63 protein-coding genes and 8 tRNA genes (2 of these 71 running past the window's edge) are annotated in these 54731 nt (G+C 62.8%); 37 read left to right on the forward strand and 34 right to left on the reverse strand.

What is annotated here, in order from left to right:
* The 3 genes in view from valS to ACF07D_RS07205 are tightly spaced (at most 31 nt apart) and all read left to right on the forward strand, a layout consistent with a single transcriptional unit that may run on beyond the window.
* Positions 1-2048 carry the 3' portion of a valine--tRNA ligase gene (gene valS / locus ACF07D_RS07195; RefSeq protein ID WP_391504425.1) on the forward strand. It extends 538 nt beyond the left edge of the window, so 2048 of the gene's 2586 nt are visible here — the last part of the coding sequence; its start codon lies beyond the left edge, outside the window; it ends in the stop codon at positions 2046-2048.
* A gap of 31 nt (positions 2049-2079) precedes the next feature.
* Positions 2080-2412, forward strand: coding sequence for a Fe-S oxidoreductase (locus ACF07D_RS07200; protein ID WP_391504426.1), 333 nt, complete (start codon positions 2080-2082; stop codon positions 2410-2412).
* Between the two features lies 1 nt (position 2413).
* Positions 2414-2905 (forward strand): hypothetical protein, encoded by a 492-nt coding sequence (locus tag ACF07D_RS07205; protein WP_391504427.1) that lies wholly within the window; start codon positions 2414-2416, stop codon positions 2903-2905.
* Here ACF07D_RS07205 and clpX read toward each other — a convergent pair.
* The 24 genes from clpX to ACF07D_RS07325 all read right to left on the reverse strand — a co-directional run bounded on the left by clpX (position 2902) and on the right by ACF07D_RS07325 (position 23588).
* The gene (gene clpX, locus ACF07D_RS07210) at positions 2902-4173 is read right to left on the reverse strand and encodes an ATP-dependent Clp protease ATP-binding subunit ClpX (RefSeq protein ID WP_119283799.1); all 1272 of its coding nucleotides are present in this window, start codon (positions 4171-4173) and stop codon (positions 2902-2904) included. The two genes, ACF07D_RS07205 and clpX, sit on opposite strands and share 4 nt — an antisense overlap.
* Positions 4174-4302: 129 nt before the next feature.
* Positions 4303-4974: an ATP-dependent Clp protease proteolytic subunit gene (locus ACF07D_RS07215; RefSeq protein WP_119283800.1), complete on the reverse strand. Its 672-nt coding sequence runs from the start codon at positions 4972-4974 to the stop codon at positions 4303-4305.
* A gap of 21 nt (positions 4975-4995) precedes the next feature.
* A complete protein-coding gene (locus ACF07D_RS07220; protein ID WP_119283801.1) occupies positions 4996-5580 on the reverse strand; it encodes an ATP-dependent Clp protease proteolytic subunit in 585 nt (194 codons plus the stop codon).
* A gap of 166 nt (positions 5581-5746) precedes the next feature.
* On the reverse strand, positions 5747-7285 hold the full coding sequence (tig, locus tag ACF07D_RS07225; RefSeq protein ID WP_255809699.1) for a trigger factor: 1539 nt from the start codon (positions 7283-7285) through the stop codon (positions 5747-5749).
* 60 nt (positions 7286-7345) lie between these two features.
* Positions 7346-7420, reverse strand: a tRNA-Pro gene (locus tag ACF07D_RS07230).
* Positions 7421-7676: 256 nt separating this feature from the next.
* Positions 7677-7750: transfer RNA gene (locus ACF07D_RS07235), tRNA-Gly, on the reverse strand.
* 89 nt (positions 7751-7839) lie between these two features.
* On the reverse strand, positions 7840-8388 hold the full coding sequence (locus tag ACF07D_RS07240) for a gamma carbonic anhydrase family protein (protein WP_119283803.1): 549 nt from the start codon (positions 8386-8388) through the stop codon (positions 7840-7842).
* A gap of 78 nt (positions 8389-8466) precedes the next feature.
* A tRNA-Asn gene (locus ACF07D_RS07245) sits at positions 8467-8539 on the reverse strand.
* A 73-nt stretch (positions 8540-8612) separates the two neighbouring features.
* The gene (locus tag ACF07D_RS07250) at positions 8613-9458 is read right to left on the reverse strand and encodes an ATP-binding cassette domain-containing protein (protein ID WP_119283804.1); all 846 of its coding nucleotides are present in this window, start codon (positions 9456-9458) and stop codon (positions 8613-8615) included.
* A 12-nt stretch (positions 9459-9470) separates the two neighbouring features.
* On the reverse strand, positions 9471-11324 hold the full coding sequence (dnaG, locus tag ACF07D_RS07255) for a DNA primase (RefSeq protein WP_119283805.1): 1854 nt from the start codon (positions 11322-11324) through the stop codon (positions 9471-9473).
* A gap of 255 nt (positions 11325-11579) precedes the next feature.
* Positions 11580-12842, reverse strand: a complete 1263-nt coding sequence (locus tag ACF07D_RS07260) for a deoxyguanosinetriphosphate triphosphohydrolase (RefSeq protein ID WP_391504428.1) — start codon at positions 12840-12842, stop codon at positions 11580-11582.
* A complete protein-coding gene (dusB, locus tag ACF07D_RS07265; protein ID WP_391504429.1) occupies positions 12835-14022 on the reverse strand; it encodes a tRNA dihydrouridine synthase DusB in 1188 nt (395 codons plus the stop codon). Before dusB ends, ACF07D_RS07260 begins: the two co-directional genes overlap by 8 nt.
* Positions 14023-14060: 38 nt before the next feature.
* Complete coding sequence (locus ACF07D_RS07270; protein WP_119283808.1) at positions 14061-14846, reverse strand: isoprenyl transferase; 786 nt, start codon at positions 14844-14846, stop codon at positions 14061-14063.
* A gap of 9 nt (positions 14847-14855) precedes the next feature.
* Positions 14856-15578, reverse strand: a complete 723-nt coding sequence (gene recO / locus ACF07D_RS07275; protein ID WP_119283809.1) for a DNA repair protein RecO — start codon at positions 15576-15578, stop codon at positions 14856-14858.
* Positions 15579-15768: 190 nt separating this feature from the next.
* A complete protein-coding gene (gene ruvC, locus ACF07D_RS07280) occupies positions 15769-16362 on the reverse strand; it encodes a crossover junction endodeoxyribonuclease RuvC (protein WP_119283810.1) in 594 nt (197 codons plus the stop codon).
* Positions 16363-16364: 2 nt separating this feature from the next.
* Positions 16365-17129 carry a YebC/PmpR family DNA-binding transcriptional regulator gene (locus ACF07D_RS07285; protein ID WP_391504430.1) on the reverse strand — a complete coding sequence of 255 codons (765 nt, stop codon included), beginning with the start codon at positions 17127-17129 and terminating at the stop codon, positions 16365-16367.
* Between the two features lie 66 nt (positions 17130-17195).
* Positions 17196-17762: an HIT domain-containing protein gene (locus tag ACF07D_RS07290; protein WP_119283812.1), complete on the reverse strand. Its 567-nt coding sequence runs from the start codon at positions 17760-17762 to the stop codon at positions 17196-17198.
* A gap of 18 nt (positions 17763-17780) precedes the next feature.
* Complete coding sequence (gene thrS, locus ACF07D_RS07295; RefSeq protein ID WP_391504431.1) at positions 17781-19748, reverse strand: threonine--tRNA ligase; 1968 nt, start codon at positions 19746-19748, stop codon at positions 17781-17783.
* A gap of 99 nt (positions 19749-19847) precedes the next feature.
* A complete protein-coding gene (locus tag ACF07D_RS07300) occupies positions 19848-20570 on the reverse strand; it encodes a PspA/IM30 family protein (protein WP_119283814.1) in 723 nt (240 codons plus the stop codon).
* Between the two features lie 108 nt (positions 20571-20678).
* A complete protein-coding gene (locus tag ACF07D_RS07305) occupies positions 20679-22658 on the reverse strand; it encodes a TPM domain-containing protein (protein WP_391504432.1) in 1980 nt (659 codons plus the stop codon).
* Between the two features lie 245 nt (positions 22659-22903).
* Entirely contained in the window at positions 22904-23185 is a 282-nt protein-coding gene (locus ACF07D_RS07310; RefSeq protein WP_119283816.1) for a hypothetical protein, read from the reverse strand.
* A 111-nt stretch (positions 23186-23296) separates the two neighbouring features.
* Positions 23297-23368: transfer RNA gene (locus ACF07D_RS07315), tRNA-Val, on the reverse strand.
* A gap of 25 nt (positions 23369-23393) precedes the next feature.
* Positions 23394-23467: transfer RNA gene (locus tag ACF07D_RS07320), tRNA-Cys, on the reverse strand.
* Positions 23468-23515: 48 nt separating this feature from the next.
* A tRNA-Gly gene (locus ACF07D_RS07325) sits at positions 23516-23588 on the reverse strand.
* Between the two features lie 156 nt (positions 23589-23744).
* On the opposite strand from ACF07D_RS07325, the gene ACF07D_RS07330 reads away from it, so the two are divergent.
* The 24 genes from ACF07D_RS07330 to ACF07D_RS07445 all read left to right on the forward strand — a co-directional run bounded on the left by ACF07D_RS07330 (position 23745) and on the right by ACF07D_RS07445 (position 41114).
* Complete coding sequence (locus ACF07D_RS07330) at positions 23745-24767, forward strand: hypothetical protein (RefSeq protein WP_391504433.1); 1023 nt, start codon at positions 23745-23747, stop codon at positions 24765-24767.
* Positions 24768-24877: 110 nt separating this feature from the next.
* Positions 24878-24953, forward strand: a tRNA-Val gene (locus tag ACF07D_RS07335).
* A gap of 249 nt (positions 24954-25202) precedes the next feature.
* Positions 25203-25778, forward strand: a complete 576-nt coding sequence (locus ACF07D_RS07340; protein ID WP_391504434.1) for a hypothetical protein — start codon at positions 25203-25205, stop codon at positions 25776-25778.
* On the forward strand, positions 25720-25932 hold the full coding sequence (locus ACF07D_RS07345; protein ID WP_391504435.1) for a helix-turn-helix domain-containing protein: 213 nt from the start codon (positions 25720-25722) through the stop codon (positions 25930-25932). Before ACF07D_RS07340 ends, ACF07D_RS07345 begins: the two co-directional genes overlap by 59 nt.
* Before the next feature lie 200 nt (positions 25933-26132).
* Positions 26133-26205, forward strand: a tRNA-Trp gene (locus tag ACF07D_RS07350).
* Between the two features lie 722 nt (positions 26206-26927).
* Positions 26928-27356 (forward strand): DUF4145 domain-containing protein, encoded by a 429-nt coding sequence (locus ACF07D_RS07355; protein ID WP_391504436.1) that lies wholly within the window; start codon positions 26928-26930, stop codon positions 27354-27356.
* A gap of 178 nt (positions 27357-27534) precedes the next feature.
* Entirely contained in the window at positions 27535-28116 is a 582-nt protein-coding gene (locus ACF07D_RS07360) for a hypothetical protein (protein WP_391504437.1), read from the forward strand.
* Between the two features lie 171 nt (positions 28117-28287).
* A complete protein-coding gene (locus tag ACF07D_RS07365; protein ID WP_391504438.1) occupies positions 28288-29568 on the forward strand; it encodes a helix-turn-helix domain-containing protein in 1281 nt (426 codons plus the stop codon).
* A 375-nt stretch (positions 29569-29943) separates the two neighbouring features.
* Positions 29944-30234 (forward strand): HNH endonuclease, encoded by a 291-nt coding sequence (locus ACF07D_RS07370; RefSeq protein ID WP_391504683.1) that lies wholly within the window; start codon positions 29944-29946, stop codon positions 30232-30234.
* 94 nt (positions 30235-30328) lie between these two features.
* Positions 30329-30568: a hypothetical protein gene (locus tag ACF07D_RS07375; RefSeq protein WP_391504439.1), complete on the forward strand. Its 240-nt coding sequence runs from the start codon at positions 30329-30331 to the stop codon at positions 30566-30568.
* Between the two features lie 669 nt (positions 30569-31237).
* Positions 31238-31714, forward strand: a complete 477-nt coding sequence (locus tag ACF07D_RS07380; protein WP_391504440.1) for a hypothetical protein — start codon at positions 31238-31240, stop codon at positions 31712-31714.
* Positions 31701-33362, forward strand: a complete 1662-nt coding sequence (locus tag ACF07D_RS07385) for a hypothetical protein (RefSeq protein WP_391504441.1) — start codon at positions 31701-31703, stop codon at positions 33360-33362. Before ACF07D_RS07380 ends, ACF07D_RS07385 begins: the two co-directional genes overlap by 14 nt.
* A gap of 11 nt (positions 33363-33373) precedes the next feature.
* On the forward strand, positions 33374-34903 hold the full coding sequence (locus ACF07D_RS07390) for a phage portal protein (protein WP_391504442.1): 1530 nt from the start codon (positions 33374-33376) through the stop codon (positions 34901-34903).
* Positions 34800-36089, forward strand: coding sequence for a hypothetical protein (locus tag ACF07D_RS07395; protein ID WP_391504443.1), 1290 nt, complete (start codon positions 34800-34802; stop codon positions 36087-36089). The genes ACF07D_RS07390 and ACF07D_RS07395 overlap by 104 nt, the downstream gene beginning before the upstream one ends.
* 89 nt (positions 36090-36178) lie before the next feature.
* Positions 36179-36787 (forward strand): hypothetical protein, encoded by a 609-nt coding sequence (locus ACF07D_RS07400; protein WP_391504444.1) that lies wholly within the window; start codon positions 36179-36181, stop codon positions 36785-36787.
* Between the two features lie 9 nt (positions 36788-36796).
* On the forward strand, positions 36797-37732 hold the full coding sequence (locus ACF07D_RS07405; protein WP_391504445.1) for a hypothetical protein: 936 nt from the start codon (positions 36797-36799) through the stop codon (positions 37730-37732).
* A gap of 14 nt (positions 37733-37746) precedes the next feature.
* Positions 37747-38304, forward strand: a complete 558-nt coding sequence (locus ACF07D_RS07410) for a hypothetical protein (protein ID WP_391504446.1) — start codon at positions 37747-37749, stop codon at positions 38302-38304.
* Positions 38305-38333: 29 nt separating this feature from the next.
* Positions 38334-38696, forward strand: coding sequence for a DUF6093 family protein (locus ACF07D_RS07415; RefSeq protein ID WP_391504447.1), 363 nt, complete (start codon positions 38334-38336; stop codon positions 38694-38696).
* Positions 38686-39087 (forward strand): hypothetical protein, encoded by a 402-nt coding sequence (locus ACF07D_RS07420; protein WP_391504448.1) that lies wholly within the window; start codon positions 38686-38688, stop codon positions 39085-39087. Before ACF07D_RS07415 ends, ACF07D_RS07420 begins: the two co-directional genes overlap by 11 nt.
* Entirely contained in the window at positions 39084-39473 is a 390-nt protein-coding gene (locus ACF07D_RS07425; RefSeq protein WP_391504449.1) for a hypothetical protein, read from the forward strand. The genes ACF07D_RS07420 and ACF07D_RS07425 overlap by 4 nt, the downstream gene beginning before the upstream one ends.
* Before the next feature lie 29 nt (positions 39474-39502).
* Entirely contained in the window at positions 39503-39691 is a 189-nt protein-coding gene (locus ACF07D_RS07430) for a hypothetical protein (RefSeq protein ID WP_259122670.1), read from the forward strand.
* Positions 39692-39693: 2 nt separating this feature from the next.
* A complete protein-coding gene (locus tag ACF07D_RS07435) occupies positions 39694-40203 on the forward strand; it encodes a hypothetical protein (RefSeq protein ID WP_391504450.1) in 510 nt (169 codons plus the stop codon).
* Positions 40204-40284: 81 nt separating this feature from the next.
* Positions 40285-40695: a hypothetical protein gene (locus ACF07D_RS07440; protein ID WP_391504451.1), complete on the forward strand. Its 411-nt coding sequence runs from the start codon at positions 40285-40287 to the stop codon at positions 40693-40695.
* Between the two features lie 29 nt (positions 40696-40724).
* Positions 40725-41114, forward strand: coding sequence for a hypothetical protein (locus ACF07D_RS07445; RefSeq protein WP_391504452.1), 390 nt, complete (start codon positions 40725-40727; stop codon positions 41112-41114).
* On the opposite strand, the gene ACF07D_RS07450 is transcribed toward ACF07D_RS07445, so the two are convergent.
* Positions 41087-41281, reverse strand: coding sequence for a hypothetical protein (locus tag ACF07D_RS07450; protein ID WP_391504453.1), 195 nt, complete (start codon positions 41279-41281; stop codon positions 41087-41089). The genes ACF07D_RS07445 and ACF07D_RS07450 overlap by 28 nt on opposite strands.
* A 41-nt stretch (positions 41282-41322) precedes the next feature.
* Between ACF07D_RS07450 and ACF07D_RS07455 the strand changes: the two genes are divergently transcribed.
* From ACF07D_RS07455 to ACF07D_RS07495, 9 genes are all read left to right on the forward strand, one after another.
* Positions 41323-44067, forward strand: coding sequence for a phage tail tape measure protein (locus ACF07D_RS07455; protein ID WP_391504454.1), 2745 nt, complete (start codon positions 41323-41325; stop codon positions 44065-44067).
* A 209-nt stretch (positions 44068-44276) separates the two neighbouring features.
* On the forward strand, positions 44277-44924 hold the full coding sequence (locus ACF07D_RS07460) for a hypothetical protein (protein ID WP_391504455.1): 648 nt from the start codon (positions 44277-44279) through the stop codon (positions 44922-44924).
* An 8-nt stretch (positions 44925-44932) separates the two neighbouring features.
* Positions 44933-46027: a hypothetical protein gene (locus ACF07D_RS07465; RefSeq protein ID WP_391504456.1), complete on the forward strand. Its 1095-nt coding sequence runs from the start codon at positions 44933-44935 to the stop codon at positions 46025-46027.
* A gap of 10 nt (positions 46028-46037) precedes the next feature.
* Entirely contained in the window at positions 46038-47483 is a 1446-nt protein-coding gene (locus tag ACF07D_RS07470) for a hypothetical protein (protein WP_391504457.1), read from the forward strand.
* On the forward strand, positions 47484-49283 hold the full coding sequence (locus tag ACF07D_RS07475) for a hypothetical protein (RefSeq protein WP_391504458.1): 1800 nt from the start codon (positions 47484-47486) through the stop codon (positions 49281-49283). It abuts the gene before it with no gap.
* A gap of 16 nt (positions 49284-49299) precedes the next feature.
* A complete protein-coding gene (locus ACF07D_RS07480) occupies positions 49300-49563 on the forward strand; it encodes a hypothetical protein (protein ID WP_391504459.1) in 264 nt (87 codons plus the stop codon).
* A gap of 34 nt (positions 49564-49597) precedes the next feature.
* On the forward strand, positions 49598-50248 hold the full coding sequence (locus ACF07D_RS07485) for a M23 family metallopeptidase (protein WP_391504460.1): 651 nt from the start codon (positions 49598-49600) through the stop codon (positions 50246-50248).
* Entirely contained in the window at positions 50245-50583 is a 339-nt protein-coding gene (locus ACF07D_RS07490) for a hypothetical protein (protein ID WP_391504461.1), read from the forward strand. Before ACF07D_RS07485 ends, ACF07D_RS07490 begins: the two co-directional genes overlap by 4 nt.
* Positions 50584-50591: 8 nt before the next feature.
* Positions 50592-50888, forward strand: coding sequence for a hypothetical protein (locus tag ACF07D_RS07495; protein WP_391504462.1), 297 nt, complete (start codon positions 50592-50594; stop codon positions 50886-50888).
* Between the two features lie 98 nt (positions 50889-50986).
* On the opposite strand, the gene ACF07D_RS07500 is transcribed toward ACF07D_RS07495, so the two are convergent.
* Positions 50987-51295, reverse strand: a complete 309-nt coding sequence (locus ACF07D_RS07500; protein ID WP_391504463.1) for a hypothetical protein — start codon at positions 51293-51295, stop codon at positions 50987-50989.
* A 53-nt stretch (positions 51296-51348) separates the two neighbouring features.
* Complete coding sequence (locus ACF07D_RS07505) at positions 51349-51624, reverse strand: hypothetical protein (RefSeq protein WP_391504464.1); 276 nt, start codon at positions 51622-51624, stop codon at positions 51349-51351.
* Between the two features lie 55 nt (positions 51625-51679).
* Here ACF07D_RS07505 and ACF07D_RS07510 point away from each other — a divergent pair, with 55 nt between their 5' ends.
* Positions 51680-51826, forward strand: a complete 147-nt coding sequence (locus ACF07D_RS07510) for a hypothetical protein (RefSeq protein ID WP_391504465.1) — start codon at positions 51680-51682, stop codon at positions 51824-51826.
* Between the two features lie 282 nt (positions 51827-52108).
* Here the strand turns inward: ACF07D_RS07510 and ACF07D_RS07515 are convergent, their stop codons facing one another.
* The 7 genes from ACF07D_RS07515 to ssb all read right to left on the reverse strand — a co-directional run.
* On the reverse strand, positions 52109-52270 hold the full coding sequence (locus tag ACF07D_RS07515; protein ID WP_391504466.1) for a hypothetical protein: 162 nt from the start codon (positions 52268-52270) through the stop codon (positions 52109-52111).
* On the reverse strand, positions 52257-52523 hold the full coding sequence (locus ACF07D_RS07520; protein ID WP_391504467.1) for a hypothetical protein: 267 nt from the start codon (positions 52521-52523) through the stop codon (positions 52257-52259). The genes ACF07D_RS07515 and ACF07D_RS07520 overlap by 14 nt, the downstream gene beginning before the upstream one ends.
* Complete coding sequence (locus ACF07D_RS07525) at positions 52520-52885, reverse strand: hypothetical protein (RefSeq protein ID WP_391504468.1); 366 nt, start codon at positions 52883-52885, stop codon at positions 52520-52522. The genes ACF07D_RS07520 and ACF07D_RS07525 overlap by 4 nt, the downstream gene beginning before the upstream one ends.
* The gene (locus ACF07D_RS07530) at positions 52882-53307 is read right to left on the reverse strand and encodes a hypothetical protein (protein ID WP_391504469.1); all 426 of its coding nucleotides are present in this window, start codon (positions 53305-53307) and stop codon (positions 52882-52884) included. Before ACF07D_RS07530 ends, ACF07D_RS07525 begins: the two co-directional genes overlap by 4 nt.
* A complete protein-coding gene (locus ACF07D_RS07535; protein WP_391504470.1) occupies positions 53304-53975 on the reverse strand; it encodes a hypothetical protein in 672 nt (223 codons plus the stop codon). The genes ACF07D_RS07530 and ACF07D_RS07535 overlap by 4 nt, the downstream gene beginning before the upstream one ends.
* Positions 53968-54201 carry a hypothetical protein gene (locus tag ACF07D_RS07540; RefSeq protein ID WP_391504471.1) on the reverse strand — a complete coding sequence of 78 codons (234 nt, stop codon included), beginning with the start codon at positions 54199-54201 and terminating at the stop codon, positions 53968-53970. Before ACF07D_RS07540 ends, ACF07D_RS07535 begins: the two co-directional genes overlap by 8 nt.
* Positions 54202-54332: 131 nt before the next feature.
* Positions 54333-54731, reverse strand: the 3' portion of a protein-coding gene (ssb, locus tag ACF07D_RS07545; RefSeq protein WP_391504472.1) for a single-stranded DNA-binding protein. 99 nt of this gene lie beyond the right edge of the window; the window shows 399 of its 498 coding nt (coding positions 100-498); its start codon lies off the right edge, out of view; its stop codon occupies positions 54333-54335.

Consider the following 54731-nt stretch of genomic DNA (forward strand, 5'->3'; position numbering starts at 1 on the left):
CTTCCCAGCTCGCATTCCTGCGCAACATTGAGCGCGGTGAGGCGTACCAAGCGCAGGCTCCGACGCTGTGGGATATCACCTTCCGCACCGCCGTAGCCCAGGCCGAGCTTGAGGATCGTGAGCAGCCGAGTGCGTACCACACGCTCGCATTCCACAAGTCGGACGGATCCGGCGACATTCTTATTGACACGACGCGCCCCGAGCTGCTCGCGGCCTGCGTCGCGCTCGTCGCCCACCCTGACGACGAGCGCTTCAAGCCGCTCTTCGGTACGACGGTTCGCACGCCGATCTTTGACGTTGAGGTGCCGATCGTCGCCCACCACCTCGCGAAGCAGGACAAGGGCACCGGCATTGCGATGATCTGCACCTTCGGCGACGTCACCGACGTGATCTGGTGGCGAGAGCTCGACCTTCCGAACCGCGCGATCCTCGGTTTCGACGGCCGCGTCATCAGCGAGGCGCCGGCGGCGATCACCTCAGAGTCAGGCCGCGAGGCGTACGCCCAGATCGCAGGCAAGACTGTGTTCAGCGCGAAGCAGACCATGGTTGAACTGCTACAGGCATCAGGTGAGCTCACCGGCGAGATTCGCAAGATCACGCACCCCGTGAAGTTCTTTGAGAAGGGCGATAAGCCTCTCGAGATCGTGTCGACCCGTCAGTGGTACATCAAGAACGGCGCCCGCGACGAGGCGCTGCGCGAGCGGCTGCTCGCGCACGGCAAGGAACTCGAGTGGCACCCCGACTTCATGCGTGTGCGCTACGAGAACTGGGTCGAGGGGCTCTCCGGCGACTGGCTGATTTCACGCCAGCGGTTCTTCGGCGTGCCGATCCCCGTCTGGTACCCGCTGGACGCGGACGGCAACCCAGTCTTCGACGAGCCGATCGTGCCGGCAGCGGACACACTACCCGTTGACCCCTCGAGCGATGTTCCGGCAGGCTACACCGCCGAGCAGCGTGGTGTTCCAGGCGGCTTCCAAGGTGAGGTCGACGTTATGGACACCTGGGCCACCTCGTCGCTCACGCCGCAGCTCGCGGGCGGCTGGGAGCGCGACGAGGAACTCTACGACCTGGTCTACCCGTTTGACCTTCGCCCGCAGGGCCAAGACATCATCCGCACCTGGCTGTTCTCGACGTTGCTGCGTTCCGAGCTCGAGTCCGGCACTCTTCCCTGGCGTCACGCGGGCATCTCGGGCTGGATCCTCGATCCCGACCGCAAGAAGATGTCGAAGTCGAAGGGCAACGTCGTCACTCCGGCAGGCATGCTCGACCAGCACGGTTCAGATGCCGTCCGCTACTGGGCAGCCTCGGCGAAGCTCGGCACCGATGCATCATTCGACCCGCAGAACCCGACGCAGATCAAGATCGGCCGCAGGCTCGCAATCAAGCTGCTGAACGCCGCAAAGTTCACGCTGTCGTTCGACGCGAGCTCGGCTGGCACTGTGTCGGAGCCGCTCGACAGGTCGATGCTCGCTGGCCTCGCCAGCGTCATCGCAGATGCGACTCGCGCGTTCGAATCTTACGATCACGCCCGTGCGCTCGAGCTCACCGAGTCATCGTTCTGGACCTTCTGTGACGACTACCTCGAACTCGTCAAAGAACGCGCACACGGTGGCACCGGCCAGGCGCAGGCCTCAGCAGTAACCACCCTGCGCGCGGCACTGTCGGTGTACGTGCGTCTGCTCGCGCCGTTCCTTCCCTACGCGACCGAGGAGGTGTGGTCGTGGTTTGAGCAGGGCTCGGTCCACACCGCGAACTGGCCCCTCGCAGCGGAGCTCGACGAGTTCATCGGAGCCGATGCGGACGCGGGGCTCTTGGCTCTCGTTGGCGGTGCGCTCATCGGTGTCCGCGGAGCGAAGACAGACGCAAAGGTGTCGCAGCGCACCGCTGTCACTCTCGCAGTGATTCACGCGCCAGCAGCCGACGCCGCGCGACTTGAGCTCGCCGCAAGCGATCTCGCGGACGTAGGGCGGATCGCCGAGCTCCGCATTGAGGCTGCCGATGTCGCTGAGGCACAGGTGGCCGAGATCACCGTCGAGTCCGCAGAGTAACGCCGACTCACACCAGAGGACGAGGGATCGCATGCAGCTCGGGTCACGCTGGCAGGTGGGGCAGCCACCGCACCCCGGAGTGCCCGAGAAGCTGCATGCGGCCGTCGCTGCAGCTGAGCGCCAGCTTGAAGGTGGCCCCCAGGTGGGTCACCACGGGGGTTCCTGGACGCTTACATGGCTTGAGGGGCGCCCTCGTGTTGAGCTCTTCGACACATCAGGTCGAGTGAGAGCGGACATTGGCCTCGACGCTGACGGTACTGTGATCGAGCGTGCCTTTCCGGCCCACGACGCAGAACTGGCAGCACCGGCCACCGGGACAGCTATCGGTGAGAACGACGATGACGACGACGATTGGTTGAGCTGATATGACGAAGACGAATCGCCTCGGAGCCGGGGCCGCAGCACTCGGGCTCGCTGCCGTGCTCCTCGCGGGGTGCGCGCCCGAGCCAGGAACGGTGGCCCCGGACGGTAGGGACCTCACGGAAAAGGTCGAGCCCGAAGGCGGGAGCTGGACTGAACCGAACCCAGAGGAGGCCTACGAGAAGTCGGCGGAGCTCCCAGATGGCTTCCCCGAGGGCTTCGTGGTTCCCGAGGGCGCGGTCGTCGACGACGCAGGCAACCGCGACTTTGGAAGCTGGTACGTCGTGCTTCGTGCAGCCGACAAGGCTGCAGCTGACACGCTTTGGGACTCCGTGGTTTCGGGCTCAGGCTTTTCAGCCTCGGACGAGGCCGCGACAGGTGACGGCGGCCGCACAGCAACGCTTGTCTCGCCAGCGCTCGAAGTCACCGCGGTGACGATGGCGGGCGACGACGGCGCGATCCTGCTGAGCTACGACATCACTGAGGTCGTGGGCTAGGCGCTCTCTCGCCCACTCTCGGCCATCACGAGCAGGGGCGGAGCCTCCTCGAGCACTGCCTCGCGCGTAACAACAACCTTCGCCACATCGTCGTTCGACGGCACCTCGAACATTACCGGCCCAAGTACGGTCTCGAGAATGGATCTCAGTCCGCGGGCACCAGTCTTTCGAGCTACAGCGAGGTTCGCGATCTCGGCGAGCGCCGCATCCTCGAATTCGAGTTCGACATCGTCGAGCTCGAACATTCGCTGGAACTGTTTCACGAGCGCATTCTTCGGCTCGGTGAGGATTCGCTGGAGGGCAACTGTGTCGAGCGGGTCAACTGTTGCGATGACTGGGAGCCGGCCAATGAATTCGGGAATCAGGCCGAACCTATGGAGATCTTCAGGCTGCACCTCGGCGAAGAGCTCAGACTCGTCTCGTTTGCTTCCCATCGGCGTGCCAAACCCGATACCGCCCTTTCCGAGGCGCTGGGCGATGATCTCTTCGAGCCCGGAGAAAGCGCCGGCGACAATAAAGAGCACATTCGTTGTATCGAGCTGGATGAACTCTTGGTTCGGGTGCTTGCGGCCACCCTGGGGCGGGATTGAGGCGACAGTACCCTCAAGGATCTTCAGCAGAGCCTGCTGTACTCCTTCGCCTGAGACGTCACGGGTGATCGATGGGTTCTCTGCCTTGCGCGTGATCTTGTCGATCTCGTCGATGTAGATGATGCCAGTCTCGGCGCGCTGGACGTCGAAGTCGGCTGCCTGAAGTAGCTTCAGGAGGATATTCTCGACGTCCTCGCCGACGTAGCCAGCCTCTGTGAGCGCCGTCGCGTCTGCGACTGCAAAAGGAACGCCGAGTTGACGCGCGAGCGACTGCGCGAGGTATGTCTTGCCACACCCCGTCGGCCCGATCATCATGATGTTCGACTTCGCGATCTCAACCTGTTCGTTGGCGAACTCGGCGCTGGTGATTGCGCTCGCGGCGCGAACACGCTTGTAATGGTTGTAGACCGCCACTGCGAGCGACTGCTTCGCGCGCTCTTGCCCGATCACGTACTGATCGAGAAAGCCCGCGATCTCACGGGGCTTGTGAAGCGTGAAGTCAGACGACTCCGCGGGCTGGTGCTCGGAGAGTCGTTCTTCGATGATCTCGTTGCACAGCGCGACGCACTCGTCGCAGATGTAGATCTGCGGGCCAGCGATGAGCTGGGCGACCTGCTTCTGAGACTTACCGCAGAAAGAGCACTTCAGCACTTCGCTGCTTTCGCCAATACGCGCCATATTCCGAAACCTCCTCGCGCCGCATGTACGCTTCGAGCCTAGTAGTGACCCCCGACAATGACTGACGGCGCGCCGCCGTTGTGGGCCGCGCGCCGTCAGCTTGTAATCACACTGTTATCGTTGCTCTCGCTACTGAGCGATGACGGGCTGCGGATTCTTCCGGCTCGTCAGCACCTGGTCGACAAGGCCATACTCGAACGCCTCCTGGGCGCTCAGGATCTTGTCACGGTCGATGTCATTGTGAACTTCCTCGATCGAACGCTTCGAGTGCTTGGACAGTGTCTCCTCAAGCCACTCACGCATCCGCTGGATCTCGCGTGCCTGGATCTCGATGTCTGATGCCTGGCCGTGACCACCCTGCCCGCTTGACGGCTGGTGGATGAGTACACGAGCGTTTGGAAGCGCCAGGCGCTTGCCAGGGGTGCCGCCGGCGAGCAGAACGGCGGCTGCCGATGCAGCCTGGCCCAGGCAGACAGTCTGAATGTGCGGCCGGACATACTGCATCGTGTCGTAGATCGCGGTCATCGCAGTGAACGATCCGCCCGGTGAGTTGATGTACATCGTGATGTCGCGTTCAGGGTCCTGGCTCTCGAGCACGAGCAGCTGGGCCATCACGTCGTCGGCGGAGGCGTCGTCAACCTGGACACCCAGGAAGATGATGCGGTCTTCGAAAAGCTTTGCGTACGGGTCCTGGCGCTTGAAACCGTACGCCGTGCGCTCCTCGAACGTGGGCAGTACGTAACGCGAGTCGGGCATCATGCGATCGGCAGAGCCACCCTGCGGCATGTAGAGATTCGTCATAATTTCTGTTTTCCTATCGGACTACTTGCTCGTACCGCCGCCGCCGACAACCTCGGAGGCGGAATCCCTAATGAAGTCGACGAAGCCGTACTCGAGGGCTTCCTCGGCGGTAAACCAGCGGTCGCGATCGCCGTCTTCGTTGATCTGCTCGACGGTCTTACCCGTCTGCTTCGCGGTGATCTCGGCGAGGCGATTCTTCATCGAGACGATGAGCTGCGCTTGCGTCTGAATGTCGCTCGCGGTGCCACCGAAGCCGCCGTGGGGCTGGTGCAGCAGCACGCGGGCGTTTGGCGTGATGTAGCGCTTGCCTCGTGTGCCCGCGGTCAGCAGGAACTGGCCCATCGACGCGGCCATACCGATGCCGACGGTCACGATGTCGTTCGGCACGAAGCTCATGGTGTCGTAGATAGCCATGCCTGCGGTGATCGAACCGCCTGGCGAATTGATGTACAGATAGATGTCGGCTTCCGGATCCTCCGCTGCAAGGAGCAGGATCTTTGCGCAGATCTCATTTGCGTTGTCGTCGCGCACCTCAGACCCGAGCCAGATGATTCGGTCTTTCAGCAGGCGGTCGAACACGCTGTTCACGGGCGACTGTTCAGCCATTCGGCGCTCCATTCGTAAGTTGCTTGATTCGAGAGTATCGACTGCGAAAGGCGCGCGCTCGCGTGTTCGCCGTGGGCGTTGTTCGGGGGGCGCCGTGTTCGCTGGAAACGAAGAAGTCCCCGGCCAATCTGGCCGAGGACTTCCCCAATCTCTGCTGAGCGAAGAGTTACTTCTCTTCCGCTGCTGCCTTCTTCGCAGCGCGGGTTGCTGCAGCCTTCTTCGCAGCTGCCGAGCGGGCGGCCTTCTTGGCCTCCTCATCGGCGTCAGCTGCGGGAGCCTCGTCCTTCGAAGCCGCCTTCTTGGCTGGCGTCTTCTTGGCCGGCTTCTCGGCCTCGTCTGCCGGTGCGGCAGCCTTCTTTGCCGGAGCCTTCTTCGCGGGCTTCTCTGCAGCAGGTGCCTCGGGGGCCTCTTCAGCCTCGTCCTCGGTATCGACTGCGACGAACGCGCCAAGGTCTACAGCCTTGCCAGCCTTGTCGGTGACAGTTGCCTTGCCGAGCGCCACAGCGAGAGCCTTGTTGCGGGTGACCTCAGCGAGGATCACCTGCAGCTGGTTGCCCTGGCTGATCGCCTGCAGGAACTGCGTGGGCTCCATGCCGTACTGCTGCGCCGACTGGTAGATGTAGTCGGAGAGCTCTGCCTGTGTCGGGGTCACGTCTTCGCGCTCGGCGATCGCGTCGAGCAGAAGCTCCATCTGGATCTGCTTCTCGCTCGCCACGCGAACCTCTGCACGGTGCTCGTCGTCTTCGAGGCGGCCTTCACCCTCGAGGTGGCGGTGCACCTCCTCCTCGACGAGCTCCTCCGAAATCGGGATATCGGCCTGCTCGATGAGCGTCTCAGTGAAGATGTCGCGTGCCTGACGGCCCTGCGCGAAGACCGACGCCTGTGAGACCTGATCCTTGAGGCTCTCGCGCAGCTCTGCGATGGTGTCGAACTCGCTCGCAAGCTGAGCGAACTCGTCGTCAGCCTCGGGAAGCTCGCGCTCCTTCACTGCGGTGAGCGTGAGCTCAACCTCAGCGTCCTGGCCTTCGTACTCGCCGCCAAGCAGCTGCGAGGTGAAGTTCGTTGTCTCCCCCGCGGTGAGCGTCTCGACAGCCTCGTCGGTACCTGCGAGGAGGTTACCTGCGCCGACCTCGTACGATACTCCGCTTGCCTTGTCTACTTCCTTGCCGTCGACCTTCGCGGTGAGGTCGAGTTCAACGAAGTCGCCGGTCTTGGCCGGACGATCGACAGTAACAAGGGTTCCGAACCGCTCACGGAGGCTTGTGAGCTCTGCCTCGACAGCAGCTTCGTCGATCTCCGCCTCGTCGACGGTGATTGCGAGACCGTCGTAGTCGGGGAGGGTGAACTCGGGGCGAACCTCAACCTCGAAGAGGAGAACGAGTTCACTCGAAGCATCGGCTGCTGCCGGCATCGATTCGATGTCTGCTGAGGGGCGACCCATCGGGCGCACGCCTGCCTCGGCAACTGCAGCCTGGTAGAAATCGTCGAGCGAGTGGTTCACTGCCTCGGAGATGACTGAATCGCGGCCGAAGCGCTGGTCGATGATCTGTGCCGGTGCCTTGCCCTTGCGGAAGCCTGGGATCGAAACCTGCTCGGCGATCGACTTGTACGCGTTCTTCAGGTACGGAGCGAGCTCATCCTGCGTGACGGTAACGGTCAGCTTCGTGCGGGTCGGTGTGAGCTTTTCAGCTTTCGTCTTCGGCAATTTGGCCTCTCATCGTCGGATCATGCTGCTATCAGCCAGTATCGGGCCAATAGACCCTTGTCGGGGCGACAGGATTCGAACCTGCGACCTCCCGCTCCCAAAGCGGGCGCTCTAGCCAAGCTGAGCTACGCCCCGAGACTCTCGTCTCTCGGTTGCGCTCACAGCGCGCAACCTGACCAATCCTAGTCCAAACCAGAGCAAATCAGCACACTGGGCGGCGTTTGCGGAGCAAATGCGTAGAAAAATGGCGGAAACACGCGGCAGAGCGGGTCCTCCGGGAGTGTCATCGCCTGCCTCGAAATCGAACTCCCCGGGTTCCTCACAGCATCAGCCGGCCCAGAATCCAGTTCCCCGAACAGCAGAAAGCCCCTCACTGAAGTGAGGGGCTCATTGGAGGGGATGACGGGAATCGAACCCGCGTAATCAGTTTGGAAGACTGAGGCTCTACCATTGAGCTACATCCCCACACCGCGAAATCGGTGCGACGCTTGCGCGACTCATCGAGCATACTGCATGTTCGCTCCCTCGCGCGAACGCGCCTGCATCCCGGCGCGTCACGCCCCGGAAGTGCTCCTCGGATCACCTGTCGGATCGCTCGTCGCTGCTCGGTGGTTGTCGGTGTACTCGAGGTACACCTCTGAGTTGAGGCGCACTGATTCGCGATCCGTGTCATTCAGCTCGCGCACGACTCGGGCTGGCACTCCAGCGACGAGGGAGTGCGGCGGGATGACCATCCCCTGAGGTACGACCGCCCCAGCGGCCACAAGGCTGCCCTCCCCCACGACTGCGTCGTTGAGCACGGTCGCGTTCATGCCGATGAGACACCCGTTCTCGACAGTGGCGCCGTGAACGACCGCGTTATGCCCAATTGAGACATCATCGCCGATGACAGTTGCCCGGCCGCGAAACGTGTGAATCACCACACCATCCTGGGCGTTTGTTCGCTCGCCAATGCGCACCGCGTCTGAGTCGCCCCGCACGACTGCGTTGTACCAGATGCTCGAATCGCGCCCGATGGCGACATTGCCAACAACGATTGCTCCTGGGGCGAGCCAGACGCTCTCGTGCACATCCGGCGAGCCGTAAGGCTCGACTTGAATCATGTGTCCGTGGTGTTGACTCACTGCACGCTCCTTTGGGTAGACAAAAAGGCCCTTACTCAAGAGTAAGGGCCTTCGTTGCTCCCCCGGCTGGGCTCGAACCAGCGACATCCTGATTAACAGTCAAGCGCTCTGCCAACTGAGCTACAGGGGAATATTGCCGCAGCAACTCGACTAGCGTACCAAGCGTTTCGCGGGGCGTGCAAATCGCTGCGCCCCGGGCGCGTCTACTCCTCGGCGATCTCGTCGTACGCCGTCGATCGGAGGGCCTCCGCGAGCTTGCGAACATACTCGTGCTCAGTGCGCCTGAAGATTGAGTTGATCTCACCGCGGCCGACAATTCGGCCTTGCTGCAGCACAATAACTTCTTCCGCGAGCGCCTCGAGCATGCCGATATCGTGACTGACGAGCACCATCGAGGCGCCTGTGCGCTTTCGGTACCACTTCAACAGGTCAACGATCTTAGGCCTATTGTTCGCATCGACCCCGAGGGTTGGCTCGTCAACGACGAGTACAGTCGGGTCGAGCATCAGTGAGCGCATCACCGCTACGCGCTGACGTTGACCCTTTGAAAGCTCGTAGGGGTACTCCTGGAGCTTCGCGAGTGGCAGCGCAACGATGTCCATCATCTCAGCGACGACTTCCCCGAGCGGTTCACGGTCGAAGTTTCGAACACGTTCCTGAATCGGCTCGAACAACACGTCGCCTACGTTGAGCTCGGGAGTGAGGGTCGCTCCCGCGTCCTGCGACAGGTGACCGACATACGCTGTCAGCCGGGAGCGTGAACGCCGCGACAGGCGCTCCAACGGCATGCCAAGGGCGGTGCCGACGCCGCCAGCTGACTTAATTCGCGCATTCTTGTCGCCCTCGGTGCCTCGCCCTGCGAGGTAGCGGGTAAGTGTCGACTTTCCCGAACCGCTTTCTCCGAGCACGGCTAGCACTCCCCCACGTGGCAACTCGACGCTGACGCCTTCAACAGCTTGGAAGGCGCGCCCGCCAGCGTGTGCTGGATACCTCAGTGAGAGATCCGAAGCGAACAGGACTGGGTCTGCATCGAGGTTTGGATGTGCCACACGCTCACCTTACTAGTCGTGGCGCAGGCCACGCCGCGCATTCTCCAGCGCGGCGAGTTGTTCCTGCACGCGACGGGAGGCTTCGCTCGAGGAGTCGCCGATACGTTGCAGGCGTGCGAGCAACTCCTGCTTCAACGAGACGAGGTCGCGGTCGAGCAGTGAGATGACGACCTCACGTGCGTACTCAGGCAGGAGCGCTGGATCACGCTGTGGCATCGAGGCGACCGCGAGTTCGCGCACGAGGCCCTGATGTGTCGGTGGTGCCGCAGCGAGCACCGCCTCTACCCAGGCCCCGCCGTTGAGGCTCGGCAGCGCCGCGCTGAGCGCGTCTCTGACGACGCGCAGTTTCGGCTCGGTGACCTGCGCGGTGACAGCCTGCGAGAGCAGCTCAGATCCGACCGCAGGGCCCTGCTGGATCATCGCCATAAGCGCATCGCGCTCGAGCCACACGGCTGGTGTCGAACGCAACGTGTTGAGCGAGATCGCCGGGCGGGCCGGCCCGGGTTCAGCGGCGTGGTTTGGACCCGCGTACTCAGGCTCGGTGGGTGCCTGCCGGTGCGCGTTCTTCACCGCATGCTGCACCTCGGTGAGATCGAGGCCGAGCATTCGCGCAAGCTCGCGGGTATATCCAGGTCGCATTCCCGGATCCTTAATGCCGGCGACGATAGGGGCGGCCTGCCGGAGCGCGGACACCCTGCCCTCGACTGAGTTCAAGTCGTACCGACTGATCGCCTGCTTGAGCGCGAACTCGAACAGCGGTACCTTCTTGCTGAAAAGCTCCCGGACGGCGTCGTCGCCGCGGTGGAGCCTGAGGTCGGCCGGGTCGTAGCCGTCCGGCGCGACCGCGGCGTACGTCTGCGCGGTGAAGCGCTGCTCCTCGCCGAACGCGCGCAGCGCGGCCTTCTGGCCTGCCTCGTCTGGGTCGAAGGTGAAGATCACCTCGGCCGCGGAGTCGTCACCCATCACGCGGCGGAGCATCGAAATGTGCTCCTTACCGAAGGCGGTGCCGCAGGTGGCGACGGCGTCGTCGACGCCCGCGAGGTGGCATGCCATGACATCCGTGTAGCCCTCGACGATCACGGCGCGCCCGCCGCGGGAGATCGCCTTTTTCGCCAGGTCGAGCCCGTAGAGAACCCGCGACTTGTGGTAAACCGGTGTCTCTGGGGTGTTCAGGTACTTTGGCCCGTTGTCGTCCTCGTAGAGCTTCCTGGCGCCGAATCCGAGCGTCTGCCCACTCGTGTCACGAATCGGCCAGACGATGCGGCCGCGGAAGCGATCGTAGACCCCGCGTTGCCCCTCGGAGACGAGACCGGCCTGCACGAGTTCCTGCGGCGTGTAGCCAAGCTGCCGGAGGTGGCCCGTGAGGGCGTCCCACCCCCGCGGGGCGTAGCCGACGGCGAACTGCTCCCATGACGCCGAAGCAAAACCGCGCTGTTCGAGGAAGCCGCGGGCGGTCTGGGCCTCCTCCCCCATAAGCTGATCGCGGTAGAAGTCGCTCGCCGCCTGGTTAGCAGCGAGCAGCCGCGCCTTGTTCGGCCCGTCTTCGCGACGCTCGTAGCCCTCCTCATAGGTGAGCACATAGTTCGTGCGGGCCGCAAGCCGTTCGACTGCCTCCGCGAACGAGAGGTGGTCCATCTTCTGCACGAAGCTGATCGAGTCGCCCGACTCGCCGCAGCCGAAACAATGGAAGTAACCGAGGGCCGGGCGCACGTGGAAGCTCGGACTGCGCTCGTCGTGGAACGGACAGAGCCCCTTCATCGAGTCGATGCCAGCGTTCTTCAGTGCGACGTAATCCCCAACGAGGTCGGCGATGTTTGTGCGGCGCTTCACTTCCTCAACATCGCTTGCTTTGATCCGACCCGCCATAGGGGCCATTCTAGTCTTTGCGGGGCGCCGGCGACGGCAGCTCGCTCAGGGCGCACCGGCCTCAGCGATCGTAGCGATGCCGTGGGTGCAGCGCTGCACGCGCGCAGGGTCTGGGATCGACGATGTGTATGCCGCAGCGCGGCGGAAGCTGCATTAGCTCGGCAGATCACAGGCGGTGCGAGCGAGCACCCGCAGCTCTACCAGCCGGCACGGTGGCGCCGGAGCCGCTGGCGGACACACGCGATGCGTGTGTCTCTATACCAGCGGCACCTCACACAGCCGGCGGTGCCAGGCGATTGCAGACTGGTCAGTGAGCGACGCCACTTGGTCCACGATCACGCGCTTTGCTGCTGCCTCGTCGGCGGCCGCCGCGAAGTCTGCCTGGAACGCGGGTTCGAGATCGCGATCCTGACCCTCCCACAGGGTTTCGAGGAGCTCGGCGAGGAGCGCGCGCTGCCTGCGGTAAGTTGGCTGCCTGCGGCCACTCGCCATCACGAACGCCGCGACGATGCCCTTGAGCACCGCGATCTCGGCATGGATCTCCTTCGGCACCACGAGGGATGCGCCATAGCGGGCAAGCGGAGCCCCGCCGGCCGACTCCCGTGTCGCTGCGATGGCGGAGCGCGCGAAGTGCCCGATCATGTCGCTCGTGAAGTTCTTGAGCTGCGCCTGGTGCCTGCGCGATCCGTCCCACCGCGTTAGCCAGGTCGGCGTCGCCGAGATCCTGTCGTAGGCCGCCGAGAGCTCGTCGTGCGTGAACGAGCCGTCGGCCCAACTCGCGACGTCGGCAATGAGCGAGTCATGCCCCGAACGCGAGGTAAGGATCAGCGGATCAATGTGGTCGCTCACGATCGCGTCTTCAAAGTCGTGCACGGAATAGGCGATGTCGTCGGACAGGTCCATCGTCTGCGCTTCCGCGCACTTCACCCGAGCGGGCGCGCCTTCGCGCATCCAGTGGAACACCGGGGCGTCGTCGGGGTAGTAGCCGAACTTGCCACTGCCCGCGGGAGCCTCCGAGAGCGCCCACGGATACTTGCAGCTCGCGTCGAGCGTCGCCCGCGTGAGGTTCAGGCCGGCGCTCTCACCCGAGTCGTCGAAACGCTTCGCTTCGAGCCGCGTCAGGATCCTGAGCGTCTGCGCGTTGCCCTCAAACCCGCCGGCATCGCTCGCCCACTCGGCGAGCGCCCGTTCTCCGTTGTGACCGAACGGCGGATGGCCGAGGTCGTGGGTGAGGCATGCCGCGTCGACGACGTCGCGGTCGAGACCAAGCGACGCGGCGAGCTCGCGACCAATCTGCGCGACCTCGAGCGAGTGCGTGAGGCGGTTTCTCGCGAAGTCGATGCCCGCGGTCGGGCTGAGCACCTGGGTTTTCGCGGCAAGCTTGCGCAGGCCAGAGGAATGAATGACGCGTGCCCGATCGCGTTCGAAATCGCTGCGCGCGCCGCTGTGCGTCTCGGGCACGAACCGCTCGATGTCGGCCGCACCGTATTCCCCGCGCGCGGGCTGCGGGCTAGCCACCCGAATCGTCCCGCTCCGCCTCGGCGAGCTCAGCGAAGTCGATGTGCGCGCTATCACGCGAATCGAGCCAGCCGTCGGGGAGCTTGGGCTGCTTCGGGCTTCCAGCCCGGCCGCGCTGCCCCTCCGCGCCAACGCCTGGGTAGGGCAGGGAGCGGTCCATCGTCTCGTAGATCTCGTCGAGGTGCTCGAGTGACTCGACCATTGCGAGCGCTCGGCGGGTGTCGCCGCCGACGCCGTAGCCCTTGAAGTACCAGGCGACGTGCTTGCGGATGTCGCGGCAGGCGCGCGCCTCCTCGCCGTCAAAGAACTCGATGAGCAGTTCGGTGTGACGGCGCATCGCGTCCATCACGAACCCGAGACCGGGCTTCGCGATCGCGGCGTTCGCCTCGTCCCAGGTGAGCTCACCCTGTTCGGCCTTGAACGCGGCGGCGAGATCGCCGAACAGCCACGGCCGCCCCAGGCACCCGCGCCCGACGACGACGCCGTCGCAGCCTGTCTCTCGCACCATCCGGATCGCGTCGTCAGCGGCCCAGATGTCACCGTTGCCGAGGATCGGCACGCTGGTGATGGCCTGCTTGAGCTCTGCGATCGCCGACCAGTCAGCCGTGCCCGAGTAGAACTCGTTCGCGGTGCGCCCGTGGAGGGCGATGGCAGCGACGCCTGCTGCCTCGGCGGAGCGCGCGGCGTCGAGGAAGGTGAGGTGATCGGCATCGATGCCCTTGCGCATCTTTACCGTCAGCGGAATGTCGCCAGCAGCCTTCACGGCGCCCTCGACGATCGCGCTAAACAGGTCGGCCTTCCACGGCAGGGCAGCTCCGCCGCCCTTGCGAGTGACCTTCGGAACCGGGCAGCCAAAATTCAGGTCGATGTGGTCCGCGAGATCCTGATCAACGAGGAACCGGACGGCCTCGGACACAGTCTTCGGGTCGACGCCGTACAGCTGGATGGAGCGGGGAGTTTCGCTCTCGTGGTGCTTGATGAGCCGGAGTGATCCCGGGGTGCGTTCGACGAGCGCGCGGCTCGTGATCATCTCGCTGACATAGAGCCCCGCGCCGTACTCTCGGCAGAGCCTGCGAAACGCGGTGTTGGTGATTCCGGCCATCGGCGCCAGGATGACTGGGACGTCGAGCTCGAGGGGGCCGATACGCAGGCGGGAGCCTGGAAGCGTTGAGGTAGTCATGACTGCTCTATTGTCGCAGATCACGCCGACTCTCGGCGCTAGCGCGACTTTGGCTTGTCGACCGCGCCGCCGAAGCGCCTATCGCGGTCATGGAAGATCTCGATAGCCTCCCACAGGTCCCGCCGTGAGAAGTCTGGCCACAGCTGGTCGAGAAACACCATCTCGGCGTAGGCCGACTGCCAGAGCATGAAGTTGCTCGTGCGCTGCTCCCCCGAACTCCGAACAAAGAGATCGACGTTCGGCAGCTCGGGCACGTACAGGTGCTTCTCGATGACGCGCTCAGAGATTCCGTTGGGCGAGAGCCTGCCGTCAGCGACCTCCGTTGCGATGCGCTTCACAGCGTCTGTGATCTCCGTGCGACCGCCGTAGTTCACGCACATCGTCAGCGTGAGGCCGGTGTTGTGCGCTGTGTAGGTCTCTGCGAGCTTGAGCTCCTTAATCACCGAACCCCAGAGCCGCGGCCTGCGTCCCGCCCAGCGCATGCGCACGTTCCAAGCGCTGAGCTGCTCGCGCCGTCGCCGCAGCACGTCGCGGTTGAACCCCATGAGGAACCGAACCTCGTCGGGCGAGCGTCGCCAGTTCTCGGTCGAGAACGCGTACACGCTGAGGTGCGTCACCCCGGCCTGGATCGCCCCGGCGACGACGTCAAGCAGCACCTGTTCGCCCATCCGGTGGCCCTCGACGCGCGGCAGGCCACGTTGGTTCGCCCACCGCCCGTTGCCGTCCATCACTATCGCGACGTGTTTGGGGGCCGGGCCCCGAAACTTCGGTGGCTGTTCCCCGGTCCAGTCAACGGGAACCAGGGTCTCGGGAGCAATAGCCATGCACCGATTCTAGGCGCGTGGCACTGAGAACGAACGTAGGCCACGCTCAAGATGCCACTGGGTGTATGCCGCCGCAATCCCGGCGGCCTGCCCGCGCTCACGCTCTCCGCTCGCGACGGCCGTGTCCCAGTCGCCCGCGAGCAGCGCGCGGAGCAGATCGATACTCACCTGGTCAAGGCGCGGCGAACCTGCCGGCCGGCAGTTCTCGCAGGCGACACCGCCGAGCTGTACCGCGACTGCGGTGTGAGGGCCGGGTGCGCCGCAGCGCACGCACTCATCAAAGCCGGGCGTCCAGCCCGCGGCGGCCATGGCGCGCAGCAGGTAGCCGTCACGGACGAGTTCCGGGGGAATCTTGCCCGCGGCGAGGGTGCGCAGAGCGCCAACGAGGAGCCTAAACAGCTCGGGCGAGGGCCCGCCCTCAGCGAGCCGCTCGGCGGTCTCGGCCATCACGCTACCGGCCCGATACCTGTCGTAGTCCGCGGTGATCGCGGGCCCGTACGAGCCGAGGGTGACTGCCTGAGTGATCGTGTCGAGTGTGCGACCCTCGTAGCACTGAACGTCGGCGACCATGAACGGCTCAAGTCTGGCGCCGAACTTTGACGAAGTCCTGCGCACGCCCTTCGCGACAGCCCTGAGTACGCCACGCTTGCTCGTGAGGAGGGTGACGATGCGGTCAGCCTCCCCGAGCTTGTGCGTGCGGAGCACGACACCCTGTTCGCGATAGAGGGGCACCCCACCATTATGGCGCGTCGGGCTTGGGATCGTCTCTTTCCCCGCAGTGGCTCCGCCATCCAACCCCGTCAATAGATCTGGGATCTGCGCGAGCAATCCCGGTCCGGTCAGGAACCGGCATACGAATTGCCGATCTGCAGTTCTGCGGAAGGTGCGTAGCGCTGCGGGCTGGACGCCGGGGCGCGGCAAGCTAGGCGCGCGGGCCGCTCCTGCGCCGGCCGCCCTTCGCCTCAGCTTCGCGCCAGGCTCGCTGCGCTGGGGTCTCTCCCATCGGTGCAGCACTTGCCCGTTGCCGGTCTGGTGCTCCCCCTCGACCAAGGTGCCAGGCATGGACGATTGCGAGGGCGAGCGCGTCGGCAGCGTCGGCGGGCTTGGGTGGAGCGGCGAGCCCAAGCAGCCGTGTCACCATATTCGTCACTTGCGCCTTGTCGGCGGCGCCGTAACCGGTCACCGAGGCCTTCACCTCGTTTGGGGTGTACATCGCGACAGGGATGCCGCGCTGCTGCGCGAGGAACATCACGATGCCCGAGATCTGGGCGACGCCCATCACGCTCGGTAGGTTCTGCTGAGCGAACACCCGCTCGATAGCTATGGCATCGGGGCGGTCGCCGTCGAGCAGTCGTTCGAGGGCTGAGCCCAGCTGGTGGAGCCGCACAGGCAGCTCGGCCCCAGCTGGGCTCGTCAATACCTCGACGTGTTCGAACGTCAGTTTCCGGGATCCTTCGGAGCTCACGACGCCCACGCCGAGCCTCGTGAGCCCCGGGTCAATCCCGATGACGCGCACGGTTACTCGTCGGTGGCGAGTTCCGCCTGGACCTCGTCGGTCAGGTCGAAGTTGGCGTAGACGTTCTGCACGTCGTCGCTGTCTTCGAGGGCGTCGATGATGCGGAACACCTTGCGGGCAGTTTCAGCATCAATCTCAACCTTGAGGTTCGGCACGAACTCTGCCTCGGCGGAATCGTAGTCAATGCCAGCGTCGACGAGTGCACCGCGGGCGGCGGTGAGATCAGTCGCCTCAGTAATCACCTCGAACGCCTCGCCGTTCGGAGTCGGCTTGACCTCCTCGGCGCCTGCCTCGAGTACTGCCATGAGCACGTCATCTTCAGTGGTGCCCCCGGCGGGCACCGTGATGACGCCCTTGCGCTCGAAGTTGTAGGCAACCGAGCCTGGATCGGCGAGCGTCGCGCCGTTGCGGCTCAGGGCGGTGCGAACCTCGGCTGCGGCGCGGTTCTTGTTATCGGTGAGGCACTCGACCATCAGAGCAACGCCGTTCGGGCCGTAGGCTTCGTACATCGTCGTGAAGTACTCCACGGATTCGCCAGTCAGTCCGGCGCCGCGCTTGATCGCACGGTCGATGTTATCGCCGGGAACAGAATTCTTCTTCGCCTTGTGCACCGCCTCAGAGAGGGCTGGGTTTCCGGCGAGGTCGGGCCCGCCGATGCGCGCGGCGACCTCGATCACCTTGATGTACTTGGCGAACGCCTTCGCGCGCCGCGAGTCGAGAATTGCCTTCTTGTGCTTGGTGGTTGCCCACTTGGAGTGTCCGGCCACGGGTGCTCCTGCTTTCTTACGTGTGTGTCTGCTGCGATCCGAATGTTGGGGCGACGAGGCCCCACGCTAGGCGTCGGGTGGGTCTGCCCAGGCTGCCGCGATCAGGTCGCGGACCTCGCCGAGTAGCTGTGGCATCGCTTTCGTCTGCCCAATGATTGGGAAGAAGTTCGCGTCAGATGCCCACCGCGGCACGATGTGCTGATGGAGGTGGGCGGCAACACCGGCGCCAGCGATCTCGCCCTGGTTCATGCCGAGGTTGAACCCAGCACAGTTCAGCGCGCGGCGCGCTGCGCGCATTCCGGCCTGGGTCAGTGCACCGATCTCAGCGACCTCTTCTGCGGTCGCGTCGTCGTACCCAGCCACGTGGCGGTACGGGCACACAAGCATGTGCCCGCTGTTGTACGGGAATAGGTTGAGCAGCACGTACGCTGTCTTCCCGCGGTGCACGATGAGCGATGAAGCGTCGTCGTGTCGCGGAGCCTCGCAGAACGGGCAGTCTGTGTGATCTGCCTGGTGGTGATCTGCGACATACGCCATGCGGTGAGGCACCCAGAGGCGCTGCAGCGGGTTCGGCGTGCCGACCGTGCCGCGCTCCCCTGGGCCCTCAGCTTGGGTTTCCTCAGTTCCACTCATGGTTCTCGCGCCTACCAGCTACTCCGACCAGGCCGTCGAGACCTGCTCGTGGCTCTCGATCGCTGCGAGAATGCGAGCGATAGCGTCGTCGACAGGGACGCCATTGAGCTGCGTGCCGTCGCGGAACCGGAAGCTGACTGCGCCCGCCGCGCGATCCTCCTCGCCAGCGATGAGCTGGAACGGCACCTTCATCTTCGTGTGGGTTCGGATCTTCTTCGGCATGCGGTCGTCTGAGTGATCGACGTGGGCGCGAACGCCCTCGGCCCGGAGCCGCGCGAAGATCTCCTCGAGGTAGTCGCCGTATTCGGCGGCGACGGGAATGCCGACGACCTGTTCGGGGGCGAGCCACACTGGGAACGCGCCCGCGTAGTGCTCGAGCAGGATCGCGAAGAACCGCTCGATCGATCCGAGAAGTGCGCGGTGGATCATGACCGGCTGCTTGCGCGTGCCGTCTGCAGCGGCGTATTCGAGTTCGAAAAGCTCGGGCTGGTTGAAGTCGAGCTGCACCGTCGACAGCTGCCATGTGCGGCCGATCGCGTCGCGGGCCTGCACAGAGATTTTCGGCCCGTAGAAGGCGGCGCCGCCTGGATCCGCTACAAGCTCGAGACCAGACTCCTCGCCAACCTCGCGCAGCGTCTGCTCGGCGTCTGCCCACTGCTCGTCGGTGCCGACTGACTTCTCGGGATCACGCGTCGACAGCTCGAGGTAGAAGTCGTCGAGACCGTACGCGCGGAGCGTCGCGAACACGAACTCGAGCTGGCGCTTGAGCTCGTCCTTGACCTGCTCGTCAGTGACATAGATGTGCGCGTCGTCCTGAGTGAGGCCGCGCACGCGGGTGAGACCCGAGAGGGTGCCAGACTTCTCATACCGGTACACCGTGCCGAACTCAGCGAGCCGAAGCGGAAGCTCACGGTAGCTGCGAGCCCGAGCCCGGAAAATGAGGTTGTGGAACGGGCAGTTCATGGGCTTCAGGTAGTAGTCCTGGCCCTGCTTGGTGACGTTGCCCTCGTCGTCGACGACCTCGTCGAGGTGCATCGCCGGGAACATTCCCTCTTTGTACCAGTTGAGGTGCTGGCTCGTCTCGAACAGCGTGCCCTTTGTGATGTGGGGGCTGTTGACGACCTCGTAGCCGTTCTTCACGAGCTCGGAGCTCATGAACTTCTCGATCTCGTGGCGAATAATGCCGCCCTTGGGGTGGAACACCGCAAGGCCTGAGCCGATCTCGTCGGGGAAGGAGAAGAGGTCGAGTTCGACACCGAGCTTGCGGTGGTCGCGCTTCGCTGCCTCTTCAAGGCGAGTCTGGTAGGCCCGCAGCTCGTCTTTCGTCGGCCACGCGGTCCCGTAGACACGCTGCAGCATCGGGTTCGCCTCGCTGCCACGCCAGTACGCACCACTCGAACGCATGAGCGCCCAACCGTTTCCGATCATCTTCGTGTTCGGGAGGTGCGGCCCGCGGCAGAGGTCCTTCCACTGCGTCTCGCCAGTCTTTGGGTCAACATTGTCGTAGATGGTGAGCTCGGCGCCCCCGACCTCGACGCTTTCGTTGTCGGAACCCGCGTCGGCGCCACCCTTGAGCCCGATGAGCTCAAGCTTGTAGGGCTCGTTCGCAAGCTCCGCTCGCGCCTCGTCCTCGCTCACGACCCGACGCACGAAGCGCTGGCCTTGCTTCACGATCTTCTGCATCTCTTTCTCGAGAGCCTTGAGATCCTCAGGGGTGAACGCCTCGGCTGAGTCGAAGTCGTAGTAGAAGCCGTCGGTGATTGGCGGCCCGATCCCGAGCTTCGTCTCTGGGTTCACGCGCTGCACAGCCTGCGCGAGCACGTGAGCGGCCGAATGTCGGAGAATGCTCAGCCCGTCTTCGGAGTCGATCGTGACGGGTTCCACTGTGTCGGTATCTGTGACCTCCGTCGCGAGATCGCGAAGTTCGCCATTGACGCGCATAGCGACAATGGACCGGTCGGTGAACAGTGAAAAGCCGTCGGCCACTGCGATTCCCTTCGGAGACAAGATAAATACTCCGTAATTCTATCGGGTCGCAGCGGCCGACGGCTCACTCGAGCGGCGGGTTGCCCCGCACAGTGCAGACTATGCGCCGGCGTTGCCCTGCTTCAGCGCCTGCAGTCGCTCGTCAACCTCGCTCAGTGCGCCGAGATCGTCGAGCTCGTTGAACTGCGCGTCGAGTGTCGACGCAGCGAGCTCAGCCTGTCCACGCACCATTGCCTCCTGGCGCTTCACCTTTTCTTCGAAGCGGCCAAGCTCGCTCGTCGGATCCAGAACGTCGAGGTTCTTCACAGCGTCCTGCACTTGCGACTGCGCCTCTGCAACCTTGCCGCGCGAGACGAGCTCGTCGCGCTTCGCCTGCAGCTGCACGAGCTTCTCACGCATGGTCTGGAGGCCGGCTTTCAGCTGGTCGACAACCTGCTGCTGAGCGGCGACGCTCGGCTCTGATGTCGAGATCTCCTTCTCGAATGAGATCTGCTTCGACAGCGCGACGCGTGCGAGGTTGTCAAACTTGTCAGCGCCTGCGGTGTCGCCCGACGCGCGGAGCGTCTCTGCTTGGTTCGACGCGGCCGCCGCCTTCGTACCCCACTCTGCAACGGCCTTGCGGTCCTCCTCAAGGTCTGATTCCATGAGGCGCAGATTGCCAATCGTCTGAGCGACAGAGCTTTCAGCATCGGCAATGCTGTTCTTGTAGTCGCGCTCCATCTGGTTGAGCATCTTCTCGGGGTCTTCGGCGGAGTCGAGAAGTGCGTTGATGTTTGCCTTGGCGAGCTGTGCAATACGGCCAAGGATGGATTGCTTTGCCATGTTGGCTTCCTTTCCTGTGTTCCACCGAATCAGCTCGGAGGAGGTCTGTCAGCGGCGCCGGGCGGAGCCGCAAATCTTTGAGCTTGTGTGCGCGTGAACTTCCGGCGGCTAGAACCGGCCTCCACCTCCGCGTCGACCGCCGCCACCGCCGCCGATCGACCCGCCGCCGTTCCACCCTCCGGTGAACCCGCCGTTCGAGCCGCTCCAGCCCCCACTCGAATGGCCTCCTCCTCCGCCTCCGCTCAGGAGACCGCCGAGGATGCCGCCAAGCACGGCTCCGCCGAAGCTGCCGTTCGATCCGCCTCCGCCGTAGCCGCCCCCAGACCCACCGCCCCACCCGGAGACGTCGTTCACCGCGAGCTGATACGCAGCGCGAGCGTATTGTGTCGCTTGTTGCGCCGCCTGGTACGACTTCATCGGATCCTGCTCCGCGTACTGTTCGGCGAGTTGCAACTGGCGCTTGGCCTCCGCGAGCCTGGTCCGTGCCTGCGAACCGATCGCGCCGCGACGGGTTTCAATGAACTGCTCGGCTGCGAGCACCTCGGCTCGCGCGGGGACGAGTGCTTCGTCTCGGGCTGCTACGGCTCGGCGCAGCCGCTCCGAGTTTTCCCTGGCTGCACCGATAGCCGCGTCGATTTCAACGTTGGCTGCCGCGGCGGCTGCCAGAGCTGCAACGGGGTCGCCCTGCGTACCGCGCGCCAGGAGTTGACTCACCCGTTCAGCGGCCTGGGTAAGCGCCAGCCTGTCTGCCTCGCTCGCGGAGCCGACAAGCTGCGAAACTACTTGCAGGTCACCCTGCAGGTCAGCTGCAGCAGCCTCAAACTGGCTCGCGCTCTCGGCGAGCTCGCCCGCGAGCACGTCGGGGGACTCAGCAAGGGTGCGTGCTTGATCAAGCGCAGCCTCACCCGCGCGGAGCGAGACAGCGGCCGCCGAACGTTCGCCAGACTTCAGCTCGTTCGTTGCGGCAGCAATGACTTCGCTCACGAACTGAAGCCGTGCATTGGCCTCGTTCAGGTTCGCCTCGAGTTGGCCAGCGATTGTCGGCGCGTAGCTTGCCGCAAGCGCAGCGGCCCGCTCCCGCCCGCCGGTGAGTGACGCCCTCACGGCGGGAAGCTCTGCAGTGAGCTGCTCAAGCACCTCTGGTGCGCGCTGCTCGACCTCGCGAAGACGCGAGAAGGAGTCCGTGTGTGAATCGAGCGACTCCTTCGCTCCAGAGCACCTCTCGATGATCTCGGTAAGCCAGGCCCGTCGATCTTCGTCGGAATCAGGGATGTTGTCGTCGAGGAGCTGCCTGCGTGCAAACGCTGCCCGGAGCTGCTCTTTCGCCTCGGCGATCGCTGCTGCGAACGGCTTCGCAGCCTCAGCCCCGAACTGCGCCTCCGCGAAGCCGAGCTCCTGTTCACTGCTTCGGAGGTCGTCATCGACTCGAATCAAAAGCGCGCTCGCTTGTGAATCTAGCTCCTCAAGTGTGAGCTCTACTTCGCCCGCTGCGGACTCCCGCTCACGCTCCCGTTTGCGCTTGCGTGACAACGCGACACCGGCCGCGACGCCACCCGCAACGACAACGCCTCCAATCACGGCAACGGCAATGCCGGTGCCGTTTGAGGTCGGGTTGAGTACAGCTTCTTCGATTCCGGTGAGCGTCGCTCCGACAACCCCCGTCCAATCGCTGCTCTTGAGCGCCGGGCGCACGTAATCGTTTGAAAGCTTCTCGTACTGTGCGTCAGTCATGAGCGCCTGCGGGGCGTTCAGGTCGTACAGGCGATCCTCGACAGCGATGCTCAGCAATACAGCGTCGTCGCCGAGAAAGTTCTTCTCAGCGGTCGCCGCACCCCATGCTTCTGGGTCGGCGGGCGAATCAAACGTGTCGACGTAGACGACAAACAGCTGCACGCCGTGCTCAGTCGCAAACTCTCGCACGTCATCTTCGAGTGCCGACACGCTCGAACCGAGCACTCCGTCGCTCGTTCCGTCGATGATGTACTTTCCACCAAACGAAGGCGGCGGGGTAGCTGAGGCAGCTGCCGGGGCGAACAGCGCCAGACCCGCTAGGGCAGCAAGGCCAAGCATCGTTACGATCCGCTTCATTCACGATCCTCCGTCTGCAACGGCTGCGCGGGTACTCCAACGCGTGCCCGATACGCACAGTTTAGAAGTGCGGGACACCTGGCGCTAGTAGCAGCTATGAGTTCGACATGAAGCCGAGGCGAGGGCTGCCCGGCACTGTATCCACAGTGGCGACAGACGGGAATGGAACTCCTTCGCCTGGAGCGTTCGCGGCATGCCTTCTGCCTGAAGAGGCCGGCAGTGATGCGGGGCTGCGATGTAGGCCGTTAGGCGGGAACGGTTTGCAGGTGAAGCATCGCCCACCCCTCCGGAACCAGTGCGGTGAGTTCCTCCACCGAGGCAGCGGTGATCTCCTGGTGAGTGTCGCGGCGGTGATATGTGCCGAGTGCAGAGATCTGCCCGCCCGTTTTGCCCATGCGCACGGGCGCCTTTACGAGGTCGAACCCGGGTGGGCATCTGTCTGTCAGCTGTGCGTGTACTTCTTCAAGTGACGTTCCTGCCACTTCAAGTTCAATCGTCTCAATGAGTCTGATCGTGGCGCGAAGCATGTAGTTAGCGTAGCGAGTTCTCCGAGCGAAGTGCTTGCGCTCCGCCGGCACCGCTGCAGATCAGCATCACGCAAAACAAAAACCCCCGGCAGGAACCGGGGGTCTTATCTGTGCGCGATACTGGGATCGAACCAGTGACCTCTTCCGTGTCAGGGAAGCGCGCTACCGCTGCGCCAATCGCGCCTTCTGTAAGGCTATTCAATTGTGGTGGAGGTGGCGACGGGATTCGAACCCGTGTATACGGCTTTGCAGGCCGCTGCCTCGCCTCTCGGCCACGCCACCGTAAGTGTTTTGCCACCAAAAGCGGCCGAGATTGCTCTCGGCCACCAGAGCGGATGACGAGATTCGAACTCGCGACCCCAACCTTGGCAAGGTTGTGCGCTACCAGCTGCGCCACATCCGCATTTTCGCCGCCGTGCTTGGCGACGTGTATAACTTTATACAGCTCGGGGTCCGCACGCAAATTCGGCCCTGCTCGCCGGGCGCGTCGCGCTTTCGTTACCCGTTGGAAACGTTGTTATCAGGCGGTTTTCCGACTTCTCTAGCTACGATTGCCCCTATGGCAGGAACTGTTGGAAAGCGCGTCGCGCAGGGGGTTGCGGTCGCACTTGTTGTCGCTGTTGCTGCTGGCGGACTCGTTGCGTACTCATATCGCGGTGAGATTCGCGACCACTTCCTCGCGGCATCTTTCGAGCCGACGCCGCGCATTGACCAAATACGCGGTGAGATTGAGCTCAGTAGCACCGGCGAACGAGTCTTTCTTGCATCGCAGCCGACAATCGGGGGCCGCGACGAGTTCAACGAGTGGTGTGCGGGAGTCGACCACACCGAGGAGGGTCACGTCCTCGGCTGTTTTGCGGAGCGGCGAATCCGCCTCTTTGAGGTCACCGACAACCGCCTCACTGGGGTCGTCGAAACGACAGCCGCTCACGAACTCCTGCACGCGGCGTGGTCGCGCATGAGCCAGGACGAGCGTGCTGCCCTCACCGAGACCCTCATCGCTGAGTACGATGAGCGGGCAGCGACGGACACAGACTTCGAGCAGCGAATGAGTGTCTACGAGAGCCTCTCACGCTCAGCGTTTGCGAACGAGCTCCATTCAGTGTTTGGCACGGAGGTTCGTGATCTTTCCCCTACCCTCGAAGAGCACTACGCGAGGTGGTTTGAGGATCGGTCGGTGATTGTCGACTGGTACGACGGTTACCACAGCGTGTTCGTCGAGTTGAAAGCCGAGGCTGAGCGGTTGAGCGCCGAGCTTGAGTCACTTCGCTCGGACATCGAAGACCGCAGTGCAACGTACGACATTGCCGTTCAGCAGTTCAATGCTGACGCGGCTGAGTTCCGAGAGCGGAATGAACGCTACGAGTTTTCTGGCAACAAGGAGCTTTTCGACTCTCTCCGCGGCGAGCTTCTTGCCCGCCAGGAGGGCCTTGACGCAGTGCGCCAGGAGATCCAGGCCGATACCGATCGGTTTAACGCGCTTCGTGAGGAGCTCGTAAAACTCAACGACGTGAGCGTCGAGCTCAATGATGTGCTTGACAGCACGTTCACTCCCCCAGCGAGCCCCGTGGAGCAGGCGTAGACCGCGGCTCGCTTGCCACTGCTCACCGCGGCTCGCCCCGTGAGCAACGCAATGTGCATCGAAGGCGGCAAATGTGTATGCTTATCGAGTTGCCGCAGGAGATGCGGTGAGGGCGTTTGGCGCAGTTGGTAGCGCGCTTCCTTCACACGGAAGAGGTCGTCAGTTCGAGTCTGGCATCGCCCACCACAAGAACCCCTGGTCAGGCCAGGGGTTCTTTCGTTTCTGGGGGCAGCAGATTTAGACGCGGATAGCAGACGGGTCGCAGGCCATTACTTCGGGGCGCTATACGCCACGCCGGATGACGCCTACGTGACGCCTTCGTGCCCCATGCGTACACTTGATTCCAATAGGTGCTTTAGGCCCATCACAACTAGATCCCACGGAGAACGTGGCATCGACTTGTGATGGGCCTATTTTCGTTTTGAAGGGGCGAACATGAATGACCACCCAGAAGGCGGCGTCGGGTATCTCGAGATGCGGGAGTACAACAAGGCGCGTTGGGCGTACGACCTGTCACACCCGACATCAGCGTTCATGCAGTGGCTTCGCGAGGCCGGCAACGTGTCATTCTCTGCCGAGGATGTGCGAGTAGAGAGCAGCTCCTCCCCCGGCATCCCGATCCCGGCAACGAAGCTCGCGCACGACGAGATCCAGCGCATCTCCAACGAGCTCAACAAGTGGGCAGACGTTGAAGCCGCAGCCAACGACAAGTTCGGCGCCTCACTCCTCATCGACCTCGGCCGCGAGGTCAGCACCGCAATGCACCGCTGGCCCATGGAAGACAAGCCGCGCCGCATCCAAGAACTCATGTGCGGCGAATGCGAACAGTTCACCCTCGTCGTCCGTCCACCCCGCTTCGAGGGCGATCACTCAATCGTGAACTGCCCGTGCGGTTACTCAATGACGCTCGAGGAATTCGAGCAGCTCGTAGACATGTTCAAGGAGGAAGCAGATGCAAACAAGCGCAAGGCCCTGGCTGACGCTCGACGAAGCCGCCGAAAGAGCGCATAGAGACCAGCGCACCATCAGGCGCTGGGCAGCAACCGGCCGTGTCAGGGATTGGGAGCCCCTAGGTGTCAGATTGTTCAATCGAGACGACATAGACCAAGCAAAACGAGAAACGCGCGGCCAAGGTAGACGCAAAGTGTCCGATGTGTCATACTAATCGTAGATGGTGGAGTTCTATACCCACTCACCAGGCCCCTGACGCGGACGCGTTGGGGGCTTCGGTGTTTCATCGCCACAACCGAATACACATTTCAATAGCTCGCACAACGGTGCGGGCACTCCATGAGGCCGCGAGGTTTCATCCGCCGCGTGCGGGGTTCTGGTGGCATAGCCTCACCGCCCCCGCACCGCGTGCTCGGGTAGTTAGCTCATCTGGTAGAGCGCCGGTCTCCAAAACCGGAGGTGGCAGGTTCGAGACCTGCACGACCCGCAATGCGACGGATGCGGGCCGGCTTTCCGGCCTTGACCTGCAGGCCGTTCGTTGCAGAAGACCACGCCAGGATGAGCCGGCCTACATCGCCGGACAAAGGTAAGAGCCCGTGTGGGGCCGCGTGGCAAATCTTCGACAGCCCCCAGAACGGGGCTGGTCTTCAAGGAGCGCAGACGGCCTGCGAAGGGCATGGGCTGCGCGGGGCCATCCGGCGCGGCCTCGTTTCAGTGCGCCAACATCTCCCCCGGCGTGACGGGGACGCTATCTGACGAACATGACCCTGGATATTGAAGCCGGGACGAATCAGAGCGGAAGCGGTGGCGCAAGAACGTACCGGCTCACGACCACACACTTCCCGTCAACAGGCCATTCAGGAGAGATGTCCTCGAAGACCTCTCCTAAAGCGTCTGACGAGTTGGGGGTCATGGTTTGGTCACCATGCGCGGCCCCAAACAATCAGGCATGATGAGTTCATGCTCACTCATCAATGCGCGTTCTGCGGAAACCAAACCCACTTCACTGCAAGACATGGCCGCGTATTTGACACCCGCACAACTGTTTCCGACGGATATTCCATCCAGCTTGGAAGAGTATCCGTAGCAGCAACATGCGACGCATGCTTTAAATACAACATCGCCACAGGCGACCTCGCCAACGCTAGGCGAAGCAGTCTACTTGAACAATATATTGGCGGGGACACTGTTGTTAGGGAGGCGGAACGCATGGAGAACGTCACATGGTCACCGCCATCGATGGTTCAAGCAAACACTGATTACATCCCTGGCGAGATCGCCGGATTCTACCAGGAGGCGCACGATGCGTTTAGCATCGGCGCATACAGAGCCGTGCTTCTTCTCGCTCGCAGTGTCATCGAAGCAACTGCGAAGCTCAAAAACGTTGGCGGCTCCAACCTCGTAAAGAAGATCGACAACCTTCACGAAGAGGGGCATATCCGCCGAGGCGTCAAACAGGTTGCTCATGCGCTACGGCACATTGGAAATGACATCGCGCACGGCGACCTTACGGACCCGCCAACAGCAGAAGACGCCGACGACGTTCTCAAGCTTGCTCGAATGATCCTTGACGACGTGTACGTTGCTGATGCTGTCCGCGTTGACATCCTCACCCGGCGAGGCAAACCGGTCGACTGAGTGAAACCGCACAACGAAACCCCTGAACTTCTGAGCTTGGGGGCTTTGTCGTTCCCTCTTTCATCCCCGCACCGCATTGCTGTCTCTTCTCTGGCGAGCTACGAGTTCGTGTGCTCTTAAAGCGCGGCGCCCGGGCTGCCTTGCCCGCCGGCTACACCTTCCGGCCTATGCTGTAGCTATGAGAATGACCTTTTTAGTGTGTGCAACGACCGCTCTCGCTTTTTCACTTCTTGGATGCTCAGCCCCGGCTGAACAGCACGACACCCCCGCCCCAGCCGAGGACACCTCGAAGGCCCCAGCCGAGCAGACTAGCGCTGACGGCGACTTCTCATTCGCCCACATCAAATCCTGCGATGACGTACAACCGTTCGTGGCGACTTGGGTCGAAGGCCTCAACCCTTACGACTGGAACAGCGTCTCCGAGACTGACATTCACTGCGGCTGGGATACGCCACCGGAGGACGTCACACCAGATAATGCTCGCTCGGTGGAAGTGAGATTCGCGGCGATCTCAGAGCGGCCCGACTACAGTCCGCTAGAGGGCATGGCGGGTTTCGAGCGCGTCAGCGACGAATGGGTCACTGCGAACAACGGTGACGCGTTCACGATGACAGTTGACATCGGCATCTCTGCCGTCATTGGAACCACAATTTGGGTGCCAGGCGTTGAAATAACAGTGTCAGGCGGGCGATGGGCAAACCTCCCTGAACTGGACGGCCCAGCAGGGCTAGAAGTCGCCAAGCAGATTCTCGCTTCCTAGAGCGCCACACGGCCTCAGACCAAGACCCCCGGAATTCCACCGGGGGTCTTGTCATTCCCCCACACTCTTCCCCGCGCCGCATCGTCGGCATTCATTCATTCGCACGCTCACGGCGTGACGCTTCACGACCTTTGGGTGCGCGCGCGGGGATCCCTACCAACGGAGGCATTGATGAATCGTCCGGCCCATCAGATCGATGACGCCCGTGTCTCCGCCCTCCTCAAAGAGGGCATGAGTAACTCCGCCATCGCACGCGAACTCGGCTGCAATGAAGCATCCGTGCGCCGCGCGAAGAAGCGCCTGAGCCGCCCCACAGGCGACGCCGTCCCAACCGATGTCGAAGCTCAGGTGGAACTCAACGCCGCAACCGGCGACGGCTCATTCACCAACGTCAAGACAGCCGAGAAGCTAACCGACTGGACACACGTCTTCGAACAGTTCGGCCTCGACCCTGAAGAGTTCGAGATCGTCGACGACACCGTCACGATGAAAGCTTGGCAGCAGTCCAAGCGCCTCGAGAACGGCGACCGTGACACTGTAACCCTGTACTCGTACGGGGCACGCTTCCGACGTGCACGCGAGATCACGCTCGACCTGCCGGCACTCAACGCAGCCGCAAACACCTCTCCTCAACACGTCGAAGGCGAGAGGTCTGGGCGAACAACTGTCGTTGTGTGGTCCGACCCACAGATCGGCAAGGTCGCATCCCGCGGAGGAACAAACGAGCTCATCGCACGCAGCATCGCAAAACGCGCACAGCTCGCCACGCTCCTGACAGAGCGCGCACCCAACGAGTGTGTTCTCCTCGATGGCGGCGACGGCATTGAAGGTTTCGAGTCGGGCGGCAACCCCATGTTCACCAACGACCTGTCACTCGCTAGGCAGCTCGACCTGTACGGTACCGAGCTCCTCGAATGGGTGAAGGTCATGCTCCCCTACGGGCAAGTGAACGTCCTCGGAGTTCCCTCGAATCACACAGCATGGCGCAATGCTAAGCAGAACCTCGGTAACCCCGGCGACGACCTCGGCCTGTTCATGCACCGACAGGTAGCGAGGATCACCGAAGCGGCCGGCCTCGACATCACGTTCCACGCCTCCGCAGAGTACGACGAGTCCGCAGTCATCGACATCAACGGCACACGCGTCGGCCTCGTGCACGGCAACCAGTTCGGGCCAGGCCAAGCAATCACATGGTGGGAGAAGCAGACGTTCGGCGCACAAGCAGTAGCGACCGCAGATGTTCTGGTCCACGGTCACTACCACAGCTTCTCAATGAACGTCGCTGGGCGTAACCCCACAACCGGCAGACAGCGATGGTGCATGGGCGCTCCCACGCTCGACAACGGGAGCGACTGGTACCGCAACAACCAAGGCAGAGACTCCGATCCTGGCGTTCTTGTCTTCGACATCACAGCAGAAGGCTTTGACCTGGGGTCGCTAACGATTCTCTAGCTGAGTCAAGCCACTTGCTTCAAAGGGAGCGTGGCTTTGATTCAGTCTGTCTGCGCGAACTGTGGTGCCGGCTTTCAAGCACAGCGGAAGGACCGCAGGTGGTGCGAACTCGAGTGCAAGCGCACCCTAAAGAGGAAGTACGATCAGGCACGATACCCCGAGGTGGCTGAAGACGCTATTGCTCGCGCCTGCAAATGGCAGGCCGACAATAGGCGACGCAAGCAGGCTTACGACGCCAAGTACCGGGCCACTAACGCTGAGCGCATTGCGGAAAAGCGCAGGCGGTACAGGCAGACGTATGTGCCCGACAAAGAGGAACGCCGGCTTACTGCGGCTAAGAGGCGCGCAGCGCGGGCCGGCAACGGCACGTTCTCAGTGACGCCCCGCGATTACAGGCGAGCCCTACACCACGCACGAAACGTCTGCACGTACTGCGCTGAACCGTTCTCCACGAGCAACCCGCTCGAATGGCACCACATCATTCCGATCGCTCGTGGAGGCAGGCACTCGGTTGGGAACCTGGCTCCATCATGCAAGAGATGCAATCGAAATAAGCAGATCAAGTTCATCACCGAGTGGCGAGCTCGCCGAGTGGTTTGGGTTGGTGGCACGCAAAAGGCAGCCACTGAAGACGGGTTCGACCTCGCATCGCTCACCATCCTGTAGGAGGCGACAGTGAAGACCATGACACGACCGATCGACCTACCAACACCGCCCGCAGAGGGCGACTGGGATCTCGACACCAACGAAGCAGGCGACGATGAGTGAAATAACCAAGGCCGCACTGGACGAAGCCGTGCGCGCGCACATCGCTGACGAGCACGATGACTCACTAGCGGCATCATGGGTTCTCATCGCCGAGCGGGTACCGCTTGATGGAGACGACGGCCACTCGCATGTCGTCGACGTCGTACCTGACGGGCAGTCTGCCGTGACAACGATGGGACTGGCTTACTTCTTAGCGCAACGCCGATCCGTAGGGAGCATCACCGATGACTGACCATCGCACCTGTGCTGAGTGTGGCGCCGTCTACCCGTCCACCCGTGCTGCTCTTCTCTGTTGTGACGAGGAGTACCGCGGCGACCGATACACCGAGGGACAACGGTGAGGGTCTGCAGCAACCCTGGCTGCCCGACCATCTACCCCAGCAGCCAGGGCAGCCGATGCCCTACCCACAAGGCCATAGCCGATAAGGCCAGAGGAACAGCCGCCCAACGCGGATACAACAGCAAAGGACACCGCGCATTCCGAACCGCAGTCATCCAACGCGACCCCGTCTGCGTCGCCTGCCACCTCCGCCCCAGCAACGTAGCTGACCACCACCCACACGGACGAGACGAACTCATCGAACTCAACCTCAACCCCAACGACCCACACTACGGACGCGGCCTCTGCGAACCATGCCACGCCAAAGCCACAGCAGCCAACCAACCAGGCGGCTGGAACAAGGCATAGCCCCCACCACACCCCAACAAACACCCAGGGGGTACCCCCAGGCCAGCGCCAAGGCGAAGTACCGCCGGGGAGGGCGAAAAAACGTCAGAGGGGTTCAAAATGTTTCAGAATGCCCCGGGAAGGGGCTGACCACCCCGGAGGTGCAGCATGGCTTCTGGTGGCCGTAGGGCTCGTTCTGGGCCTGCTCCTGACCCTCTTTCACGTACCTCTCTGGTGAATGGGCGCGAGTTCACGATTCTGCCGCTCGAGCACAGTGTTGTTGCTCCGGAGTATCCGTTGCCGAAGCTGTCGCAGTACGACGAGTACTTCTCGGACGGCAAGAAGATTCGCGAGTTCGACGCAGCCGAGACTGAGGCAGTCCGTGAGGCCGAGTTGGCGATGTGGGAGCGCTTGTGGGTGAAGCCGCAGGCGGTGATGTGGGCTCGGCTTGGTCTGGCTGACCAGGTGGCGGCGTATGTGCGTGCCTACATGGAGTCCACGGGGCAGAACTCGAACTCTGGCCTCAAGACTGCCGCGATCCGCATGGAAGCGGAGCTTGGTATCTCGACTTCTGGGATGTTGCAGAACGGCTGGGTGTTTGAAACGCCGGCCGGTGAGCCTGTCCCGGATCCAAAACCGCCGAGGGGCGGTGTGAAGAAGCAGACCGGTACCGGTTCGTGGTTGGAGGCGGTGAAGGTTGAAGAAGCCTGACTACGTCATCCCGCCCCGCACCGAAACGCTAGGGCATTTGTGGATCTGGTGGATTGAGCATCACTGCGTCATCCCAGATGGAGACGACGCCGGCGAGGCGTTCGTGCCGTCGCTCGATCACAGCGTGTATCTGGCGAACTGGGGGCGCATACAGCCAGGCGCGAAGCTCGGAGATCGTGCTGCAGCGTTCGTGTACCGTGTTGGCCTCTGGGTCGCTGCGCAGAAGGTAGGCAAGAGCCCCGGTGTGGCCGCTGAGACGTGCCTCGAGTTCGTGGGGCCCGCCTTGTACGGAGGCCGCGCTGTCGAGGGCGAACGGTACGAGTGCCCGTTCCCCAAGTGCGAGTGCATGCACGACCCCTACTTCTACATCGAAGGTGAGCCGAAGGGGCGCCCGTGGGCAACTCCCCGGATCCAGCTTGCCGCGGTGGTGGAAGATCAGGTCGAGAACACGTGGGGCGCTCTTGTTCCGATGATCGACCTCGGTCCGCTCGCGAACGTCATCCCGAAGACTGGCGAGGCGTTCATCCGGCACCCGAACGGGAACCGTGATTCGCGTATCGAGATCGTCACTTCGAAGGCCGACGGCAAGCTCGGTGCGCGAATCTCTGCCGGCAAATGTGACGAGACAGGCCTGTGGACTGACTCGAACAACATGGCCAAGTTCGAGCGCACCCTTCGTCGTGGCGCTGGCGGTATGGGCGGCAGGATCTCGCATTCGTCTAACCCGTACGACCCGGCCGAGAACAGTGTGCTGCAGCGGCAAATGGAGTCGAAGCAGAAGGACATCCTGAAGCATCACTACCCGCCGCCGGCCGCGTGGAACTTCAAGCTCAAGAAGGACCGCGAGCTGATCTTCAAATGGAACTATGCGTCGTCCCCGTGGGTTGACCTGCGAACGGTCGAGGCTGAGTCGGTCGCGCTGATGGAGACCGACCCTGCGGAGGCGGAACGCTTCTTCGGGAACCGGATCGTTGCTGGCCGTGGCTCGTGGCTGGAAATGGCGAAGTGGGAAGAGCGCGTCGCTGCCTCCCCGGTCACGGTGAAGCCGCGCACGAAGATCTGTCTCGGGTTTGACGGGTCAGACTCGGACGACCTCACCGGCATTCGTGCGGAGACACTCGACCAGTACCAGTTCACGCCCCGCTACGGGGACGACCGGAAGCCGACACTGTGGGATCCGCGCGACTGGCAGCAGCGAGTCCCACGGTCTGAGGTGATGGCAGCGTTCCGGGAAGTCGCGACCGAATTCGAGATCGTGCGCGCCTACCTGGATCCGCCGTTCTGGACGACAGAGATTGACCTACTCGCTGCAGAGTTTGGCGAGAAGGTGTTCCTGAAGTGGTTCACGAACCGTCCGTCGCAGATGCACTCCGCGCTCGAGCGATTCCGTACCGACGTGTACAACGCCGACACGGAGTTCACTCACGACGGAGACGAGGTCGTGGCAACACACCTCCGAAACGCGGTCATCCGGGCCGGCAACGTCGACCCGGTCACGAAGATCCGCAAGTACACGATCGGCAAACCCGAACAGCACCAAAAGATCGACTACGCGATGTCGTCAGTCCTTGCACACGAAGCCGTCATGGACGCAATCGCAAGCGGCGCCCGCAACCAGACCGACGACACGAACTACGTCTACTACTGATTGGAGGCCGCGTGAATATCCTCCAAGCAGAGAAGCTCCGCGACCGCATTTACGAGCGGCTCTCCGCCCGCCGGCAGACCGTCCTGGATGACGAGAAGTACTACCGTGGCGAGCAGCCGCTGTCATTCGCTACAGAAGAGTGGCGCAAGGCAAACGCGACCCGCTACGCAGGATTCTCGGACAACTGGTGCGGCACTGTCGTGAACGCCGAGGCTGAGCGTCTCGATCCGATCGGTGTCTCGGGGATTGGCCGGAAGGCTGCGTCGAAGCTGTGGGACGAGCTTCGCAGGAATGAGTTCGACTCACAGTTCTCTCAAGGGGCTGTCACCGCGCTCACCACGTCACGCTCCTACATCATGGTGTGGGCCGACAGGGCTGGTGAGCCGCTCGTCACGGTCGAGCACCCGGCACACGTCGAGATCGAGTACGACTGGGAGAACCCGCGCCTGCGAAAGGCCGCCCTCAAAACGTGGGTGGACGACACGGACGAGTTCGCGACTCTCTACACGGCAGACTCCGTCTTCAAATGGAAACGGAAGCGTCCCGAGGTCAAGAACGATCGTGAGGCGCAGGCCGCGCAGGCCCGCTCTGAGGCGAGTTCTGGCGGCGGGTGGGAACCTCGCACCGGAAGCCGCGATGACGTGTGGCCAATCAGCAACCCGCTTGGCATCGTCCCGGTCGTAGAGCTCGCGAACCGTCCGACATTGCTCGGCGAGCCCGTGTCGGAGATCCGTGGCGTGAAGCCGATGCAGGACGCCATCAACCTGTTGTGGGCGTACCTGTTCCTCGCAGCCGACTACGCGTCGATGCCTGCGAGGGTCGCGACCGCTACCGGGCCGCCCACGATCCCGATTCTTGATGACACTGGCAAAGTCATTGGGTCGCGTCCGGTCGAGATGAAGGATCTCGCGGAGAAGCGTCTGCTGTTTCTGCAGGGCGAGAACGCGAAGATCGACTCGTGGCCGGCTGCTGAGCTCGCGGTGTTCACGAACACCATCGAGATCGGTGTCGGGCACATTGCCGCGCAGACTCGCACTCCCCCGCACTACCTGGTTGCGAACAAGGGACTCTCGAACCTGTCCGGTGATGCACTCACCGCGGCTGAGATCGGGCTCGTTCAGAAGGCGAACGAGTTCATCACGTTCACGAACCCGGCGATCCGCGAAGTGCTGCGACTTGTCGCGCTCGTACGCAACGATCAGAAGCTTGCCGGCAAGGCCCAGCTCGCAACGATCGTGTGGAAGGACCGCGAGATCCGTTCACAGTCGCAGCTTGCTGACGCGCTGTTGAAGAAGCGGCAGATGGGGTACCCGTTCGAGTTCTTGCTCGAGCAAGAGGGCCATAGCCCGTCAACGATTGCGCGGATCTTGCAGATGCGTGAAGAGGAACTGGACGATCCGCAGCTTGCTGCTGCGATGCGACCGTATGGGGGCGACGATGGCGACTCCGCAGGCGGCGATTCAGCAGTACAAGAGGCAGCAGCAGATCACCGCGGCTACGGTCTCAGCGGTGACGCGCCTCTGGGCGAAGACGGGGACTGACTTCTCCGAAGGGTGGCGGCAGATTCGAGCTCGAGCGATCGAGACGATGCAGCTGGGCCGTGCTGCCGCCATCCACGCCGCAATCCCGTACACGTCCGAAGTGCTCGCGGAGACACGACAGCACAGCACACCGTCTGGCGCGCTCGTGCCGGCCGCGTTTCTGGAAGTAGCACCGAACGGGTACCTGGTTCAGGACACACTCGACCGGCTACCTATCGTCGCAAAACAGGCCGTTGCCGGCGGTGCGACCGGGCTTGAAGCTCGTGCGCAGGCCTCCGCATGGCTGTCAGGCGTGACGCTAACGATGCTCGCAGATACCCGCCGTGACGTCTTCCACACCGACATGGTGCAGCGCCCACAGCTCACCGGCTACGTGCGCATGCTGAACCCGCCGTCGTGCGACCGCTGCGTGATCCTCGCCGGGAAACGCTTCCTGTGGAATCAGGGCTTCCAGCGCCACCCGAACTGTGACTGCATCCACATTCCAGCGTCGGAGCAAGTCGCCGGCGACCTCACCACAGACCCCTACGCCTACTTCAATAGCCTGGACAAGGCCGGCCAGAACAGGCTCTTCGGGAAGCATGGCGCGCAGGCAATACGTGACGGCTCGGACATCTACCGTGTCGGAAACGTCCGCACACGCGGTCTCGGCACCGCCTCAGGGAACCGCAGCTACGGCACCCCATACCGGCGCACCGTCGAAGACATCTACACGCACGACCGCGACCGGAAGTTCGTGATCGAGAACCTCCGCTACCACGGCTACATCACCGGCCCCCAAACCCCTGGCGGCAACATCCTTGGGAACGACCCCGCAGGGCGCGTTCTCGCGGCCGGGCGCGGCCGTGGCGCGTACACCGTTGGTGGACAGGTGGTCACGACGAAACGTGCATCGACGTTTGACGCGGTCACTTCAGGACAGCGCGACCCGCTGAATCGATCAACTATGACAGCCGCAGAACGCCGCCTGTATGACGCGCACTATCGCGCGCAGTGGGCGGAGGCCGGGTACCGGCCAAACAGTGTCGGCGCGAACAGCGCAGACCGTGGGCTCGGCCTCAGGCCCATCACGCCTGCTGAGGCTGCGCGGGCGCGAGAGACGCTGCAACGGCAGGTAGCTATCGCCTACGACCAAGCGGTCTCACCCGACCAGGTGCGTGAGCTCGCCAGGCTGCTTGGGCTTTGAACTTCCACACGAGATGTGTGGTCGCCCCTCCGGGGGCAAACGCCATACCCGCCGGGTGTGGTTTTCGCTAGATGGAGGGGTGAACCCGAATGGATACGGAAACGACTGAGACGGTCGAGACCGAAGAGACCGAAACCGATGCCGTTGAGGCGCCGGAGGAAGTCAACACCGAGGAAGTAGTCGAAGATCCGACTGCCGGCCTCAAGACTGCACTGCAGAAGGAACGCGCTGCCCGCAAGGCTGCCGAGAAACGTTCCAGGGAACTCGAGCAGGAGCGAGCCGACCGCGACAAGTCCGCGGACGAGAAAGCGCTCGATGACGCGCGGCGTGATGCCGCAGCCGAGGCAACCGCGAAGGCGAACAAGCGCCTCATCGCGGCCGAGTTCCGATCTGCTGCAGCTAAGCGAGTGAAGGATCCGCGCATCGCCGCAAAGCTTGTCGATCTCGAGGGCATCGAGGTTGACGACGACGGCGAGGTAGATGCGGACGGAATCGCGGCCGCGCTCGATGCGGTCCTGGAAGAGTACCCCGACCTGGCCCCGTCCAGGTTCGAAGGTACTGCTGACCAGGGCGCCCGCGGCAAGGCGGCGGCGCCCTCCCAGCTCACTCGTGACGACCTCAAGAACATGACCCCGCAGGCGATCCTCAAGGCCGATAAGGAAGGCCGTCTGGACCGCCTCAAGGGCAAGACCAAGTAAGGAGCAACTATGTCTGTTGCATCGTTCATCCCCGAACTCTGGGCCGCGAAGCTGCTCGAGAAGTACGACGAGAACCTCGTCTACACGCAGCCGTCAGTCGCGAACCGCGACTACGAGGGCGAGATCGCGAACCAGGGCGACACTGTCCACATCAACCAGATCGGCGACCCGGACGTGCGCACGTACGACCGCAGCCAGGACATCACCTTCGATGACCTTGGCACGACCGATCAGGAACTCAAGATCGACCAGGGCGACTACTTCGCGTTCTACGTGAACGACGTCGACAAGGTGCAGGCCAAGGGCGAGCTTGGCGGTCCTGCCCTGACCCGCGCGTCGCTGCAGCTCCGCCGCAAGTCGGACACCTTCGCCGGTGGCCTCCTGAAGGCGGGCGCACACGCCGACAACAAGCTGGGCCGCCAGAAGATCGTGTCGGGCGGCACGCAGATGGCCGGCGCCGGCCAGATCACCGCGTACGACGTGCTCGTGGAGCTCGGGCTCAAGCTCGACGACCAGGATGCACCCGAGGAAGGCCGCTACGTTGTGGTCGACCCCGGCTTCATCGCCGCGGTGGCAAAGGACGACCGGTTCATGCGCGTCGACGCGTCTGGCAACTCGGACGTGCGCCGCAACGGCGTCGTCTACCGTGCTGCCGGGTTCGACATCATGCGCACCACGGCTGTGCCGACGCTCGGTGGCAGCGGCGCTGGCAAGGACGACAAGGTCCTCATCGCCGGCGTCCCCGGTGCCTTCACCTTCGCGAACCAGATCCTCAAGACCGAGGCTGGACGTCGCGAGAAGGGCTTCGACGACTTCGTCAAGGGCCTCAACGTGTACGGCGCGAAGGTCACGATCCCCGAGGGCATCGCGACCGCAACCGTCGAGGCGTACGAGCCCGGCACCGGGTCGCAGATGGTCGTCATGGCCGGGTCCCCGACCCCGTAGCACGGAGGTGACTGGTGTTCGCTGAAGCCAAAGATCTGAGCAAACGCCTCAAGCGTGAGTTCTCACAGGCAGAGTCTGAATGGCTCGATGAGCTCCTCGCGGACGCCACCGCCTACCTGCAGCGAGAGATCGGGCAGCAGGTCGCCCCACGGCAGACGGTCACGTTTTCGGACTGGCCGTCTGCCGGCTGGGTGGATCTCCCGCAATGGCCTGTCGTGTCGATTGACGCGGTAGAGCGCGGTGGGGTTCCGGTGGCGTTCGAGGAACGCCCAGGACGGATCCGTGTCGGCTCCGACTCGAAAGTGGATGTGACGTTCACGTTCGGCTATTCGGAGGCTCCGCGTGACCTCGTAGCTTTGTGCTGCGCGCTCGTGTCTCAGCAGTTGCTGCTCGTTGAAGCGCAGTTGGGGTTGTCGATCGGCGGGCTGTCGTCCGTCGCGCTCGATGACTTCAAGATCGCGTTCGCGGACGGCGGCGAAGGGACAGGGCTGACGCTGCCCAAGGTCACGCTCGACGGGCTGAAACAGTCGTACGGGCGAGGGACGGTCACACAAGTGGACGTGCACTCATGATCGGCGGAGTGCTCGGCATGGGGCGCCGCATGGCTGAATCCCGGATGCTTGATGAATGCACGATCACTCGCCCAGGCGAGAAGGCCTGGGATGAGGAACTCGGCGAGTGGATCACAACACAAGTGGTGGTGTACTCAGGGCGTTGTCGCATCAAGCATCCGTCGACTGTCGCGCGGGACGTTGAAGCAGGATCCCAACTGCTTGCTGTCTCCTTCACGGAGATCCACTTGCCGCTCACCGGGTCTAGCGTGAGGGCAGACGACACTGTGACAGTAGATGCTAGCCCGACTCGCGTCGAGCAAGCCGGCCGGCAATTCATCGTCACGGCTCCTTTCGACGGGTCCCAGAGCACGGCTCTGAGGTTCAGAGTGGAGGCGTTTGATGAGCGTTGACTGGCGTGAGTTCGCTGAACTTGCTCGCGACTTGGGTGAGGTGCCTGAGAAGTCAGGCAAGAACATCCGCAAAGCGGTCGAGGTCAGCGCTAGGAACGTGAAAGACCACTGGCGCGACGGATCAAAGGGGATGCTCCACGCTCCCGCCTTCCCGTTTTCTGTCACCTACGACATTAAAGGGTTCTCGGGCTTTGGCGTCTCGGTGATCTCGGCAGAGATCGGCCCTGACAAAGGTAGGCGGCAGGGCGCGCTCGGCAACCTGATCGAGTTCGGGTCGCGCAACAACGCCCCTCAGGGCATCGGGCAGGCGGCGTTGCACGCGAACGAGGCCGACTTCGAGCACGGCCTCGCACTTGCTGTTGACGACGCGTTGAAGGAGTCGAACCTATGAGCGATCGTGTGCACCGTGACGCCGTGATGGCGGAGCTCGAGACGCGGCTTCCTGGGGCCGTGTTCAAGTCGTACTCGGCGGCGACAAAGGACCGGTATGCGGTCGTGTTTGTTGCGCTGTCCGATAAGCCGCGGACGCGGTTCTCTGGCGGGCAGTGGCGACACGTGTACACGGTCACCGTGCATTCGGTAGGTACCGACGAGGACACGTGCCTGTGGGTGCGTGAGCGCGTCGACCTGCTGACTGGGAAGACGCTCGAGGTTGCTGGCCGGAAGCTCTTTCCGGTCGAGTTCGTGACGTCTCGCCCGCCTGATCTGGATGATGACGGCCCGAAGCCGTTGTGGTTCGCGATCACCCAGTTCGACATCATCTCTGACCCTGCCTAGTGCGGGGTCTTCGTGTTTGAGGGGGCCTTATGGGGTTCATCCGAGTGCGTCACGCCGAAGGGCCGGCGCACGAGTTCGACATTTCTGAGGCCGCGTACGCCCGCAACAAGCAGGCGTACAAGGTCATCGACAAGACACCTGTCGCGGTTTCGCGGCCGGTCATTTACAAGCAGGCGAAGCCTGCCAAGCCGGCAAACAAGCCTGCCGGGAAGGAGTAGCTATGAGCCTTGAAGAGGTACAGCCGGGAACAGCGGCTGATGGCAATGGCCTGGTGCTTTGGGTGCCCGCGATCGCGGATCCGTCGAAGCCGAAGGTTTCGGAGCTCACCGGCTCCGGTGTGGAGAAGCTGACGTATGGGCTCACGCCGGACGGGTTTGCTCATGACACGACGGTCGCGACGATCACGTCTGGCCGGTACACGCTGGCGCAGGCGCTCGAGCTTGACGGTGTCATCACTGACACGGTCGAGGTGAAGTACGTGTGGCAGGGCACGGAAGAGGACGGCGTTCGTAACGTTCTCACGCCTGGCACTAAGGGCTTCATCGTGAAGCGTATGGCGCTGCCGAACGGCACCGAGGTTGCTGCTGACCAGCTGGTGACCGTGATCCCGGTGCAGTGCTCGATTCAGCGTGACGTGCCGCCGGCAGCAAACACGGAGCTTCAGAAGATCCAGAAGCTCAACGTGGTTGGCGAGGTCCGCCGTGACGTGAAGGTCGTGGCTGGCCCGTAATTGGGTCTCCGTGCGGGTGGGGTTTCTCCCTGTCCCCCGCCCGCACGGGTTTTCTTTGACGGGGAAGAGTGGCGGGGAGTCATGGATTTCAAGGATGCTTTGGCGAAGGCGCGCGAGTCGCGGCCTGAGCCGGTACTGGTGGCGGTCGCTGTTGGCGATGACCTCTTCAATGTGGAAGTGCGTCGTCTCGATGGCATGGACTGGGCTGGCGTGATGGCGGAGTGCCCGCCCGTGACGGAGAAGGGTGCACGTCTGGGGTATGAGGCTGAGCGGGCCGCGCTTGTCGCGTGCCGACAGTACTCGCGGCTGCTGACCGCTGATGGTGACGTGGTGACTGGGATCGACTGGGATGACCTGTTCAAGCTCATCTCGGGCACCGAGATTGGTGCGATCGCTGCGACGTGGTGGGCGTTGAACATGGCCGACCCGAACCGGCGGGTGGTCGAGCTGAAAAAAGCATTGGCGGGTGGCGGCAAGACGAGCTCGAGCTAGCGCTTGAGCTTGGGGTTTCGCCCCGGCGTTTGTCGGGGTGGGAGCCTGTCACTGTTACCCGCTACGAGTATGACGATGCTGGCCGTCTTGAAGCGTCTGTTACTGAGCGTGAACCGGAGTGGTCACGCGCTGATATCGAGTCTCTGATCGCGTTTCGTGAGGCGCAGCGGGTCGGGCCGCACGGGCACGAGATGTCTGTCGCGGTTGATCCGCTCGGTGACCCGTCGAACCCGGACCGCGAGTGGGATTGGGTCGTGCCGCTACCCGTGAAGGACTTTGCGCAGGAAGCGCTAGACCGCGAGAAGAAGCGGTACTCGGAGACTTACCCTGACGCCGACATGGGGGCGCTCAGGTGGCGCGTCGAGAAGCGGCCAAGCCAGACAGGCCACAACTACTCGCGACGCGACATCAAGAACTGAACCGCTCCGCCAGCGCCAAGGATCCACGCAATGACGGTGAGCGCCATGGTCGGCTCGCTCACCAGCCCGCCGTCAAATGTGGTCGCAACCGTGCTGATCGCGAAGAACACTACCGCGCCGCTGAGCGTGTATGCCCAGGCGGGGCGCTGACCGTTTTTCTCTGACATGCCCCGATCTTATCGGGGCTTTCGTGTTTCTAGGAGGCCTCATGGCGGACCGCTCAGTCAAGGTAGTTCTCACGGCCCAGGTCGCCGGCTACATCGCCGGCATGGAGAAGGCTGCGAAGGCGACGCGTGACACTGGCAGCGAGGCTGAGAAGCTCGCTCAAACCGAAAAGGCCTTTGAGACGATGGGCCGCGCCTCGATGGTCGCGGGCGGCGCTATGGCGGCAGGGCTGGCGCTATCCACCAAGGCTGCAATCGACTGGGATTCTGCTTGGGCTGGCGTCACGAAGACAGTTGACGGCTCACCGGAACAGCTTGCAGAGGTTGAGGCCGGTCTGCGCGGGCTCTCAAAGGTCCTGCCTGCGGCTCATGGTGAGATTGCCGCCGTAGCCGAGGCTGCCGGTCAGCTCGGTATCGCTACCCCGAACGTGGTCGAGTTCACAAAGACGATGATCGACCTCGGTGAGACAACGAACTTATCTGCCGAGGAGGCCGCAACGCAGCTCGCGCGGTTTGTGAATGTCATGGGTACGTCGCAGTCTCAGGTGTCGAACCTGGGTGCGGCGCTCGTTGAGCTCGGCAACAACTATGCGACCACTGAGGCTGAGATCTTGTCGATGGCGCAGCGCCTGTCTGGTGCTGGCGTTCAAATTGGCATGAGTGAGGGGCAAGTGCTCGGCCTGTCTACCGCGCTGTCTTCGGTCGGTATTGAGGCTGAGGCCGGCGGTTCGGCGATGTCGAAGGTCATGATCGATATCGCGTCGTCGGTCGACAAGGGGGGCGAACGCCTCGGACAGTTCGCTGACGTTTCTGGGATGAGCGCGCAGGCGTTTGCGGCTCAGTGGCGAAATGATCCCGGCGAAGCCCTGGCATCGTTCGTGAAGGGACTTGCGAACGCTGAAGCTCAGGGAAAGTCGACGTTTGGCATTCTCGAAGAGCTTGGCATTAGTGAAGTGCGCATGCGTGATGCGCTGCTTCGTTCGGCTTCTGCTGCTGACCAGTTCTCTGCTGCTATGGCTACGGGCAATGAGGCGTTCCTTGAGAACACTGCGCTCGTTGATGAGGCGAACAAACGGTACGAGACGACCGCTGCGAAGCTCGGCATGATGCGCAACCGTGTCGTAGATGCAGCGATCTCGCTCGGCGAGCATTTCTTGCCCGCAATCGAGTTCGTGGCTGACGGTGTTGGAGCCTTCGCTGACCTCCTTTCGGGACTCGACGGGCCGATGGGCGCCGTTGTCGCATGGGGCGGGCTCCTGGCTTCTGGGTTCCTGCTGGCCGGCGGTGCAGCGCTAATCGCAGTGCCAAAGATTGCCGCGTTCAAGGTCTCACTTTCCATTCTTGAGGGCACTATGGCGTCTGTGTCTTCTGGCGCGTCACGAGTCATCGGATTTCTCGGAAATCCGTGGGTTCTCGGTGTCACGGCAGCTGCGAGCGTCATCGGCATTCTTGTTTCGGAACAGAATCGCCTCAGCAATCAGGCAAAGGCCCTCGCTGACACACTCGACGGCGCCACTGGCGCGATCACAGAGAACTCCGAGGCGTGGGCCGCGAACGAGTTGCAGCAGCAAGGAATACTGTCTGCCGCAAAGCGTCTGGGTGTTGGCGCTGACGATATGACTCAGGCCTGGCTTGGGAACGCTGAAGCGCTGCAGGTCGTCAATGACCGGCTCGATAAGTTCCGCTCTGATGCCGACTTCCGGTTGGAGAATGCGGATTGGAAGGGCTGGTCAGACGACCTCGTCGATGTTGGGTACGCGTTGGATGGCAGCAACAAGGTGCTCTCCGAAGCTAAAACGCGACATGATGAGCTTGCTGAGGCAACTGGCAAGAGCACGAGCGCCTCCGAGGAATCGGTTGGAGCAGTCGAGGATCAAACGGGATCTCTCAGCGATCTTGCCTCGACCGCTGGTGAGACGCAGGAGGCTATTGCCGCACTCGCGGACGAGATCCGTGGTTACAACGACCCGATCTTTGACATGCGTGAAGCGAACCGTCAGCTCGAGGATTCGCTTCTTTCGCTGTCGGACAGCCTCGGCGAGAACGGCAACAACTTTGACATCTCGTCTGAGGCTGGCCGGAAGAACGAGGCGGCGCTTGATGCTGTCGCTGAGGCGACGAACCGTGCTGCTGCGAGCGTGTACGAGGCAACGGGCGACCAAGCTGCGATGAATGCAAAGCTCGAAGAAGGCCGGCAGAAACTCACCGACATCCTTGCGCCCTACTTCAGTACCCGTGACGCTGCTGCGGCGTATGTTGACCAGTTGAATCTGATCTCGCCTGAGAAGGTGACGAAGTTTGTGGCAGACACCGCTGATGCTCGAGCGAACGTGGACGCGTATATCGCGGCTCTCAGCGCTGTTCAGCCGGTGGTGGGCACGGTGTTGCAGATCACGGAACGTGTGACGCGGCAGCTCAGCGACGGCAACGCGGACGGAGGCATGTACGCCTACGCTGACGGCGGGATCGCCGCCTATGCGGATGGTGGTTTCGCGTCTGGCATCTACAAGGGCGGCACTCCGATTCACAAGTTCGCTGAGCCGGAGACGATCTGGGAAGCGTACATCTCGGGGAAACCGGACCAGCGTGATCGGAACCGGCAAATCTGGCAGGAGACCGGGCGCAGGCTCGGCATGGACGGCGTCGGAACAGCAGTTGCGCCCGTTGTGTATGTGCAGAACCCGTTTACGGGTGAGTACTTGCTGGCGAAGGCTGGGCAGGTTGCTGACGCGAAGATCGATGGTTATGCGACCGAGCAGGCTCGTGCGGGCCGGATGGCGGGGTATTGATGTCTTGGATTCTGTCTGTCGGGTCTCGGTCGCTCGAGTTCCGTGGTGATCTGTTTGGTGTCGGGTTGATGGGTACGCCGCAGGTTCGACCGTTGGTTGAGTTTGATGCGTACGCGAATGCTCGCGGTGATGGGCGTCGTTTGGGGCGCGTGTATCGGCGTGGTCAGGTCGTGTCTTTGAGTGTGGAGGCGCGGCCTGACTCGCGTTCGATGGGTGACGTGTGGCGTGACCTGTTGGGTGTGTGGCGGGCGGATGAGATCCGCGACCGCCCTGGCGTCCACGCGACTCTTATGGCGCCGTCTGGCCGGCACGTGTTGGGGATGCCGGTCGAGCTCGACCCGAACGAGGAGTACCGGCTGTTCGACACGAACCGTGCGGTGCTGTCGTTCGAGTGTGTGGATGACCTTTGGTACGGCCCCGAGGAGCAGACGACGACGCGTCTCGCGCCCACGTTCACGGGTGGTCTGCCTGTGCCTGCCGCGGTGCCGTTCGTCCTCGGTGGCGGTACTGGCGAGTCTGACTCGATCGTTCAGGTCGGCGGTGATGTTGCGGCGTGGCCCGTGTTTGAGGTTCGTGGCCCGATCAGTGACCCGTGGATTGATGTGCCTGGTGTTGGGCGGCTCGTGTTTCGTGGCCAGCTCGCATACGACCAAGTGTTGCAGGTGGACACACGGCCGTGGGCCAGGTGGGTGAAACGCGACGGGGCCGCGTTCCCTGGCGCGCTCTCCCCTGCCGGTGCACGCCTGTCTGACATGGCGATGCGGCCCGGCTCGTACCGCGTGATTTTCGGCGGCTATGACCCGTCTGGGACGTCGTTGCTGACTGTGCGGGTGTCTCCCGCGTTTACAAGTTTCTAGGAGTAGTAATGGTTGATTTTGAAACTCCGTACGCGATGGATGGCACTCTCATTCCTGGCGCGGGTTTGCGTCGGCAGTTGCAGCAGTCCGCTGGCCCGGGGTCGGGTGTGCTGCGGCCGGGTGATTTTCGGATCACGCAAATGAACGTGCCAGGTCAGGGCGTGAAGATCACGGCCGGGGATGACCTCGTGCAGTGCCGGGCGCCAGGGCGTGACCGGGAAACGTATGGTGTGCCTCTGCTTACCGATCAGGTGTACATGGGTGACGGTGGAGACGGTATCCCGGGCACGGGGTCAAGTTCTGGCCGGCGCGACATGATCATTCACGAGATCCTCGACCCGAGCCTGCCGCGCCACTTCACGCCGCGTGAGGCTTGGCCTGAGAATCAGTACTCGAAGCTGTCCGTGGTGACGGGTGTGCCGGCTAGCGCGAAGACTGTCGCTGACGTGCCCGCGTTGAATGACGTGACCTGCTATGAGCTTGCGGCGATTAATTGGCCGGCCTCGACCGGGACTATCACTAACGCGATGATTGAGGATCTGCGTGAGGTGCAGTCGCCTCGAAGGTCTGAGCTCACGTTTGCGCGGCCTCGTGTCGCAGCCGACGATGGTCCGCAGAACTTCTTGACGAAGCGAACCTCCGATGGTGGGGAGTATTTCCCCGGCGGCGGCGGGTATGCGAACCAGTTTGAGGCGTTCATTCCGCCGTGGGCTACACGCATGATTCTCGAACCGCACTGGATGAGTGTCCGGTATGTCGGCGGGAAGAACGTTCAGGGTCGGTATTGGATGGAGTTCGGCACTGAATACCGTGCGGGGACGTGGCCGGGCAAGCGGCAGTACGAGTTCGCGACGCAACAGTTCCAGTTCGATTCGGCTGGGGGTGGCGGGACCTATCGCACGAACTGGCCGCTCATGGACAACGTCCAGGTGCCGGCGAAGCTCCGCGGTAAGAATGTGACGTTCGTGTTCAAGGCCGGGCTCGGAAATGAGAAGCCGACGCCGAGTTTCCCGGGTGACGGCGTGAACATGGATGCCCTGTCTGGGCTCGGCTGCAAGCTCACGTTCGTTGAGACAGCGCTCACGTGGGAAGACGCCATCTAGAGGAGGCAGCATGCTCCGCTACATTGTTGAGCGCATTAGTGATGGGAAGTTCCTCGAATTGGAGCTTCCCATCACTGTTTCCGGGGCGGGCAGGAAGCTGGGCGGCGCGGGCTCGTTCTCGGGTGAGATCGCCCCAATCTTTGACGTGTACAAGTACGCCGGCAGTGACGCCCTGATTGACCCGCTCGCGACCTATATTCACGAGGAAGCTGACGGCGTGATCCGCGGCTCGTGGATCGTGACACGGACAGAGTTCGAGGGCGCGACCTGGCGTATCGAAGGGCAGGGCTTTTCGAATTTCTTCTCCGGCCGCCCGTACGAGGGCGAATACCGGGGCGTGAACGTCGACCCGATCGCGGCCGCTCGGCACGTGATCACGCATGCGCAGAGCATGACCGGTGCCGATATCGGCGTGAAGGTCTTGGGGTCGTCCCCCGTTCGTGTCGGAACTGACTCTGACACGAAGCTTGCTGCCGCTGAGGCGGTTCTGAAGGAAGCAAAACGCGTCCGTACTGAGAACACGAAGAAGCGCACGGCGAAGACGAAAACGAAGCAGGCGCTCACGAAGTCGCATGACGCGACAATCAAAGCGCTACAGGCCACCTCGAAGGCTCGCCTCGAGACGTTGCAGGCACTTCGGAAGGCGAAGGCACCGGCCGCGCAGATCGCTGCAGCGCAGTCCGCCCGCAACACCGCGGTACAGAACGTGAAGACGGCACAGGCGGCGAAGAAGACCGCGCTCAAGCCCGTCAACGACGAGCTCGCGATCATTCGCACTGCGTTGAAGGCAGACACGAAATCGGTCGACCAAGCGCAAGACAAGGTGAAGGCCGCGAAAGAAGCGGTCGACGCTGATGGTGGCGCGTGGAAGATTCTCTGGTGGGACACCCCGGATTGTCTGCAGTCGATGCAGGAAGCAATCGACGAGGCCGGCTACGAGTGGGTCGAATGGTCTGGCTGGAATGCTGACCGGTCGAAGGTCTTGAAGGAGATCCGCGCTGTGCCCCGTGTCGGGCGCAAACAGGACGGGCTCGCGTTCGTTGAGGGCGACAACATTATCGAGCAGGTCACCATCGAGGCCGACGCTGCGGACTACGCGAACACGGTCGTCGCAATCGGTGCTGGCGAAGGCAAGAAAGCACTCCGTGTCACATTGTCTGTCGCGTCGACTAGGCGCCGCCGCGTATACGTGCTGGATGCGAAGGAAGTCACGAAACGGTCTGTGCTTGAAGGTCTCGCGCGTTCGGAGCTTGCAGCACGCTCGCAACTCTTGTCGATCGCTGCGGTTCGCGTCATCAATCACCCGAATGCTGAGTTCGGTGTGTTCGATGTGGGCGACACGATCCTGATCGACACAGACGGCACCGGTGCTGGCCGTCAACGTATTTGGCGGCGCATCGAAGAGTTGGAGTGGGTCGGCACTGACGTGTGCGATCTGATGCTGGGAGGAGTGTAGATGCAGAGTCTCACGCGCAAGATGGCGTTGCGTGCGTCGTCTCAGGTCGCAGCGTCCGCGCTGAACGCGTCGAAGGCGCTCGCCCGGACCGGGCAGGTCGCGCGCACCACACTCGAACTCGGTGATACTGACGTGTTCCTTGACGAGGCCCTCTCGTCAGCAGCGGACACGTCCGAAACGGTCGGCGAGCATGAGGGCGAACTCGAGGGGTCGCGCGAGCTCACCGATGATGTGGTTGATGTTCTCCCGGACATGACCGAGGACGCTTGGGAAGCGGAGGACGTTGGGCAGATCGCCGCTGATGGGGCGGACTGGGCGGCAGAATTCGCTGCTGAGCTTGAGGTTGAGCTTGAGGCCGCGAAGGTGGAACTCGAGCAGGCTCTCACTGAAGCACACGATGCGCTCGAAAAGGCGGGCCTGGCGCGCTCTGAGGCGGCGCAGGCTGTCGCTGACGCTGCGATTGCTGCCGACGCTGCAGCACAGGCGGTGCAGGACGCTCTCGCGGCATCCCAGCTCGCTGAAGGTGCCGCGCCTTCATGGAACACGGCCGACCCGGTCGCGGCTGACGCGGCAGGAAAGCCTGTTGGCGCGATCTGGTACGTGCGCAACACTGCCGGCAACGTGATCCGCATGTGGGAGCTCACCGCTCTCGGCTGGATCGCGCGCCCGTTCGATGAGACAGTCATCCCACAGGTCGCGATCGGTGGTGGCACGTACGGGTCACTCGCTGGTGACCGTCTCGTAGCGAAGTCGATCACGGCAGCGCAGATTAAGGCGCTCGCGATCACCGCAGCAGAGCTCGCCACGAACTCGGTGACGGCGGTGAAGATCGCAGCGAACGCGGTCACAGCTGACAAGATTCTCGCTGGTGCGGTCACGACGGACAAGCTCATCGCGCTTGCTGTCACTGCTGAGAAGATCGCTACTGGTGCGATCATCGCTGACAAGATCGCTGCCGGCGCGATCACGACGGCAAAGCTCGCAGCGACCGCGATCGACGGTATGACGATCACTGGTGCGCTGATCCGAACTGCCGCTACTGGGCAGCGCATGGAGTTCAACGTTCACGGGTTGCGAGCAATTGCCTCGAATGGTGCTGTCACTGCAAGCATTTCTAGCGCTTCAGGAGGGATGCTGGTCTCTGGGCCACTGATCTCTCAAGGTACCGGCGTGTCCACTGTTCTTCGCCCCGAGCAAATCCAGATGTCTCAAGACGGAGTTGGAACAGACCGGCAGTCCACAGTCATCGGCCCAGGGTCGATCAGCGCAAACGTAGACAATTTCAACCGAACTGTTGGACTGCATGCTTTCGGCGGCAACCCGCGTCTCACTCTCGGTCACTTTCCGGAGGGCTCAAGCTGGACGAATTTTGAGATCGCGCAACGAGTCGACAAGAGTACAAGGATTTGGTCTCCAGGCCGGATCGACGTGTGGGCAGACGAGGTAGAGGGAGTCGAGTTTTACGCGCCGGTCAAGTTCCTCGGCGACACCGACTGGCGCACTTTCACAATGTCTGGGTGGACAACCCAGATGGGTGCTCCCCCAAGTGTTCGTGTGAAGAACGGTGTCATCTATTTCCGGGGTGTCGTGTCGCACGCCACATTTGACGGCGGGTTCACCACTGTTGGCACGCTCCCAACTGGGATCCCCGCACCTGTGGGATATGCGACGGCAACCATCACCACGAACTCGACGTTCGAAACCAAGATGCGTGTCACCGCGGATCGCCTCATCCAGATCTGGCGCAACGGAACGTCTGGAGCGTGGGTGTCACTCAACCCGATGTTCTACACGCCATAACGACAAGGAGTAATCGATGACGTATTTGATTCAGCACCAGATCTCCGAGGACGAGGCGCTGCGGAATCGTGTGACGGCGTGCGCCGCATTCGAAGGGGTCGAGAACCCTGCAGCGTGGGCGTTCGAGCGCCGGTGGGAGTTGTCGGCGCAGCTGGGCTGGGCAGAGGCCTACCGCGAGTCGACTGCCGAGCTTCCCGGCGCTGACGAGTCAGCGGTGACAGACGCCATGATCCTTGACGGTGTGAAACGCATCGTCGCCACCTCGAGCCTCACCGAATAGGTGGGGCTCTTCTTCATTTAAGGAAGGAGCACGCATGGCAATCGTGCTTTCGCACCCAATCCCCGGCGCGCCGCTCTCCGACAAGTTCGGCTGGCGTGACGCGATCCCGGGCATCATCGGCGCCGGCCTGCACAACGGGCAGGACTACAAGGCTGACACAGGTGACCTCATCCGTGCAGCACAAAGCGGAACAGTCGTCTACAACGGCTGGGATCCCACCGGCGGCGGCTGGATGATCCGAATCAACCACGGCGGCGGATACCACACGCTCTACCTCCACATGCGCGAGCAGTCACCCCTCGTCAGGGTCGGCCAGCACGTCAGCACCGGAGCCGGCATCGGCTACGTCGGATCCTCCGGCGCTTCCACCGGCCCGCACCTGCATTTCATGCTCGAGAAGAACGGCACCTACGTCGACCCGGTGCCGTACATCAAGGCGCCGGCCAAACCGAACACCTCAAAGCCCGCAGGGCAGAAAGAAGACGAAGACATGAACGTCATTGGATACATTCGCGACAAGGCCAAGGGCTCGCAGGGCAGCGTGTACGCGCTGCAGGAGAACGGCCGCAAGCGCCTCATCAAGAAGGCCGAATGGAACTCGCTGCGCGCCCTCGAGGGCCAGGGAGTGAAGCTCCACGTCGCCGGCGTCGCTGCCGCTGACCTGAACGCGATCCCTAACGCATGACCGAGGGGCTGTGGATCGCTCTCCTGGCGCTCGCGGTCCCCCTCACCGGCCTGCTCGGCACCGTCATTGGTTCCAAACTCAACGCCCGCGCCACCGTGAAGGCCGCAGTCGCGTCAGCGTCAGCGCAGGTGAAGGTGTCTGAGGACACCGCGCAGGACAAACTCATCGACCAGTTGCAGCAGGAACTCGAGCGGTACCGCGACCGAACGGATAAGCGTTTGGACGAGCTCGAAGTGCAGGTCCGCGGGTACCGAGAGTTCATTGGCGTGCAGCGCGACCACATGGCCGAACACAAGATCCCGTTGCCGCCCTGGCCGGCACACCTTCCCCGATAGGAGATCCCATGAATATTCAGTCTGTCCGCACGTTCGTTGCCGCCCTCGTTGGTGTGCTGATCGTGCGTCTTGTTGCCGCGATCCCGGCTGTTGCTGACGTGTTCGCGTGGGTGGATGGCGTACTCGCTGAGGCGGGCTATGCCGCTGTCACTGCGCTCGCGATCGTTCAAGCCGTCGTCACTGCAGGCGTGATCTTGCTGTATCAGAAGGCTGCTCAGCGGCTTGGCGACCGTTGGCCGAACATTGAGAAGGTCATGCTCGGCAGTTCTGCACGCCCCCATTACGAGCCGCGCTACGCGGCCTAACTCCCACTGTGGCGGATTATCCCCCACTAAACACGAATAGCCCCCAGTAAACCCGTTTCCTCCGTATCGGAGGGGCGAGCTTACTGGGGGCTGTTTCGTCATTTCTGGGCTGGTTTGCTGCCGTTTGGTGGCCCGACCCTGGTGCGGCCGGCGGCGTTGACTTTCTCAAGATCCCAAAGCACTGAAGCGTTGGCTTCTTCGAGGGTGTCGTGTTGGCTGATGACGCGCCGCCTGGACGGTTCGGGATGCCATGCCTGGACGAAAAACAGTGGCACGTTGTCGCGATTCGCGAGGCCGACGATCATCGCAACCGGACGGTCTTTGGGGTAGCGCATGACGGCCCATAGGTTTGTGTCGATTTGGACGTATGGCATGCGTTCGCGTTCGATGTCGTTGGCTCGCTTCATGGCTTCCTCCGTTCGAAAGTTTGTTCGAACAGTGTATGCCTGGCCGGTGACAGTTACACGGTTTGGACGTGCAGCATCTGCCAGCCATCGGGCACCTTGGCGTTGAGCTCGGGCATGGTTGCGGCCTCGATGACCTGTGTTTGGTCGCGCCGCTGATACGTCCCCGCCGCTGTGATGACGCCGCCAGTCTTGCCCATCTTCACGGGCGCTTTCACGAGATCGAAACCCTCAGGCCGGTTCGCCTCGAGCTGCGCATGCACTTCCTCGAGCGACTCCCCCGACGCTTCAAGTTCGACGGTTTCGATGAGACGGATCGTGGCACGCAACATGCCTCTGAGACTATCCCCTTCCTGTCATGCCGCCCACCTGGGTAAGGTGGGCGGCATGAGTGAGAAACTGACCAACGTCGAAATCCTGCGACTTCTAAACGCCGAGACACCCACTATCGACCCACGTGTTGGGGAGCTCCTTAGAGACCTCTTCACACGTGTCGATGAGCTTGAGCGGCAAGTTGCTGACCTCCGCGCATAGCCATGAGCGCCAACACCGCATCTGCGAGCGCATAGCCGGCTTCCCTAACGGCCTCGGGCGCTAACTCCCAAGGTCGATTAGGTGCCGGGTCGGATTCCCACATTGCCTTTGCGATCTGTTCCCGTGTGGGTGTGACCAGTGCAGCACCCCACACAGCACCGTCCTCGAATCCGTGTCTGCAGAGGTAGTTGCTCAGGTCAGCGTCGTGCATGACGGAGATGTCTTGGCGTGGCCAGCGTTCTAGCGCTTCTGCTTGTGCGGCGGTACGCACATCAGGGGCTGTCAACGCTTCACCCATGCTGGCGATCCCTGCACGCGGTCGTAGATGCGCCCGCACGAGTCGCACTGCCACACCGTGCCGACCCCGACCGTCCAGTACAGCGGAGGGAAGCACAAACAGAACGGTTTGCCGTCCGGCAGTGGTACGCGCTTAAGAATTGCCATTGTTCTCTCCTTCGTTTCGTCGGTACGGGTTGGCCGGGTACTGAGTGTTTCCATAGCCGGCGTCCTTGATTTCGGCCTCCATCGCAGCGGCCAGGCCTTTGTCCCAGGCTTTCTCTGCGGCCGCACGCTCAACCTCAGCGATCATGCGATCGAACTCCGCTTCGCGCTCTTCCACGTCTGTCGTTGCCCAGAACGGGTGCGCTCGACACCACGCAGCTCGAACGGTTGTGAGGCTCGGCCTTCGGTCGCTCATCGTTGCTCCCTCATGTGTCGCTGTACTTGTTCTTCCCGGCGCCGCTCAGCAACTTCCAGGAGGTGCTGATTCTTTCGCCTGTTCTCGACTGCGATCTTCGCCCGCTCCTGCCCCGGCTCAGTCACCCAGGACAGGAATGCGCCCCAGCATTGGTCGCACAGGGTCACCTCGGTTCGGGAGAAGTCGGGTCGCTCGTAGGCGCCCCACGGGCTCAAGCGCTGCCGGATACTTCGGAGATGGATCGTGCGCTTCGTCACCTGGACCTCGACGTTCCCGGTGAACCTTCCGATCAGGGGCAGTTTCTCGAGGCTGATCTTCTCGGCTGGTTCCTCGCAGCGCTCGCATTTCTGTGTTTTGCTCATCGCACTCCTCCTATCTGTGTGTGCGGGATGGTGTCGCGCTCGCCAGCCATCACTACGGTCACGCTCTTCTTGTTCCAGCGGACGACTTCGAACCATGCGCCGTTGAGTGTCCATTGGACTTCGGTCTTGTCGCCGTGCATGGCTTTCAGATCGATCGTGGCGTGCGTGTTTTCGCGTGCGGCTTTCTCGGCTGCGAGACGCGGTGCTGCTTGAGCTCGCCGCAGCTTCGCATCTGCACTGTCGAGGTTTCGTTGGAGCTCTGCCCGTTGGCGTGCGAGACCGTCAATGCCGGTCTTGCCGTTCCGTGCCCGCAACGGAAGGTTCAGCATGCCGTGGTCGAAGTCGCTCACTGTGTGTCGCTTGTCCCAGGCTTCGAGCTTCGCGCGCGCTGCAGCTACGCGGGCTTCAAGATGCGCAGTCATCGGTCCTCACCTCGCAGCACCGGGAGTACCGCGTGCTGCACGAGCCGTTGGGCGGTCGCGTTGAGCTTGCCGCTCGACCAGTTCTCAGCGACCGCATCATCAGTTTCGAGTTCATCGGCGATAGCCTCGGTGAGCTTCGCCTCGTCCACCTGCACCGGGGCGACCGTTGACACTTGACTCCCAGCCAGTTCACACACCATCGCCGCGCTCTGCTTGATGCCAGCAATGACAGCGTTAGTGATCGGGTCGATCATCCCGTGTGCTGCCAGTTGGGCGTCTTCAATCTCGCGCGCATTCTCTCGAAGAGCGTCCGCGGCATCGCTTAAGCTCGGTTCCTGTGGTGCGGCACCAGCAGCAGCAGCAAACATCCGCACGATCTCGGCAGCAGCTTCGGCCTTCCGCTCCCGCAGATGGGCGCGCTGTTCTTCCGAAAACGAGTGATACCCCATGCGCGGGTCATCCGCCTTCGGGTTCGTCTCTCGGCACTGATAGTAGGCGAGAGTGTCAGCTATGCGCTCCACCAGGTCATCCCTGCGAGGTGCGGAACCAGCAGCAGCTAGAGCTTCGCGCGCAAGGTGTCGCCAGGAGCCTTCCGAGAAGAATCCCGACGAGGCTTCGCTCATGGCCTTTGCTGCAGCTTCGATTTGTTCGGGTGTCGGGTTAATCATCGTCGTTCCTTTCTGTCGGGGTAGCTTTGGCGCGGGTGACGAACATGGTGTCGAGCACGCCTGCTTCGAGGTAGGTGCCGTCATCGAGAGTGAAGATGCGGCGCGTGATCGTGCCGCCAAGACCGACCACTTCACGAACCTCGCCCGTGCCGCGCTCGCGCACGCGGTCTCCGCATTTCACGGCATGCGCTGGAGTTGGTGTCGTCTCAGAGATTTGGACTCGCACTAGCTGTCGCCTCCTAACGTCGTGAGGGGCCAACCTCTCGGCCAGCCCCTCAGATATGGGAAGAGCCCCGGCGTGCGGGGCTCAGTTATGGGTAGTTATGGGTGCGGTTTGGGTTTTTGTAGCGCCCGTACCTAAAACGGCTGCTCATCATCGAAGCCGCCGCCGAAGCTGCCAGGATCGCCTGTGCCGCCCCGAAACGGGTCGGGTGGTGCAGTTGCCCACCCGGCCTGTCCTGCGCCGCCCTGGGGTTGCTGTGCGCCTCCCCCGCCGCTCTTTCGGGAGACTTGAGCGGTAGCCCATCGGAGATCGGGGCCGAACGCCTCAATTTCATCGAGCTCGATCACGTGCCGGTCGGCGCCCTGGTTGTCCTTGTAGGAGCGGTACTTGAGCTTCCCTGTCGCGGTAATGCGGGTGCCCTTGCTGATTGACTGTGCGACGTTGTCGGCGTAGTCGCCGAAGAGCTTGACGGTGACGAACATCGTCTCGCCGTCTTTGAAGTCGCCCGTCTGCCGGTCTCGTTCGCGAGGTGT

Source organism: Leucobacter sp. NPDC015123 (assembly GCF_043080205.1).
Classification (GTDB): Bacteria; Actinomycetota; Actinomycetes; order Actinomycetales; family Microbacteriaceae; genus Leucobacter; species Leucobacter aridicollis_A.

Bases quoted from the DNA above. Each gene is read 5' to 3' on its own strand.
- ACF07D_RS07200 (WP_391504426.1), top strand. From the start codon at position 2,080: ATGCAGCTCGGGTCACGCTGGCAGGTGGGGCAGCCACCGCACCCCGGA.
- ACF07D_RS07205 (WP_391504427.1), top strand. From the start codon at position 2,414: ATGACGAAGACGAATCGCCTCGGAGCCGGGGCCGCAGCACTCGGGCTC.
- clpX (WP_119283799.1), bottom strand. From the start codon at position 4,173: ATGGCGCGTATTGGCGAAAGCAGCGAAGTGCTGAAGTGCTCTTTCTGC.
- ACF07D_RS07215 (WP_119283800.1), bottom strand. From the start codon at position 4,974: ATGACGAATCTCTACATGCCGCAGGGTGGCTCTGCCGATCGCATGATG.
- ACF07D_RS07220 (WP_119283801.1), bottom strand. From the start codon at position 5,580: ATGGCTGAACAGTCGCCCGTGAACAGCGTGTTCGACCGCCTGCTGAAA.
- ACF07D_RS07240 (WP_119283803.1), bottom strand. From the start codon at position 8,388: ATGATTCAAGTCGAGCCTTACGGCTCGCCGGATGTGCACGAGAGCGTC.
- dnaG (WP_119283805.1), bottom strand. From the start codon at position 11,324: ATGGCGGGTCGGATCAAAGCAAGCGATGTTGAGGAAGTGAAGCGCCGC.
- dusB (WP_391504429.1), bottom strand. From the start codon at position 14,022: ATGACTACCTCAACGCTTCCAGGCTCCCGCCTGCGTATCGGCCCCCTC.
- ACF07D_RS07270 (WP_119283808.1), bottom strand. From the start codon at position 14,846: ATGGCTATTGCTCCCGAGACCCTGGTTCCCGTTGACTGGACCGGGGAA.
- ACF07D_RS07290 (WP_119283812.1), bottom strand. From the start codon at position 17,762: ATGAGTGGAACTGAGGAAACCCAAGCTGAGGGCCCAGGGGAGCGCGGC.
- ACF07D_RS07300 (WP_119283814.1), bottom strand. From the start codon at position 20,570: ATGGCAAAGCAATCCATCCTTGGCCGTATTGCACAGCTCGCCAAGGCA.
- ACF07D_RS07305 (WP_391504432.1), bottom strand. From the start codon at position 22,658: ATGAAGCGGATCGTAACGATGCTTGGCCTTGCTGCCCTAGCGGGTCTG.
- ACF07D_RS07310 (WP_119283816.1), bottom strand. From the start codon at position 23,185: ATGCTTCGCGCCACGATCAGACTCATTGAGACGATTGAACTTGAAGTG.
- ACF07D_RS07330 (WP_391504433.1), top strand. From the start codon at position 23,745: ATGGCAGGAACTGTTGGAAAGCGCGTCGCGCAGGGGGTTGCGGTCGCA.
- ACF07D_RS07340 (WP_391504434.1), top strand. From the start codon at position 25,203: ATGAATGACCACCCAGAAGGCGGCGTCGGGTATCTCGAGATGCGGGAG.
- ACF07D_RS07345 (WP_391504435.1), top strand. From the start codon at position 25,720: ATGCAAACAAGCGCAAGGCCCTGGCTGACGCTCGACGAAGCCGCCGAA.
- ACF07D_RS07355 (WP_391504436.1), top strand. From the start codon at position 26,928: ATGGAGAACGTCACATGGTCACCGCCATCGATGGTTCAAGCAAACACT.
- ACF07D_RS07360 (WP_391504437.1), top strand. From the start codon at position 27,535: ATGAGAATGACCTTTTTAGTGTGTGCAACGACCGCTCTCGCTTTTTCA.
- ACF07D_RS07365 (WP_391504438.1), top strand. From the start codon at position 28,288: ATGAATCGTCCGGCCCATCAGATCGATGACGCCCGTGTCTCCGCCCTC.
- ACF07D_RS07375 (WP_391504439.1), top strand. From the start codon at position 30,329: ATGAGTGAAATAACCAAGGCCGCACTGGACGAAGCCGTGCGCGCGCAC.
- ACF07D_RS07395 (WP_391504443.1), top strand. From the start codon at position 34,800: ATGGCGACTCCGCAGGCGGCGATTCAGCAGTACAAGAGGCAGCAGCAG.
- ACF07D_RS07400 (WP_391504444.1), top strand. From the start codon at position 36,179: ATGGATACGGAAACGACTGAGACGGTCGAGACCGAAGAGACCGAAACC.
- ACF07D_RS07405 (WP_391504445.1), top strand. From the start codon at position 36,797: ATGTCTGTTGCATCGTTCATCCCCGAACTCTGGGCCGCGAAGCTGCTC.
- ACF07D_RS07415 (WP_391504447.1), top strand. From the start codon at position 38,334: ATGGCTGAATCCCGGATGCTTGATGAATGCACGATCACTCGCCCAGGC.
- ACF07D_RS07420 (WP_391504448.1), top strand. From the start codon at position 38,686: ATGAGCGTTGACTGGCGTGAGTTCGCTGAACTTGCTCGCGACTTGGGT.
- ACF07D_RS07425 (WP_391504449.1), top strand. From the start codon at position 39,084: ATGAGCGATCGTGTGCACCGTGACGCCGTGATGGCGGAGCTCGAGACG.
- ACF07D_RS07430 (WP_259122670.1), top strand. From the start codon at position 39,503: ATGGGGTTCATCCGAGTGCGTCACGCCGAAGGGCCGGCGCACGAGTTC.
- ACF07D_RS07435 (WP_391504450.1), top strand. From the start codon at position 39,694: ATGAGCCTTGAAGAGGTACAGCCGGGAACAGCGGCTGATGGCAATGGC.
- ACF07D_RS07440 (WP_391504451.1), top strand. From the start codon at position 40,285: ATGGATTTCAAGGATGCTTTGGCGAAGGCGCGCGAGTCGCGGCCTGAG.
- ACF07D_RS07450 (WP_391504453.1), bottom strand. From the start codon at position 41,281: ATGTCAGAGAAAAACGGTCAGCGCCCCGCCTGGGCATACACGCTCAGC.
- ACF07D_RS07455 (WP_391504454.1), top strand. From the start codon at position 41,323: ATGGCGGACCGCTCAGTCAAGGTAGTTCTCACGGCCCAGGTCGCCGGC.
- ACF07D_RS07460 (WP_391504455.1), top strand. From the start codon at position 44,277: ATGGGTGACGTGTGGCGTGACCTGTTGGGTGTGTGGCGGGCGGATGAG.
- ACF07D_RS07465 (WP_391504456.1), top strand. From the start codon at position 44,933: ATGGTTGATTTTGAAACTCCGTACGCGATGGATGGCACTCTCATTCCT.
- ACF07D_RS07470 (WP_391504457.1), top strand. From the start codon at position 46,038: ATGCTCCGCTACATTGTTGAGCGCATTAGTGATGGGAAGTTCCTCGAA.
- ACF07D_RS07475 (WP_391504458.1), top strand. From the start codon at position 47,484: ATGCAGAGTCTCACGCGCAAGATGGCGTTGCGTGCGTCGTCTCAGGTC.
- ACF07D_RS07480 (WP_391504459.1), top strand. From the start codon at position 49,300: ATGACGTATTTGATTCAGCACCAGATCTCCGAGGACGAGGCGCTGCGG.
- ACF07D_RS07485 (WP_391504460.1), top strand. From the start codon at position 49,598: ATGGCAATCGTGCTTTCGCACCCAATCCCCGGCGCGCCGCTCTCCGAC.
- ACF07D_RS07490 (WP_391504461.1), top strand. From the start codon at position 50,245: ATGACCGAGGGGCTGTGGATCGCTCTCCTGGCGCTCGCGGTCCCCCTC.
- ACF07D_RS07495 (WP_391504462.1), top strand. From the start codon at position 50,592: ATGAATATTCAGTCTGTCCGCACGTTCGTTGCCGCCCTCGTTGGTGTG.
- ACF07D_RS07500 (WP_391504463.1), bottom strand. From the start codon at position 51,295: ATGAAGCGAGCCAACGACATCGAACGCGAACGCATGCCATACGTCCAA.
- ACF07D_RS07505 (WP_391504464.1), bottom strand. From the start codon at position 51,624: ATGTTGCGTGCCACGATCCGTCTCATCGAAACCGTCGAACTTGAAGCG.
- ACF07D_RS07510 (WP_391504465.1), top strand. From the start codon at position 51,680: ATGAGTGAGAAACTGACCAACGTCGAAATCCTGCGACTTCTAAACGCC.
- ACF07D_RS07515 (WP_391504466.1), bottom strand. From the start codon at position 52,270: ATGGCAATTCTTAAGCGCGTACCACTGCCGGACGGCAAACCGTTCTGT.
- ACF07D_RS07520 (WP_391504467.1), bottom strand. From the start codon at position 52,523: ATGAGCGACCGAAGGCCGAGCCTCACAACCGTTCGAGCTGCGTGGTGT.
- ACF07D_RS07525 (WP_391504468.1), bottom strand. From the start codon at position 52,885: ATGAGCAAAACACAGAAATGCGAGCGCTGCGAGGAACCAGCCGAGAAG.
- ACF07D_RS07530 (WP_391504469.1), bottom strand. From the start codon at position 53,307: ATGACTGCGCATCTTGAAGCCCGCGTAGCTGCAGCGCGCGCGAAGCTC.
- ACF07D_RS07535 (WP_391504470.1), bottom strand. From the start codon at position 53,975: ATGATTAACCCGACACCCGAACAAATCGAAGCTGCAGCAAAGGCCATG.